Below are 57,671 nucleotides of genomic sequence, written 5' to 3' on the forward strand. Positions count from 1 at the left end.
TAGAGAGCGCAATCATGAAGTTATCGCCTATCGCAATATCTTGAATCTCAGGAAGAGAAGTAATCACTTCTGGTAATGCATTAGTTTGCGTTGATGACCGCCCTAGAGCACCATCTGTATTAAAACCCCAAGTATGTACTTTGCCTGATTGATCTAAGGCGGCGTATAAAAACTGTCCAGCCACAACCTGAGTTGCATTGGTAATTGCATTGATAAGAGTGGGCTCCTCAGAAAATATAATCTGACCGCCAATAGCCACTTGGCAAAATCCCCAGATCAAAGTTTGCTGCTGATCAGAAACGCCCAAACTTACACCAAAGCCTGCAGAGATATCAGAACAACGGGATAGTTTGCCAACGAATGCTGGCTTCGCATCTGCAACTTTGAAGGAGCTGCAAATATCAACAAAAGGGGGTGTTATACGACCGCTGCCAGCACCACCCCAGCCCAATACTTCACCAGACTTTAACAGAGCTAAAGTTTGGTCCTTACCCCCTGAAATAGATAAAACTTGAAATAAATCGCTTTGCAAGCCTGTTTCAGAATTAGCCACAAGGCATTATAAGACTCGGTCAAGGAGTAGTAGGGGAAGCCGCATTAGGATACAGAAAGCCTTCTTTCATAAAAGGATTTGTACCGTAAGCTCCTGGCGGCGTATTCGGAGGATTATCCGGACCAAGTGCCAGGTCGTAATTAACCTTTCCTCTAAAGCAACCAACTGAATAGGGGTATTCTCTATTCAAAACATAGTGATAGGTAAGTTTAGGCGTGCCATCAGGCATCGTAATGACAGATGTGGTCCCATGACATACATCTAGATCTGCATTAGTTAGCTCCTTACCGTCAGCTCCGCGTGGGCCAGTGATTGGAAAGCCATCTAATGCAAAGCCGTAGACAGGAGACTGCTTACCTGGTGTGCCCTGATCAAAACATTTCCAAGAATAGGCATGGTAATGGTATTGCTGATTATAAGGATGACCGAAACACGCATCGTTCGGTAAAGCATTGAGGGGATTGTAGTAATTACCACTTGAATCGTTCGCTTTCTCGACATGCCATGCTGCACCAGTCAACGTAATACCCACAATTAAAGAATTAATTACATAGGCCCCACTTACTACTGGATTTAAAGGAACAAAACTAATTAAAGGATAAGGAGAAATTCCAATGGCAGCAGCATTGACATAGGCGGGATAGCCTGTTGCTACAGTTGTACCTGCTGGATTTGTGCCTCCTGGTAAGGCTTCATAGTAGGGATAAGCAGCTGTTCCCGATTGGACTGGAAATGTTCCCATTGGTGTAGTGGGTATGCCGTTGCCAACAAAAAGCCTAGTGCCTTGACCTGGGAACCCAGTTAGATCTTGCGTTGGAATGACAAACATATCAAAAACACTACCTTGCGAGGAATATACAAAGGCATTATTAGCGCCCTCAACATAAGCAATACTTGAAGTGGTCATGATGTTGGTACTTGTATTCGTCCAAGGAGTAGAAAGCTGACTCAGGGTTTGGGGCATCTTGGCCACACCAGCAAAAATAAATTCAATACATTGCGAATTTTTGCTACAAATTGTATTGGGGTCTCCATTAACACTAGTAACTAAAGTGGTTACCGTATTGGAGTCTGATCCTGAGCTGGAAGAGCTGTCACCGCCACACGAAAATAAGCCTGTAGCTACTAAGGAAGAAAGTAGTATTAAGACTACCTTGTTTTTTGTTAATACAATATCCACATATACTCCAGATCTTATTTAAGAAATTAAGATAATAAAGGCAGAAAAAAATAAACTAGCCCTAATTAAATTAAAGAGAAAAAATGGTTTCTCCGGGAACAGATTTAAGGCTCTAAAAAGGTTTGTCTGGAAATTTAACCTTCTGATCGTATAAGATAAATTCAATAAAACGCTTGAAAATCTGTCCATATTTCTTGCGTAAACACTTACTCTAAAACCCATATATCATTTGGGTTTTACAGACTTCTGAAGATTATTTCATTACTGTCCATATTTACAAATGCACGCTAAGCCAAAAATTGACTTCTCAGACCCTCAGCAGGAGCGGTCTAAAAAAACCTTAGAGGACCTTCTTCAGGCCGCATATGAGATTGTTGAGGCAGCTGACCCTGAAGCATTTACAAGTCGGAATTTAGCTTCTAAAGCTGGCTACTCACTGGGCACCTTGAGCCAAAGGTTGGGTTCAGTGGAAAATGTATTTTTCTGGGCAATTCAAAAAAACAGGAGTAGCAAATTAAATAGATACGCAGAGGAAATGGCGCAATTTAATCCTCAATTAACCATTCACAATTTTGTGGAAATTTTTGTTGATAAGGCTTTTGCCAACATGAATATCGTCTCCACAAAAGTCATGCGGTTTTATGATCAAAGATACTCCCTTAAGTACGGCTTAACTGCCGATTACTTTGACTACGCTGATGTATTAGTTGATCCCTATCTTGTGCTATGCCAAAAGAATAAGACCAATACCTTTAGATTGCTTTCAGTAGAAGAGGCGAGATTTATTTTTAAATGTGGTTTGACGCTAGTAGAAAGACCTTTTGCAAATCAAGATCCGATAGCTGGAACAGAAGAGCATCGCCAAATAGCCATTGATTCCTTAACAAGGTTAATGGCTAAGTGAGCTAGCAGGCAAGAGGACTACAAAGATGGTCAATCCTAACCCCCCACAAGCGTTACTTAAAGTAACGCCTAAAAATACCAACCCTAGAGTTGGTATTAGATTATTGGTGGGCCCACCAGGACTTGAACCTGGGACCAAAGGATTATGCTTACCACTACAGTTTTCACTGCCTGTTTCCAGTTTGTAGTCTGGACTGTCTCTTGTCTTTACGACCTACCCGTACAGTCTCTACACCTTCTAAGCATTGCTGCCTAGCTTGGCTCGGGATTACCACGCTGTTACACAGAGGCTTCCCCGAATTTGAGTAGTTCTACATACGAGCAGAGCTAACTTACTCATATGCAACCCACTAGCAATAAACCCTGGCACTTTTGATGCTGTAGGTTTACTGCAGTTAAGTCCTCTGCTCTAACCAACTGAGCTATGGGCCCTAAAACTCGTACATTAATCTTATTTACTACACACCTTAATACACAGTGTTTTTTACAATTCTTAACTAGCTAAAACCACACAAAAAGCCTATTTACTACACACCTCGGTTTTTGCCCTGGTGTGTAAGCGGTGTGTAAGCAATTTTGACCACCTATTTCACCACTAAGCTCTTGAAATCATTGAGGTATTTGCTACTAGACCCCTAGGGCTTCTTTCTTATGAGTCCTCTGCTCTAACCAACTGAGCTATGGGCCCTAACCTGCCATTGTAATTGAAGGGGCCTTTTAAATACTCAACCCAGAAGGACTTGATGAGTTTTGCATTTAAAAAGATATACATTAGAATATGTATATCTTACAGGAGTAAAAATCATGATCGTGTCCAAATGGGGTAATAGTCTCGCAATTCGTTTACCTGCTCAAGTGATTGAGTTTTTAGAACTTAAAGAAGGTGATGACATTGAAATTCATGTTGCAGATAAAAAACATTTCCAAGTAAAGAAAAAACCTTCATTACAGGATAGGCTTCAAGCTTTGAGAAAATTTCGTGGTCGTATGCCCGCTGATTTTCACTTTGATAGATCTGAACTAAATGAACGCTAAGAAAATATTTTTTGATACCAATACCTTACTGTATTTACTTTCATCTGATTCAAAAAAAGCAGATTGGATTAGTTCAAATCTACAGCAGTCTAATGTGATTAGCGTTCAAGTTCTAAATGAATTTACATCTGCCAGTCTCAGAAAAATAAAAATATCCAATGCCGAGCTAGATGAATTTTTAGATTTATTCACATCCACATTCAATGTGATGACGCTTGATGTGGAAACTTTCAACACAGGATTAATGATTTCCAGGCGATATGGTTATCAACACTACGATTCAATGATTATCGCTGCAGCACTCCAGGCAGGATGTGAGAGGCTTTACTCAGAGGATATGCAGCATCGACAAATCATCAATAAGAGACTGCAAATCGTGAATCCTTTTGCCTAAAGAATTCACGATCATTCTTTGAAAACGATCAATCTTCCTCAAGGAAGGTTTTAAGTTTATCGCTACGGCTTGGATGGCGCATCTTACGTAAAGCCTTCGCTTCAATTTGCCGAATACGCTCACGGGTCACATCAAATTGCTTACCCACTTCTTCAAGCGTGTGATCGGTGCTCATTTCAACACCAAAGCGCATACGTAAAACTTTTGCTTCGCGGGGCGTTAAAGAATCAAGCACATCTTTCACTACATCACGCATTGAATCATGCAAAGCCGCCTCAGCTGGCGCAAGTGTATTGCCATCCTCAATGAAATCACCTAGATGAGAATCCTCATCGTCACCAATTGGGGTTTCCATGGAGATTGGCTCTTTCGCAATTTTCATAATCTTACGAATCTTATCCTCAGGGATTTCCATCTTCAGGGCTAAAGTTGCAGCATCAGGCTCGTGGCCAGTCTCCTGCAAGATTTGGCGACTAATACGATTCATTTTGTTGATAGTTTCTATCATATGCACAGGAATGCGAATTGTGCGCGCTTGATCAGCGATAGAACGTGTAATAGCCTGACGGATCCACCAAGTGGCATAAGTTGAAAACTTATAACCACGGCGGTATTCAAACTTATCTACCGCCTTCATTAAACCAATATTGCCTTCTTGAATTAAATCTAAGAACTGTAAGCCACGATTGGTATATTTTTTAGCGATAGAAATAACTAAACGTAAATTAGCTACTGTCATTTCACGCTTTGCTTCACGCGCACGTTTTTCGCCAGCAGTCATTTTTTTATTAACCTCTTTTAACTCAGGCAGCGGCAAGACCACGCGCGTTTGAATATCAATTAACTTTTGCTGTAACTCTTGTACTGCGGGAACATTACGTTCAAGCAGTGCACTATATGGCTTAGATTCTTTTAATAAATTTGCTGTCCACTTCAGGTTCATTGCCATTTTTGGAAATGCATTAATCACTTCACCTCGATTAACGCCGACTTTATCAACCAAGAGGCTAACGATACCCCGCTCTAGCTTCCATACTTGATCTACTTGTGAACGCATGGTGTCACATAATTTTTCTACGCTCTTGGCTGTTAGGCGAAAACCGAGCATTTCATTACGGATACTTTCTTGCGCCTTAATATAGGCTGGGCTGTTATAACCATCGCGATCAAAAGCGCGCCGCATTTTATCGGTTTGCGTGCGAATAATGGCAAATTTCTTTAATGAAATTTCTTTGAGTTCTTCAAGCTGTTTGGTGTTAGCCGTACTTGCGCCCCCAGCACCTTCTTCCTCGCCCTCTTCCTCGCCCTCGATGGCATCGAGATCAACTTCAGGTTCTTCTGGGCCAAGCTTGATATCTTCGGCATTTGGATCTACTAATCCATCTACAAATTGATCAATCTCCATTTCGCCAGCAGCAATTTTTTCGGCATTTGCCAAAATTTCACCAATGGTTACTGGGCAGGCTGATAAAGCCATGACCATATCTTTTAACCCGGCTTCAATTTTTTTCGCGATGACGATTTCGCCTTCACGAGTTAACAAATCTACGGTGCCCATTTCACGCATATACATCCGGACTGGGTCCGTTGTTCGTCCAAATTCTGAATCGACAGTTGATAAAGCGGCTTCAGCCTCTTCTTCAGCCTCTTCTTCAGATGCACCTGCAACGCCGTTTTCATTTAATAAAAGTGTTTCTGCATCAGGTGCCTGCTCGTAAACCGTAATACCAATATCATTTAAGAGACCAATTAAGGTTTCTAAAGCATCAGCGTCAGATAACTCATCTGACATCACATCATTCATTTCGCCATGGGTGAGGTAGCCTTTCGACTTACCCATCTTAATTAACATTTTTAAGCGTGCACGCCGCAGTTCCTGCTGCTCTTCGCTACCTAATTGTTGGGCGGCAAATTCTTTTAATAAGGCTTTTTCTTTTGCCTTACGATCGCGCGCTTTTTGGCGGTCTGTGCGAACATCAGTACCAGGCTCAACTACCTCTTCAATTTTAGGCTTGCGGCCACGGACTTTTTTCTCGGCCTCTACTTCAGGCAAAGCTGCTACAGCGACTGCAGCAACCGCCTTCCCTTTTTTTACTGGCTCTACTGCCTTAGCGACATCCTTACCAGCCGGTTTTGCAATAGCCTTGCTCGCCGTCTTGGCTACGCCCTTCGCAATTACTTTCGCACCACCCTTGGGAACAGCTACCTTACTTGCTGGTTTCTTCGCTATTACCAGCAGCTTCTTCGGGTGTGGCTTAGCACTTGACTTGCTGCTACCTTTAATCGGGGTCTTAGCAACAGCCTTTGATGGTGTTTTAGCCTTGGCTTTGACGCCAGACTTTACAGGCGACTTTCCCACTGGCTTTTTAGCCTTTGGGCTGATTTTCTGCAGTTTTGTTTTTGCTACAGTCTTGACCGATTTGGCTGCTGGTTTTGCTGCCTTCTTCGTAATTGACTTTTTAGCGACAGTAGCTTTAATTATTTTTTTGGGTTTAGTGGTTGGCATAGGTTAGCGTTTACTTACAATTCTGTTAGGGGATGCCAGTAACCCATTGGCTCTGACGGCGGGCAAATATCCAAATTTCATCAAACTACAATGCAAGTCATTGAATTACAACAATAATTTTTTCGGGAGCCTTACATTATAGTCGATTGACGGGTTTTTGCCTATCTTCCTACGCAAATCTCAGTTTTTCCCCTAACTCGCGGTAGCGTTTACGGTCATCCTCACTCGCCACATTCTGCGCAATTTTTTGGGCAATTTCGGTCATTTCTTCTTTCAGGTGCAGCAGTTCCAATTTTTTCACGGCGCCATTTAAATCGGCATTTGCTCCCTCTAAATCAAGGTCAGAACCCATTACTCGCTGCCGCAGTATTTCATATAAAGGGGCTAATTCACTACTAGCTAACTGCTCCTGAAATAATGCAAAAGCCGCAGCACCTGCAGCGGGAGCCGCGTCGCCCTGCGCTAAGAACTCAACCAAATCACATTGCTTCAGTAGATCTTCCATTAAGCCTAAAGTTTTCGCTGAGCGTTGCTGTGCTGACTTAAGGATTAATTGTCTACGACTTAAATCAAGCCCTTTACCCAAGTGCGGAAACTGAATTAAGACCCGCAAAATTTGCTCTGCTAAATCAGTTGGTGCTTGTGGCGGCATCACTGCTTGCGCAACATTTTTGCGCTGTCCACCTTTACCTGATTGCCAGGGGGCAAATGAGTCGCGCCCTGGTCTCGTGCCTGAGATATTGGCCTGCCAATAAGGCGGGCGACTTTGGGCATTACCTTGCGCTTGACTAGAATTTTGTTGGGCTGTTTTAGAAACTTGCGCTAAACCACAAAAGGCCTCTAATTCAGGTGGGGTGGTCGCCGTACGTAAAGCAACTTCACGTAAAATTTGCGTACGTAAAGCAATCGGCGCCATCGATAACAACAATGGTTTACTAGCATGATGTATTTTTGCCCGACCCTCGGGTGTACCCAGATCTTGCTCTTCGCTCACTGTTTTAAAAAAGAAACTCGATAAAGGCATTGCCTCTTTAATCGCCTTATCAAAAGCTGCAGCACCAAAGGTGCGGACATAGCTATCAGGATCATGCTCGGTCGGTAGAAATAAAAAACGAATTTCTTTATCGTCAGACATCAGCGGCAAAGAAGCTTCGAGTGCGCGTTGTGCTGCGCGCTGACCAGCAGCATCGCCATCAAATGAAAAAACAATGCGGTCGGTTTGGCGCAATAAAGCCCGCACGTGATTAGCAGTACAAGCCGTTCCTAAGGTTGCAACAGCATTACCAAAACCTAATTGCGCTAAAGCTACTACATCCATATAGCCTTCACAAACTAATACAAATTCTTTTGCACGAATCGCTTGGCGCGCTTCAAATAGGCCGTATAAGGTATTACCCTTCGAGAACAAAGGCGTTTCAGGTGAATTTAGATATTTAGGCTCGCCTTGATCTAAGATGCGCCCGCCAAATGCAATAGTTTGTCCCTTCGGATTGCGAATGGGAAACATAATGCGCTCGCGAAAGCGATCGTAACGTTTACTATCATCGCCTTCACTTTGAATGATTAAACCGCCCTCTAATAATATTTTGGCAATCTCTTCATTGGAGTACACACCAAATACTGCCTCTAGGCCCTGCCAACCATCAGGTGCATACCCCATCGCATACCGTTTGGCAATTTCACCGGTTAAGCCGCGGCCCTTCAAATAATCGATGGCACGAGGAGCAACTTTTAATTGCTGCTGATACCAATCAGCAGCCAAAGTCATCACTTCGCTTAAGGCCAGCGCTTGTTTTTGTCTAGCTACATCCAGCAATGTGCGTTCTTCACGTGGCACCGTTAAACCAACTGAGCGTGCCAACTCTTCAATCGCTTCGATATAGCCAAGACCCGAATATTCCATCAGAAAACCAATCGCCGAGCCATGAACACCACAACCAAAGCAGTGATAAAACTGTTTAGTAGGCGAGACAGAAAACGAGGGTGATTTTTCTTGATGAAACGGACACAAACCTTGATAGTTTGCACCCGCTTTTTTTAATTGCACATGTTGACCAACAACATCAACGATATCGACTCGATTAAGTAAATCGGCGATAAACGATTGTGGAATTAAGCCCACGGTTTAGCCTAGGGTCATGATGGATTTAAGGCGACCTTTACCATTGCCGAAACTGCACCCATATCAGCCTTACCGGCTAATTGCGGTTTGAGTGCACTTATCACCTTGCCCATTTCTTGCGGACTGCTGGCGTTTAGTTGGGCAATTGTGGCTCGAACAATTGCCGTCACTTCATCAGTTGATAATTGAGCTGGCATATAGCCTTGCAAAATTGTTTGCTCCAACGCCTCTATTGCTACCAAATCAGAGCGACCCGCTTTTTGAAACTGTTCAATCGAATCTTTTCTTTGCTTGATTAATTTTTCCACTATTGCCACCACTCCAGCATCATCAACGACGACGCGCTCATCGACTTCACGCTGTTTAATGGCTGCCAATAAAAGACGGATAGTATTTAAGCGAGCCGTTTCTTTAGCCCGCATCGCGTTTTTCATATCTTCGGTAATTTGTTCTTTAAGGCTCATGCTGTCACTCTCCTAAATACCTATGAATATAGTAATACCAGTGCACTACAAAGCAAAAACCCGCTGCGTATGACCGTCAGCGGGCTTAAAACATCGACTTGAAAAATTAACTCAGCAAATAAATGGATGAATAAAGACTTATTAGAACAGCTTCTTGGGCAACATTTGACTGCGCAAACGCTTGTAATGGCGTTTAGCGGCGGCGGCTTTTTTGCGTTTACGCTCAGCCGTAGGCTTTTCGTAAAATTCGCGTGCGCGTAAATCGGTTAAGAGGCCATTTTTCTCAATGGTGCGCTTAAAACGGCGCAATGCCACTTCAAATGGCTCGTTTTCGCGGAGGCGGACTGTTGTCATGCTGTTTAACTCGTTTATGCTCGAAAATGATTGAAAATTTACAGAATCACGGATTCTAGCACGACTAGGCATAAAAATGATTGTTTTGGGTATCGAAACCTCTTGTGATGAAACGGGTCTAGCCGTCTATGACACGGCCCCCCTCGAAGCCGGGCGCCCCGCGGCGCTAGGCATTATGGGGCAAGCGCTGCATTCCCAAATTGCCATGCACCGAGATTATGGTGGGGTAGTGCCTGAACTAGCCTCGCGCGACCATATTCGGCGTATTTTGCCCCTTCTAGAACTAGCCCTAGAGCAGGCTAAGCTAGATTTAAAGGCCATAGACGCTGTGGCATATACCCAAGGGCCTGGCTTAGCGGGGGCACTTTTAGTGGGCAGCGCCTTTGGTCAATCGCTAGCACAGGCACTACAAAAGCCGGCATTAGGCATCCACCATTTAGAGGGCCACTTACTTTCCCCTCTTTTGGGCGCCGCTAGTGATGGCGTACCAAACTTTCCCTTCGTAGCCCTCTTAGTTTCGGGTGGGCACACTCAATTAATGTGGGTTAAAGCCGTGGGGCAATACGAACTTCTAGGCGAAACTCTCGATGATGCTGTTGGTGAAGCTTTTGATAAAACAGCCACTCTTTTAGGATTAGAGTACCCCGGAGGAGCTGCAGTATCTAAATTAGCCACACTAGGTAAAGCGGGTCGCTTTAACTTGCCACGCCCCATGCTTCATTCAGGTGATTTAGATTTTTCATTTTCAGGACTTAAAACTGCAGTACTTAATCAAATAAAACAACATTCACAATTTGCAAGTGCAACTGCTGCAGACGACTTTCGGGCTGACTTAGCGCATGCGTTTGTGGAAGCGGCAGTCAGCGTCTTGGTTAGTAAAACTGCCAAAGCAATGGAGTTAACAAACTGTCGTGATTTGGTCTTAGCTGGCGGAGTGGCCGCGAACATCCAACTGCGCATGGCTCTGCAGACGGCAGCAAAGGACCAGCAATTTCAAGTTTTCTATCCCCCCCTTGAGCTTTGCACTGATAACGGCGTGATGATTGCTTTTGCTGGCGCAATGCGCTTACTCACTCAGCCCCACTCAGAAACGCAAACTGACCTTGCTGGAGCCTTTAACGTTAAGCCGCGCTGGGACTTGGCCCAACACAAGTAATGCGGGCAAAAGCGCTGTGATTGTGAATCGATTCAAAATTTTCTGCGTCGACAGTGAAACCACGTATGCGCGCATCTTGTTGCAAACGCCCAGCCACATCACGAACTAGGTCTTCTACAAATTTCGGATTATCGTAAGCGTGCTCGGTGACCCACTTTTCATCAGGACGTTTTAATAAACCCCACAACTCACTCGAGGCCTCGGTCTCGGCGATCGTAATTAACTCTTCTACTGTCATGATGGCTTGCGGATCTAGTGCCACTGTCATGGTGACATGCGAGCGTTGATTATGAGCACCATAATCGGAAATTTCTTTTGAGCACGGACATAAGCTCATCACTGGCACGATGACATGCAATATTAAAGTCGTGGTTACTGCGCCCGCTTGCGTACCCAACTGATTTTTTTGGATTTGTGCAGTCCACGTCACCTCATAATCCATCAGACTCTCAACGGCAGAAACGGGTGCTTGTTTTTGTACAAAGTGCGTATAGGTAAATTGAATCATGCCTTGTTCGGCTTGTAATAACGGTAACATTTGCTGCGTCATCGTTACTAACGCGCTACTATCCATCGCGGTATTTTGGGTTTGTAAGAGCGCAATAAAACGTGACATATGCGTGCCCTTACTAGCAGCTGGCAACGCGACGCTCATCGTAAAGTTTCCCACAGTAGGAAAGGTGCCGCTAGCAGTACGAATCGTTAAGGGATGGCGAATTCCCCGAATGCCAACTTGCTCAATCGGCATCGCCCGCTCATCAGCAGTTGACTGCACATCAGGCATGGTGCGATTTTTGAGGAAAGAGAGGTTTAAATCATTCATTGCACTATTTTCAAGGAAAATTGGGTTCTTTGCCATCTCTGGCGTCAGATTACTTACTAAGCGACTGTGCCAATGGCTGAATTTGTGCCCTAATGGCACTGGGAAAGCGCTTGGCAATAGCTGCGCCAATGCCTGCTGCATCAAGGCCACACTTCGCCATTAACAAGTTATAGTCGCCATGCTCAATAAATTCATCTGGTAGGCCTAGTTGCAATAAGGGTTTATTGATTGCCATGGCGGTTAAGGCCTCTAAGCAAGCGCTACCTGCGCCCCCCTGAATTGAACCATCTTCAAGTGTGACCAGAAAATCATGCTCAAGTGCGACTTTTTTTAATAATTCAGTATCTAGAGGTTTGACAAAACGCATATTCACTACAGTTGCATCACAGTCTTCTGCGGCTGTCAGGGCTGGATACAGCAACGTACCAAAACTCAAAATTGCGAGCCGATTACCAACTGCTGCGCCAGTTTGCCGACGAATCTCGCCCTTACCCAAAGGCAAGCTACGCAACTCTTGCGGCGGCGTACGCCCGACACCAGCGCCTCTTGGATAACGCACGGCACTAGGATGAGGTTGATGAAAAGCCGTTGTTAGTAAGTCACGGCACTCGGCTTCATCAGCAGGTGTCATGATGAGCATGTTCGGAATACAGCGTAAAAATGGAATGTCGTACGCCCCCGCATGAGTCGCACCATCTGCACCCACTAAACCTGCTCGGTCTAAAGCAAACACGACTGGTAAATCTTGAATGGCAACATCATGAATCAACTGGTCATAGGCCCGTTGTAAAAAGGTTGAGTAAATTGCTACCACCGGTTTCAGTCCTTCGCATGCCATACCAGCAGCGAAGGTAACCGAATGTTGCTCAGCAATGCCCACGTCGTAATAGCGCAATGGAAAGCGTTTTTCAAATTCAACTAAGCCCGAGCCCTCGCGCATCGCTGGCGTAATACCCACTAAGCGCGAGTCAGCCTCAGCCATATCGCAGAGCCATTCACCAAATACTTGGGTAAAGGTTTGCTTGCCTACCGCAGCCGGCTTAATGCCCTCTTCATGATTAAATTTTCCTGGGCCGTGATACATCACGGGGTCGGCCTCGGCCAATTCATAGCCTTGACCTTTGCGCGTAATCACGTGCAAAAACTGTGGGCCGCCGCCCTCTAGGGCTAAGCGTCGCAGATTTTGTAACATCGGTAATAAGGTATCTAAATCATGTCCATCAATTGGGCCGAAATAGGTAAAGCCAAATTCTTCAAAAATTGTCGAGGGAGAAACCATTCCCTTAGCGTGATCTTCTAGTCGCTTGGCAAATTGCCGTAAAGGTGGCGCCATTGATGAAAGCGCGCGATCAATACCCTTTTTTGTAGCTGAATAAAATTGGCCGCTGAGAAGGCGCGCTAGATATCGATTTAAAGCGCCAACTGCTGGTGAAATCGACATATCGTTATCGTTCAAAATCACGATCAAGGGTAAATCTTCATAAATACCAGCATTGTTCATCGCTTCATAGGCCATGCCTGCACTCATTGCGCCATCGCCGATTACCGCGACTACCACGCGCTTTTCACCTTTGGTTTGCGCTGCCCTTGCCATGCCAATAGCAGCAGAAATGCTAGTGGAAGAGTGGCCAGTGCCAAAGGTATCGTAGTGACTCTCAGCGCGCCGAGGAAAACCCGATAGGCCACTAAACTGCCGCAATGAATGCATGCGCTCACGGCGCCCCGTTAAAATTTTATGGGGATAACTTTGATGACCCACATCCCATACCAAGCGATCTTCGGGAGTATTAAAAACATAATGCAACGCTACGGTTAACTCAACTGCGCCCAAATTAGATGAAAAATGTCCGCCTGTTTTAGAGACTGACTCAACAATAAATTGCCGTAATTCCTCGGCTATTAGGGGCAGTTCTTCGCGCGACAATTTTCTCAGGTCGCTGGGGTCATTAATAGTTGGCAAAATCATCTTCATTAGTCTATTTTCTACGATTTACAACGAATTCAGCCAAGCCACGTAAAGCATCTGCTGCCGAGCCGAAAGCATCAATACTTGCTAAAGCTTGTTGGTGCAGCTCTTGAGCCTGTCTTTGAGCGTAGTCTAAACCCATCAGGGTTACATAGGTCGGCTTATCGTTCGCAGCATCTTTACCAGCCGTTTTACCAAGGGTTTGACTATCTGCGGTGGCATCAAGCACGTCATCAACTATTTGAAAAGCTAAACCCAAGGCGCTAGAGAATGTCGTCAAAGCACCCATTTCAGCTTGAGATAAATTTGCAACCAATCCCCCCATTTGTACCGCGCAAATAAGTAATGCGCCCGTTTTCATTTGATGCATATTCTGTAAACCCGCTAAATCGAGTTTAGCGCCAATACTATCTAAATCAATTGCTTGTCCACCAGCCATGCCGCGCGATCCAGCTGCACTAGCTAAGCTAGTAATTAACGCCAGACGCATATCGCAATCGCCAGGTGCTTGAGCCAATATTTCAAAAGCGCGGGTTTGCAAAGCATCACCCACTAGAAGAGCGGTAGGCTCATCAAAAGCTTTATGCACTGTAGGTCGGCCCCGACGTAAATCATCGTCATCCATACAGGGCAAGTCATCGTGCACTAAAGAATAGGCATGCATCATTTCAATCGCTGCAGCTGCAACATCGAGCAGATTTGCGCGTTCGCTATTGGCTTGAGTCCCGCTTGCACTCGCGCTAGGCTTGCCAAGTTCACCAGCAGCATAGACCAATAGTGGTCGCATGCGCTTGCCACCCCCTAAGCTGGCGTATAGCATCGCTTCATGTAAACGCTGTGGCACGGTTTGAGCAACCACTAAATGCTGTACTAGTGTTGCTTCAGCACGAGCCGAGTACGTTTGTACCCACGCCTCGAAATTAAATGGGTTCATGCGACTCGTTTCTAGTCCTCAAAAACCCGCACCTGCTGCTCTACCTGCGTCAAGACAGCTTGACAATGCTTAAGAAGAGCGGCACCCCGTTGATAAGCCAACAAGGTTTCCTCTAAAGAAAGCTTGCCAGACTCCATATCGGCAATGAGTTTTTCTAAATCTTTCAAGGCCTGTTCGTAGCGCAAATTGGGATCAATTGGACTCTGCAATGCTGCACTTGCATGAGCCGGTTTTTTAGCAGGCATAACTTGCTCCCCTTGATGAAATAAGGCAAATAATGGTGAATAAACCCCCATCTTAAAGGTAAACCAAACCAAAGCCCCTAAAGTCGTAGGTATAATCCATGCCTTCCTTTCCAATATCGATTCGTCGATGGTTGGATTGGTTGTTCCGCTTAGCTTCGGCTGACTTTTTCGGGGGTGGGGAGAATGACTAATCTGGCTACCGCGCAGCAACTTGCGCCGTCCAAACTGCAATTGCCTGTAACGGCCTATTTTGACCTTGATTTATATCAACGTGAAATCGACTTGCTATTTAAGCAAGGGCCTGCATATGTAGGTCACGAATTAATGGTGCCCGAGCTAGGCTCGTATCAAACCTTACGGGCTGAAAATGAAGGTCGCTTGTTAGTGCGGAATGCTAATGGCGTTGAACTTCTTTCAAATGTTTGTCGCCATCGCCAAGCGCTGATGCTCAATGGTGCAGGTCGAGTAGAGGCGATCGTATGCCCCTTGCACCGCTGGACCTACGATTTAGAGGGTGAGCTTTTAGGCGCACCCCATTTTGAAAATAAGCCATGTTTACACTTAGGTAAATCACCCTTGCAAAATTGGCAGGGCTTGTTGTTTGAAGGGCCACGCGATGTGCATGCCGATTTAGGCCGTCTTGGCGTCGCTGCTGATCTCGATTTCAGCGGCTACCTGCTCGATCATGTTGAGGTACACGAATGTAATTACAACTGGAAAACCTTTATCGAGGTTTACCTTGAAGATTACCATGTAGCCCCGTTTCATCCAGGGCTTGGAAAATTTGTTGCTTGTGAAAATTTGCAATGGGAATTTGGTGATTGGCATAGCGTACAAACTGTTGGTATTCATAAAAATCTCAGCACTCCTGGCACTCAAACTTACCGCGACTGGCATGAAGCGGTCTTGCGCTATCACCACGGTAAGTTGCCGCAATATGGAGCAATTTGGCTTACTTACTTTCCCAACGTGATGGTTGAATGGTATCCGGGTGTGTTGTGTATTTCCACCCTACAACCGCTTGGACCTCAGCGCACGCGCAATATTGTCGAGTTTTATTATCCCGAAGAAATTGCTTTATTCGAGCGTGAATTTGTTACTGCTGAACGCGCCGCCTATATGGAAACCTGCCTTGAAGATGACGAAATTGCTGAGCGTATGGATGCAGGTCGCGCGGCTTTAATGGCGCGCGGAATAAATGAGGTTGGGCCCTATCAAAGCCCGATGGAAGATGGCATGCAACACTTTCACGAATGGTACCGCCGGACTATGAATTTGGAGAATCCAACATGAGCCAACCCTTAATTACTGCCAATCAATTAGAAGAATTACTCAATACCGGGGCAGACGTTTTACTCTGCGATTGTCGCTTTGATCTCACTAAGCCCACTGCAGGACGTGAAGCGTATCAAATGAGTCACATCCCTGGCGCTATCTATGTTGATCTCGATCAGGATTTATCTGGTCCGCAAACTGGTACCAATGGCCGGCATCCCTTACCTACTCCTGAGGTCTGGGCCAAAACCCGCCAACGCCTTGGCATTAAGTCAAATCTTCAGGTTGTTGCCTATGACAATCAGGGCTCAGTGTTCGCCAGTCGTCTTTGGTGGATGTTAAGAGCAATTGGTCATACTCAAGTACAAGTACTTGATGGCGGTCTCGACGCTTGGAATGGTGCGATTGGCAGCAAGCCACGCCAACCCATTGCGTTAGGAAGTATGCCAAGTGCCGTACCGTATAGCGATTTAGTGCTAGTTGATGAGCTTGTAGCAAATCTAGCTAATACAGAATCTGCGGCGGCGCACCTGGTTTTAGATGCCCGTACACCCGATCGTTTTCGTGGGGAAAATGAAACCCTTGATCCCGTGGGTGGGCATATTCCAGGCGCCACTAATCGTTGCTTTAAAGAAAACTTACGGGCCAAACAATTTAAAACAGCGGATGAACTGTATCGCGAATTTAGTATTTTATTGGCTGGTAGATCAGCGAAAAGTATTATTCACCAATGCGGTTCTGGCGTCACTGCTTGTCATAATCTCTTAGCCATGGAAGTAGCTGGCATAAGAGGCTCCCAACTCTATGCTGGTAGTTGGAGTGAATGGTGTGCAGATTCGCGGCGACCTATCGCGACAACAGAATAACAAGCCCAATACCGCAGCCGATTAACATAATTTGCCGTAGGGATTCTCGCCAATATGGACGGCGATGCATTTGCGGAATTAAATCACTGACAGCGATATAAATAAAACTGCTCGAAGCGATCACCAAAAGGTAGGGCATGATATGGTGTGCACGCTCTAAAAAAAAGTAGGCTAAGACCCCGCCTAACACTGCGAGTGAACCACTAATTAAGTTATAAAGTAAAGCGCGAGCTTTAGAGAAACCGGCATTGAGCAAGACAATAAAATCGCCTACCTCTTGCGGAATTTCATGAGCAATGATGGCTAGCGCTGTAAAAATGCCGACTTGCATGTTCGCCATAAAAGCGGCTGCAATTAGCACGCCATCGACAAAATTGTGTAAACCGTCGCCCACCAAAATGGTCCAACCACTACTACCCGCCATTTCCGCATCATGACCTTGATGATGATGATGCCCATCACCTTCATGGTGGTGACTATGCCGTAATAAGGCAATTTTTTCTAACAAAAAAAACCCGAGCAAGCCCATTAGCAAGGCAGCAAATAAAATAGATGGGTTACTGTTTGGCATGGCAAAGGCTTCTGGCAAAGAATGCAAAAATGCAGTAGCCAATAAAATGCCGACCGAAAAACTGACCATGGTGTCGATCATCTTGCTTAAAAAACCTAAAGACAAACTAGCGGCAATTAAAACGCTGGCTAAACCCGCTAAAGCAGTAACTGCAATAATGAGTTGGAGGGTACTCAACCCATTCATGCCACGCCGTTTTGCTTAAACCAAGCCAAACATTTGGCCCACCCATCGGTAGCGGGCCCAGCGCGATACGACTCACGATAGTCAGCATGAAAGGCATGTGGCGTATCGGGATAGACCTCAATTCGCGAAGCCTTAGCTGCGGCATTTGTCGCTGCCGCTGTAGTTAAAGCAGCACGCATCTTTTCTACCGTATCGAGAGGAATGCCGGTGTCTGCACCACCATATAAGCCGAGTACAGGCGCTTTTAATTCAGCAGCAATATCCACTGGATTACGCGGACTATTAGGCGTGGGTACACCGACTAAGCGCCCGTACCAAGCAACGCCAGCGCGCACCTCTGGCAAAGTAGCGGCGAGCCAGGTAATGCGACCGCCCCAACAAAAACCGGTAACACCAACTCGCTTCACATCGCCACCATGGGCTCCTGCCCAAGCTATAGCCGCTTTAATATCAGCCATTACTTCTGCGTCCGGCGTCTTGGCAACAATATTACTCATAATTTCGGCTACGGTACCAAAGGTATTGGGATCACCTGCGCGAGCAAAAAATTCTGGCGCAATCGCGAGGTATCCCAGCTTGGCAAAGCGCCGCACCACATCAGCAATATGCTCATGCACACCAAAAATTTCACTAGTCACAATGATAATCGGCAATGGAGCGGAGGATTTAGATGGGCGCGCGACATAGAGCGGTACCTTTGCACCAGCAACCAAAATTGTTTGCTCGCTGGCTTCAATCCCCGTAAAGTCTGTTTGAATCGCTGCCGCTAACACAGGCTGCGATGCGGTCACAAAACCGACACCCAGACCACTGATGGATACAGCTGAAACTGCTGAAGCAGCAGAAGCTACTGAAGTTTGCATAAATTGCCGCCGTTGATTTTGCATTTTCTTTCCTTAAATTTAGTTACCAACTATCTTGATCTATCTACTTAATGCGCCTCTTCCCTAATGCGCCTCTTCCCAATTATTGCCCATACCAATACTGACCACTAGGGGTACGCGTAATTGTGCCACTGAGCCCATTAAATCTGGCAATGCTTCACGTAAACGATCTAATTCGGCATATGGCGTATCAAATATCAATTCATCATGCACCTGCAAAAGCATACGAGTTTGTAATTGCTCTGTTTCGATCCACTGTTGTACGGCAATCATCGCTAATTTAATTAAATCGGCAGCAGTACCTTGCATTGGTGCATTAATCGCAGCGCGTTCGGCACCCTGTCGCCGCGGCCCTGAACTTTTTATTTCAGGTAGCCATAAGCGCCGACCAAAGACAGTTTCTACATAGCCGCTTTCTCGCGCCTCAAGTCGTGTGCGTTCCATATATTGTGCTACTCCTGGGTAGCGCTCGAAATAAGTATCAATGTATTGTTGCGCAGCTGCCCGCTCAATACCAAGATTACCTGCTAAGCCAAAGGCACTCATGCCATAAATTAACCCAAAGTTAATCACCTTGGCATAACGCCGTTGTTCTGCGGTAACCGTATCTAAGGGAATACCAAAGATTTCGGCTGCAGTGGCTTGATGCACATCTAAGCCAGCAGCAAAAGCAGCGAGTAAGTTTTTATCTTGCGCAATATGCGCCATGATGCGCAATTCAATTTGGGAATAATCGGCAGAAACCAACTTGCAACCTTCGGCAGCAACAAAAGCCTCTCGAATACGTCGCCCCTCTTCAGTGCGCACCGGAATATTTTGTAAATTGGGCTCGCTCGAGGCCAAGCGCCCTGTGACAGCCACCGCCTGAGAAAAATTGGTATGTACCCGTCCAGTTTTAGGATTGACCATACGTGGTAATTTTTCAATATAGGTCGACATCAACTTCGCTAAACTGCGGTAATCCAATATACGTGCAGGCAAAGGATAATCTTCAGCTAATTTTTGCAACACTTCTTCATCGGTTGATGGTGCACCTGCCGGCGTTTTTTTAATCACAGGTAATTGCAACTGGCCAAATAAAATCTCGCCAATTTGTTTGGGTGACTGAATGTTAAATGGCTGCCCTGCTAGTTTGTGTATTTCTGTCTCGAGGGATAAAAGGCGTTTACCCACGGTTTGCCCTTGCTTGGCCAATAAGGCTGTATCGACCTTAATGCCATTAGTTTCCATAATGCCGAGCACGCGCATCGCCGGTAATTCGATTTGTTGATACACATAGCAAAGCCCTGCATTTTCAGCAATTTGGGGCCATAAAAATTGGTGTAAGCGCAAGGTGATGTCAGCATCTTCAGCAGCATAGTTGCAAGCCGTGGCTAAATCGACTTGATCAAAGCCAATTTGATGTACGCCTTTGCCGCAAACTTCTTCATAGCGAATGGTCTTAATGCCTAAATGCCGCTCGGCCATACTATCCATATTGTGGGGTAAGTGCGATTCCAATACATAGGATTCCAACAAGGTATCGAATGCAATTCCCTGCAAGGTAATGCCATAGTTAGCAAAAATATGTGCATCGTATTTCAGGTTCTGCCCTACCTTTGCTTTGCTGGCATCTTCTAACCAAGGCAATAATCGCTCTAATACCCAAGCCCGGTCGAGTTGGGTTTCGCCAGTGCGATGCGCAACGGGAATATAACAAGCCTTCCCCGCCTCAACTGAAAAGGAAATTCCTACTAGCTCTGCTGCAAGCGCATCTAAGCTGGTAGTTTCTGTGTCGACCGCAACGAGTTGAGCTTGTTGAAGCTTGGCTAACCAGCGTTCAAAATGAACTTTATCAACCACGCATTCGTACTGACCTTGCAAAATATCGGCACGCACTGTCGTAGTTGTAGCCACCACACCCTCAGCAAGTTCAAGGGCTTCGCCGCTTAACTTGCCAGTATCTGGAGCCACCTCTCTTAACCACGTTTTAAAAGCATAACGCTCAAACAACTCCCGTAACTTTGACGCATCTTCTGTGCCTGCATGAAGATCATCTAAACCTGGTAAATGGGGCGATAAATCGCAGTCGGTTTTAATCGTAAGCAATTCACGGGCTCGCAATAACCACGGTAAGCTAGCGCGTAAATTATCACCGACCACGCCTTTAACTAAATCGGCTGAAGCCATTAAATTATCCAAATCGCCATACTCTGCTAACCACTTATTGGCAGTCTTCGGGCCTGCTTTGGGGACCCCAGGGACGTTATCCACACTATCACCAATGATCGTGAGGTAATCAACGATGCGTTCCGGCGGAACACCGAATTTATTTATCACGCCAGCAATATTCAAACTTTCATTGGTCATGGTATTAATTAATGAGACGGAAGAATTCACTAATTGGGCTAAATCTTTATCACCAGTAGAAATAATTGTTTCCCAACCAGCTGCACTGGCTTGGGTTGCCAACGTACCAATTACATCATCAGCTTCAACGCCTGAAACCATCAAGATAGGCCAACCCATCGCCCGCACCATCGCATGGATTGGCTCAATTTGCTTTACCAAGTCTTCGGGCATCGGTGAGCGGTTGGCCTTATATTGCGCATACATTTCATCGCGAAAAGTTTTGCCCTTGGCATCAAAGACACAAGCCAGATGATCGGCCGCAATATCTGTTCGCGCCCGCCGCAGCATATTGACCATGCCATAAATAGCCCCAGTTGGCTCACCTGCCCCATTGCGTAAATCGGGCATGGCATGAAAAGCCCGATAGAGGTAGCTAGAACCGTCAATTAATAGGAGTCTGTGTTTAGTCATACCGCAATCGTACAATCTAGTTGCCTAACACTCATAAATAGAGGATTTTAAAGATGCGCCAACATCGCTTGACCCGCCTTCTAGCAAGCTTGGCATGCCTTTTAGGCTTTTTCTGTGGTGGGTTCTTTGTAGTGCCAAACCTAGTTTTAGCGCAGCCAAACGCTGCTCAAGCGCTTAGCGCTGATGATTTACAGCAGATTAATGAAAAACCCATCTCTGCCAATGCAAAAAATACGAGTAATACTGGCGGTAAGCTCAGCCACCAGCCTGCTTTTACCCATACCAGTTCAGATGGCACGCAAATTACCGAATTTCGTGACGCACATAGCCCTACCAGCGTTCAGGTTAAAGGCGCTTTAGGAACCTACGATATGTCTCACCCGTCCTCATTAATGCCGGGCGCACGCGAGCCTGCCACCACCATCCTCAGTGTGCCAAGCTTGAGTCTGCCGCTAAAGTAAATTCGTTCGTCACTATGGCCGTTTATACCCCCCTTACCATGACAGAAATCGCACCTAGAATCGAGCGCGATTGGTCGATTGGCAAGGTAACAGGTTTACGCGGAATTCATGGGGGGATAGAAAACTCTAATTTTTTTCTGGAAGTGGCACAAGCAGGGCATCAGCAAGAATATGTACTGACGATTTTTGAGCGCTTAACTGCTCAGCAATTACCCTACTATCTTGAGCTCATGTTGCATTTGGCTAACAAAGGCATTCCGGTACCTAAACCTATCGCCAATCGCGCCGGAGAACTGCTTTTGACTCTCCATGACAAACCCGCTGCCATTGTGACTAAATTAGCCGGTCAATCCCACTTACAGCCCACTGTTGAAAATTGTGAAATGGTGGGCGTGATGCTTGCTAAGATGCATTTAGCTGGGGTGGATTTTCCGCTAGAGCAAGCCAACTTACGCAGCTTAGTTTGGTGGCAAGAGACTGTGCCAGCAATACTGCCGCATATTACTGCTCAACAGCAAATGCTACTAAAAACTGAATTGCAATTTCAAGAGGAATTTTTTTCCAGCACTGATTATGCGCAATTACCTCAGGGTGCTAGCCATTGCGATTTATTTCGCGATAACGTACTGTTTGTCGAGCAACAACAAGAAACGCAGTTAGGTGGGTTCTTTGACTTTTACTTTGCAGGTACTGACAAATGGTTATTTGATCTTGCGGTTACCGCCAACGACTGGTGTCTTGGCCCCGACCATGCCGATTTAGATGAACAGCGCCTCACTGCCCTGATGAATGCCTATCAAACTATTCGCCCCTTGGGTGCAGGCGAAAAGCGCAGCTGGTCTGCTATGCTTCGTGCTGCTGCATTACGCTTTTGGATTTCGCGCTTATGGGATTTGTATTTACCCCGCAACGCGCAAATGCTTACCGCACATAATCCTAATCACTTTGAGTTGATCTTACATAGTCGTCGCAAGCAAACAAATAATCTCTTATGAAACTAAATCGTGTTAATGCCCAGCAAGGCTATGTCTGGATTCGTCAAGGCATTTGGCTGTTTAAACAAAACCCCTTGGGTTTTTTAATGCTAGTTTTTTTATATATTTTCTTAGTCCAGCTAGCTATTTTGATTCCGATTATTGGCGTCTTTGCAATTTTACTGATTACCCCCTCCTTGCAGTTTGGTTTCATGACCGGCTGTCGCCAAACAATTCAAAAAATTCGGCTTTCGCCTTTGGTTTATTTAGTTGGGCTGCGCTCTTCGGGGCCCGTGGTACGAAAAAGACTCTTACAGCTTGGGCTGATTCACACTAGCTTAATTTTAGTCTTGAGTTTTATTGCCAGCTTCTTTGTAGACGTTCAATTACTCTTACCTGCGCTTACTGGCGATAAACCTCTGGGCATCGAGATTATCAAGCAGATGTATGTCGTCTTAAGTATTGTGGTGGCTCTCTATATTCCGATTGGGATGCTGATGTGGTTCTCACCAATTTTGGTGGGATGGGAAGATATGCCTGTAACGCAAGCACTTTTTTCGAGTTGGATTGCTTGCTGGAGTAATCGCTACGCATTTATCATTTATCTGCTTATTTGGGGCGCGCTTCTAGTGGCAGTTCCTTTACTTCTCAGTACCGTGTTTGAGGCGCTCAATATTAGAGAAGTCGGCTCATTCGTGATTGCCCCAATTTCAATGGCTTGTATGACAGTGCTGTATTGTTCAGCATTTGCTACTTGGAAAAATTGTTTTACTGATAGTGCAGCTACCGCTAACCCCGATGAGATTGGTGCTTAACTAACGGCAACGTAGCATTAGCCATGAATTCTTAATCAATCGCTGCTAACTTGGCAATACTCAATTGCAACCATTTCACACCGTGACGCTTGAAATTAATTTGAGCACGCGCATCAGCCTCTAGGCCCTCGAGGGCAGTAATACGCCCCTCACCAAACTTTGTATGGAAAACCTGCTGGCCAACCCGAAAGGGATAAATATCTCTTGCTGGTGCAGTCATGCGGGGAATATTGCTACTCAAAGCGCTATGCGCTAGCCGAGGCTTACGCGCAGTAGGGCTTTCTTCGTAATCAAACACCTGACTGTCATCACTATCATGCGAGTAACCGCTTTTCCAGGTACTCCCTCCGCTCCGTCCTCCACCCCAACGTGCATCTTTCATTTTGGGGGTAAGCCATTTCAAACACGCTGTCGGTAATTCCTCTAAGAAACGTGACGGCATGTTGTAACGTACTTGACCATGAAGCATGCGTGATTGGGTATGTGATAAATATAAGCGTTCTTTAGCGCGCGTAATTGCCACATACATGAGGCGCCGCTCTTCCTCTAAACCATTATTTTCATTAATACTATTTTCATGAGGAAATAAACCCTCTTCAAGCCCAGTAATAAAAACCGCAGTAAATTCCAAGCCCTTGGCAGAATGGACGGTCATGAGTTGAATAGCATCTTGCCCAGCTTGCGCTTGGTTATCTCCAGCCTCTAAAGAAGCGTGCGCTAAAAAAGCGGCTAAAGGCGACATCTCTAAAGTGCCGGCATCGTTTTCACTTGGCGGTGAAGCGGCCTGCGCATTTTGCCCAAAACCCTCCTCGGCAATAAAAGCAGTGGCTGCATTTATTAATTCTTGTAAGTTTTCAACTCGATCTTGACCTTCGCGTTCGCTTAAGTAGTGCTGAATTAAACCGCTATGTTGAATTACAAACTCGACTGTTTCTGGAAGGGTGTTGTGCCGAGTTGCTTCGCGCATGTGATCGACGAGGCGCACAAAGCCACCCAAGGCCGCGCCAGCCTTGCCTTCGAGCGTGCTAGCGGCCGAGTACAAGGAACATTGTTGCAATTGCGCTGCATCTTGTAGCGCCTCAATACTTCTCGCACCAATTCCCCGCGTGGGAAAATTCACTACGCGAGAAAATGAGGTATCGTCATTGGGGTTTTCAAGTAAGCGTAAATAAGCTAGCGCATGCTTCACTTCGGCGCGCTCAAAAAACCGTAAGCCACCATAAACTCGGTAGGGCAAACCAGCAGAAAACAAATTATGTTCAATAATGCGTGACTGAGCATTACTTCGGTAAAGCAAAGCAATCTCGCTGCGACTGATACCGCCATTAATCAGCCCCTTGATTTCGTCAATGAGCCAAGCGGCTTCCATACCATCGCTCGCTGCTTCGTAAATCCGCACTGGCTCCCCATGACCTGCATCCGTGCGTAAATTTTTTCCTAAGCGCGCAGTGTTATTAGCGATTAAGTGATTCGCGACATCTAAAATATTGCCATGCGAGCGATAGTTTTGTTCTAACTTCACCATGAATGGATGAAATTGGTTTTCATATAAACGCATATTTTCTACATCGGCACCGCGAAAGGCATAGATGCTTTGGTCATCATCGCCAACCGCAAAGACCGAACTTGCACTAGCGCTAGCACGACCACCTTCATGGCCAGAAAGGAGCTTTAACCACGCATATTGCAAAGCATTAGTGTCTTGAAACTCATCAATCAAAATATGGCGAAAGCGCTCTTGATAATGGGTACGAATTGGCTCGTGGTGCTGTAATAATTCATAACTACGTAATAACAATTCAGCAAAATCAACTACACCTTCGCGTTGACATTGCTCGTCATAAGCCGCGTAAAGCTCAGCCATCCGATCTTGAAAGGCGTCACCTGAATGTAAATCTTTAGCCCGCATGCCGCGCTCTTTCGCATGGGCGATGAAGTATTGCAATTGTTTGGGCGGGTATTTTTCATCATCGACCTTAAGCCCCTTTAACAGGCGCTTAATCGCTGACAATTGATCTTGGGTGTCGAGTATTTGAAAGGTCGATGGCAAGCCCGCATCACGATGATGGGCGCGCAATAAACGATTACATAAGCCATGAAAAGTACCAATCCACATCCCGCGGGTGTTAATGGGCAAGATCGCCGCTAGGCGAATCATCATTTCTTTGGCTGCTTTATTGGTAAAAGTGACTGCCAGCACGCTAATGGGCGAAGCTTGACCCGTTTGAATCAGCCAAGCAATGCGCGTGGTGAGCACGCGGGTCTTGCCACTTCCAGCGCCCGCCAAAATTAAAGCGGAGCGTGAACGGCCCTTTTCATCGCTTGGCGGCAGTGTGACTGCTTCGCATTGTTCGGGATTCAGGTTGGCGAGCAAGTCAGAGTACATTAGCCCAATTATAATTTGCCTCTTATGCCAAACCCTTTAAATCCCTCTGCTTCAAGCCCCATCAACCCCACCGCTGATTTAGAGTTGGCTAAATCCTATGAGCCTGGCCCCATCGAAGCCTATTGGGGCCCTGAATGGGAGCGCCGGGGTATTTCCCAAACCACTTTAGACGATCAGAAACCCAACTTCAGCATCCAACTGCCACCGCCCAATGTCACTGGTACTTTGCATATGGGTCATGCTTTTAACCAAACCATGATGGATAGCCTCATTCGCCATGCCCGTATGCAAGGTCTAAATACACTCTGGCTACCGGGTACCGATCATGCTGGCATTGCCACTCAAATTGTGGTTGAACGGCAACTAGAGGCACAGAAAATCTCACGTCATGAACTAGGGCGCGAGGCCTTTCTAAAAAAAGTTTGGGAATGGAAAGATACCTCTGGCTCAACCATTACTCGGCAAATTCGCCGTCTTGGCGCATCTATTGACTGGTCGCGTGAATATTTCACCATGGACGACAAAATGTCGGCCGCTGTAGTTGAGGTCTTTGTTCGCCTTCATGAGCAAGGTTTAATTTATCGTGGCAAACGTTTAGTGAATTGGGATCCGGTTCTAGGTACCGCCGTTTCCGATCTCGAAGTTGTGAGTGAAGAAGAAGCTGGCAGTCTGTGGCATATTCGTTATCCATTAAGTGATGGGTCGGGCGAATTAATCGTCGCTACAACTAGACCAGAAACTTTACTGGGCGACGTTGCGGTGATGGTTAACCCAGAGGATGAACGTTATCGTCACCTCATTGGGCAAATGGTGAATTTACCCTTGTGTAACAAAACCATTCCCATCATTGCTGATAGCTATGTTGACCCTGCCTTTGGAACTGGCGTTGTCAAAGTAACTCCTGCGCACGACTTTAATGACTACGCCGTGGCCCAACGCCACCAACTACCGCTCATTACGATTCTGACACTCGATGCCAAGATTAATGAAAATGCTCCCAAAATCTACCAAGGCCTAGATCGCTTCGCCGCTCGCAAGCAAATCATTGCCGACTTAGAGTCTGCAGGTTTAATGGCCGAAGTGAAACCGCACACCTTAATGGTACCCCGTGGTGATCGCACCCAAACCATTATTGAGCCGATGCTGACCGACCAATGGTTTGTTGCAGTCTCTAAACCGAGCGCTGACAACCTCTATCAACCTGGTGCGTCAATGGCCAGTGCCGCATTGCATGCCGTCACCAGCGGAACAATTCAGTTGGTGCCTGAAAATTGGAAGAGCACGTATACCCAGTGGCTGGAAAATATTCAAGATTGGTGTATCTCTAGGCAGTTGTGGTGGGGCCACCAAATTCCTGCTTGGTATGGTTCTGAAGGGCAAATATTTGTGGCGCGCAATGCTACTGATGCGCAAGCCAAAGCCAGCGCTGCTGGTTACACCGGACCCCTGCAGCGCGACTCCGATGTACTTGATACCTGGTTTAGTTCAGCCCTAGTACCCTTCAGTTCATTGGGTTGGCCGCAAGCAACCGCAGAGCTTAAGCACTTTTTACCTTCCTCGGTCTTGGTTACTGGCTTTGACATTATTTTCTTTTGGGTTGCGCGCATGGTAATGATGACTTGCCACTTTACTGGGCAAGTACCTTTTCATACGGTCTATGTGCATGGCTTAGTGCGCGATGCTGAAGGCCAAAAAATGAGTAAGTCGAAAGGGAATACCTTAGATCCAATCGACCTCATCGATGGGATTGAATTGGCTGCCCTCGTCGATAAACGAACTACTGGCCTGATGAACCCAAAGCAAGCAGCAAGCATCACTAAAAAAACCCAAAAGGAATTTCCCGATGGTATTCCAGCCTTTGGTACTGATGCCTTACGCTTTACCTTTGCCTCGCTTGCGTCGCTGGGACGGAATATTAATTTTGATCAAAAACGCTGCGAAGGCTACCGTAATTTTTGTAACAAACTCTGGAATGCCAGCCGCTTTGTTTTAATGAACTGCCCTGGCGATGACGCAGCCAATGGTTTTGCGCCTTGTGATAATCAATGTGGTCCCGAAGGCTATCTCGATTTTTCTCCCGCCGATCGCTGGATTGTCTCGTTACTGCAAAAGACAGAGGCAGAAGTTGCTAAAGGTTTCACGATATATCGCTTTGATAATGTCGCCAGCGCGATTTATCAATTTGTCTGGGATGAATATTGCGATTGGTATTTAGAGCTCGCAAAAGTTCAGTTACAAACTGGCACGCCTGCCCAACAACGCGCTACTCGCCGTACGCTCCTACGGGTGCTGGAAACAATCTTGCGTTTAGCCCACCCGCTCATTCCATTTATTACCGAAACCCTCTGGCAATCCGTTGCTCCAAAGGCTGGTAAGGAACTGAATCAGCAAGCCAGCCAATCGATTGCTTTGCAGCCCTATCCCATCAGTCAGCCAGAAAAAATTGATGCCACTAGTGAAGCGTGGATGGCGCAAGTTAAAGCTATTACGGATGCCTGTCGTAATCTGCGCGGTGAAATGCAAATATCACCGGCACAAAAAGTGCCCCTGTGGATTTGTGGACCGTCAGCTTTTTTAAACCAAGCAACCCCCTATTTAATGGCCCTCGCTAAATTATCAGAAGTGCGCATCTTTGCTGATGAAGCTAGTCTCGAAAGCGAAGGGGCGGGTGCGCCTATTGCCTTAGTTGGTGAAATTAAATTACTACTTAAAATTGAAGTTGATTTAGCTGCGGAGCAAATACGCATTAGCAAAGAATTGGTGCGCATTGCTAATGAAATTGATAAATGTCACCAAAAATTGAATAATGAAAGTTTTGTTGCGCGGGCGCCAGACGAGGTAGTTGCGCAAGAAAAACAGCGGCTTGCCGCCTTTGAACTCAACCATGAAAAATTGGCTGCCCAACTGCTGCGTTTAAAATCATCTTAAATACTTTTTAGAAGCGAACTTTATGAGCAATGCCAAGTTAAAACCCGTTAGCAAAGCAGTATTTCCAGTTGCCGGCTTGGGCACGCGGTTTTTACCCGCTACTAAGGCCAGTCCTAAAGAAATGCTCAATATTGTCGATAAGCCACTAATTCAATATGCGGTTGAAGAAGCCATTGCAGCTGGCATTACCGAAATGATTTTTGTCACTGGCCGCAGCAAGCGCGCTATTGAAGACCACTTCGATAAGGCATATGAACTTGAAGCCGAACTTGAGGCTAAAAATAAAACTGCTTTACTCGAAATCGTACGTAATGTGAAACCGAGTCATGTCGATTGTGTATATGTGCGTCAACCTGAAGCTTTGGGTTTAGGTCACGCGGTACTATGTGCCGAAAAATTAGTACGCGATGAGCCCTTTGCGGTGATCTTGGCAGATGATTTACTGGTTGGTGAGCCAGCCGTATTGGCACAAATGTTGGCAGTGCATGATAAATATCAGGGCTCTGTTTTAGCAGTAGAAAAAATTAATCCCGCGCAAAGTAGTTCTTATGGCATTGTGGCTGGCACTCTTACTGACCCTGGCGTACATCGCTTAACGGGCATTGTGGAAAAACCGCTACCGCAAGATGCGCCGTCAAATTTAGCGGTAGTGGGCCGTTATGTACTTTCTTCCAATATTTTTAATTACATTCGTAATCTTCAGCCTGGGGCTGGAGGTGAGTTTCAACTCACTGATGCGATTGCTGCCTTATTAAAAGCAGAACCCGTATATGCTTATGAATATCAAGGGGTACGTTACGACTGCGGTAGCAAATTAGGCTATCTCAAGGCAACGGTAGATTTTGCTCTACGCCATCCTGAAGTCAGTAGCGAGTTTGCCGCCTTTCTTAAACAACGCTAAGCTTCACACAGGGCTTCTTGCTTCACTGCGACTGGTAAATAATTTAGCGGCGTTTGAGGTAAAAAACAAAAGTATCGTTAACTACCTCTGTAGCAATTAATTGATTGCCAGTTTGTTTGGCAAACGCTGGGAAATCATGTTTTGCTCCGGCATCGGTGGCGGTAATTTTGAGGACTTCTCCCGACTGCATATCGGCCAGGGCTTTTTTAGTGCGTAAGATGGGTAATGGGCAATTCATCCCAATGGCATCAACTTCACGATTGGCAATCGGCAGCTCATTGAGGGTTAGCTCATTAAAAGTGGCTTGATTTTCGCTCATACTATTTAATCTACAGTTTTTTCTGCAGTTTTCTCTCTAATCCATTGTTGTACGCTGGCTAAGGCCGCCGGCAAGGCACTTGGCATTGTACCGCCTGCCATCGCCATTTCGGCTTTACCGCCGCCTTTTCCGCCCACCTGCTGAGCCACAAAATTCACTAAATCGCCGGCTTTAATGCGACTGATTGTATTGGCTGTGACCCCCGCGATCAAACTGACCTTATCCCCTTGCACCGAGGCTAAAACGATCGCAGCAGTTCTCAATTTGGCTTTTAAAGCATCTAAGGTTTCACGTAATACCTGCGCATCGGCACCATCGAGGCGGAGCGCTAAAACCATCAGGCCATTTATCTCAATTGCCTGGGCCGCAAGTTCATCGCCCTGACTAGCAGCCAGCTTAGAGTTCACTCGCTCAAGCTCGCGCTCGGTTTGCCGTAAAGCATCTTGCAGTTGTGCTACCCGAGTTGCAAGCTCATTGGGATTGGTCTTTAATAAATGCGCTACCGCGAACATTTGATCTTCTAAGTTTTGTAAAAAGTGGAGTGCGTTATTGCCGGTGACTGCCTCGACCCTGCGAATTCCAGCGGCCACACCCGATTCTGAGGTTACCTTTAAGCTTCCAATATCACCAGTGCGGCCCACGTGGGTGCCTCCGCACAACTCTTTTGAGCTACCAATTTCCAACACCCGTACTTCAGCGCCGTATTTTTCACCAAACAGCATCATCGCCCCGGTTTTTTGCGCATCTTCGAGTGACATCACTTGTGCTGAGGTTGCGGTATTGGCAAGAATTTCTCGATTCACGAGCGCTTCAATTTGTCTTAACTGAGCTGGGCTTATAGGTGCATGGTGAGTGAAGTCAAAACGGGTTTTGCTAGCATCAACCAAAGAACCCTTTTGCATTACATGGTCACCTAAGACTTCACGCAATGCTTTGTGCAATAAATGGGTGGCGCTGTGATTGCGCATGGTGTCTTGGCGATGGACAATATCGACTAGCGCTTTTAACGAGTCGCCAACGCACAATTGCCCCTCTAATACCTCACCTTGATGACCAAATACATTAGCTTGAATCTTAAACGTATCGGTAACCTCAAAACGAGAACGTTCATTCCGTAACTCACCACGATCGCCAACTTGACCGCCCGACTCGGCATAAAAAGGGGTGTGATCGAGCACTACTACAGCGTTATCGCCAGCAGCGACAGACTGCACCGCAACCCCATCAAGATACAGGGCAGTAATGGTGTTGCTATCACGTTGGAGTTGCTCATACCCATGAAATTCGGTTGGCTTTCCAGCATACGTCAGACCTTGCGTCATTTTAAATTGCCCTGCCGCACGGGCTTGATTACGTTGCGCCTGCATGGCCAACTCGAAGCCAGCGACATCGACAGTAACGCCACGCTCCCGACAGATGTCGGCAGTTAAATCTAAGGGGAAACCAAAGGTATCGTGTAAACGAAAAGCAGTTTCACCGTCAATATTGGTGGCATTGTTTGCTAAAGCGGCTTCTAAAATTTCCATGCCATTGGCAATCGTTTGAAAAAAGCGTTCTTCTTCTTGTTTGAGAACATCACTGACTTTATCTTGTGCATTACGCAACTCGGGGTATGCATCGCCCATTTCAGCAACTAAGGCAGGTACCAACTGATATAAAAATGGTTGCCGCGCACCTAATTTAAAACCATGGCGAATTGCCCGCCGCGCAATGCGGCGCAACACATACCCACGACCCGCATTTCCGGGTATCACGCCATCGACAATCACAAAACTACAAGCGCGAATATGGTCGGCAATAACCTTCAGTGAAGGGCTATTGGCAGCGCAATTTTGGCCGCCAGCCCCATCGACTGCGGCTTTCGCCGCTTTCAGTAAATTAACAAATAAATCGATTTCATAATTAGAATGGACTTTCTGCAACACCGCTGCAATCCGTTCCAGACCCATGCCCGTATCAACACTTGGCTTGGGTAGAGGATGCATATTGCCCGCTTCATCGCGATTAAATTGCATAAAAACATTATTCCAAATTTCAATAAAGCGATCGCCATCTTCATCGGGACTACCAGGCGGCCCGCCAGGAATGTGTGCGCCGTGATCATAAAAAATTTCTGTACACGGACCACAAGGGCCGGTATCTCCCATCATCCAAAAATTATCGGACGCATAGCGCGCACCCTTGTTATCGCCAATGCGGATAATGCGTTCTGCAGGGACACCAATTTGTTGATGCCAAATAGCGTAGGCCTCTTGATCTTCGGCATAAACCGTAATTAACAATTTTTCTTTTGGTAACTTAAATACTACAGTTAATAATTCCCAGGCAAATTGAATTGCATCCTGCTTAAAGTAATCACCAAAAGAAAAATTGCCGAGCATCTCAAAGAAGGTATGGTGCCGAGCGGTGTAACCCACGTTGTCTAAATCGTTATGCTTACCCCCCGCCCGAATACACTTTTGGGCGGTAGTTGCCCGACTATAGGAGCGCTGATCAAAGCCCAAGAAAACATCCTTAAATTGATTCATGCCGGCATTGGTGAACAGTAAGGTCGGATCATCTCCGGGCACCACCGGGCTAGAAGGAACGATTTGGTGCCCTTTGCTGGCAAAGAAATCAAGGAAGGCTTGGCGAATTTGGGAAACTTTCATGACAATAATTATCGCATTGGCGTTCACGCGCGCCCTAAATTAGGGCAAACCCTAGATGTTTTGGCTAGCAACGCCCATCAGCGTGCCTTACAATCGCTCATCAATATATAAAAAATGGTCACTTGATAATTAGACCAACTTGGAGCGCACTTTGAAAATACACAATCAACAAGATTTTGCCGCTGGCTTTATGTATATCGTCGTCGGCTTATTTTTTGCCAGCCTCGCTACTGGTTATCAAATGGGAACTGCCGCCAAAATGGGGCCTGGTTATTTCCCCTTTTGTTTAGGCATGCTCTTGGCTTTAATTGGCTTAGTCGTTTTGCTGAGTGCTGTCACCAAAAAGGCAGCTGACGTCAAACTAAAAAAATGGGATCTGAAAAGCGTCATTTGGATTACAGGTGCAGTAGTTCTTTACGGCGTACTACTAAGCACTATGGGATTTTTTGTTGCCCTCTTGGCCCTTGTTTTTGTTTCGGCCTCGGCTAGCCATGAATTTAAGTGGAAAGGTACCGTTATTAATGCCCTTATCTTACTGGTCTTCACGTATCTTGCTTTCGTAGTTGGGCTCAAGCTACAGTTTCCGCTGTGGCCTTTCTTCCTTAATAATTAACCGCAAAAGCCTAGGACACTGATATGGATCTGCTGAATAATTTAGCGCTGGGTTTTTCAACCGCATTAACCTTTCAAAATTTAATTTACTGTTTTCTGGGATGCTTGTTGGGCACCTTAATCGGCATTTTGCCTGGCCTTGGCCCCATTGCCACTATTGCCATGTTATTGCCAGCAACGTATGCATTACCCCCCATTGCTGCCCTCATTATGTTGGCGGGTATTTATTATGGCGCGCAGTATGGCGGCTCAACTACAGCCATCTTATTGAACATTCCCGGAGAAACATCTTCGGTTGTAACTGCAATTGATGGCTATCAAATGGCGCGACGAGGGCGAGCTGGAGTAGCGCTCTTTACTGCTGGTATGGGTTCATTTTTTGCCGGTTGCGTAGCGACTTTTATTTTGGCTGCTTTTGCCGCCCCACTTTCACAACTAGCCTTTAAGTTTGGTCCGGCTGAGTACTTCTCGCTGATGGTATTGGGTTTAATCGGTGCCGTGGTTTTAGCGTCGGGCTCTCTCATTAAAGCGATTGGCATGATTATTTTGGGCTTGCTCATGGGTCTTGTTGGTACCGACGTGAACTCCGGCGTGTCACGCTATGCCTTTGATGTGCCTGAACTGAGCGATGGTATTGGCTTTGTCAGTATTGCCATGGGTGTATTTGGCTTTGCTGAAATTATGATGAACTTAGAGCAAAAAGAAAAGCGGGAAAGTTTTTTAAATAAAGTGACTACCCTTATTCCAACATGGGATGATGTTAAGCGAATGGTGCCGTCAATCTTACGGGGAACGACAATAGGCTCGGTCTTGGGAATTTTGCCAGGCGGCGGTGCTGCTTTAGCTGCTTTTGGAGCCTATTCGGTTGAAAAGAAAACCTCAAAACACTCAGCTGAATTTGGGCAAGGTGCTATTGAAGGTGTTGCTGGCCCAGAAAGCGCGAATAATGCTGCAGCTCAAACTTCCTTTATTCCTTTGCTGACTTTAGGTATTCCACCCAATGCGGTGATGGCATTAATGGTGGGCGCGATGACCATTCACAATATTCAACCAGGTCCACAAGTGATGACCAGCAACCCTGCTTTATTTTGGGGCTTGATTGCGTCGATGTGGATTGGAAACCTGATGTTAATTTTGCTCAATTTACCGCTCATTGGTATGTGGGTGCAGATTTTGAAAATTCCATATCGTTTTCTTTATCCCGCCATTTTGGTTTTCTGTTGTATCGGGGTTTACACCGTTAACAATACAGTCTTTGACGTGTACATCACCGCTACCTTTGGTGTTATTGGCTACCTATTTTTTAAACTGGGTTGCGAACCCGCGCCGCTTCTATTAGGCTTTGTATTGGGCCCGATGATGGAAGAAAATTTCCGCCGCGCCTTATTACTCTCGCGAGGGGATTTTTCAACCTTTATTACCCGTCCACTTTCGCTGGGCCTCTTGGTGGCAGCAGCTTTAATGGTCGTGATTGTTGCTCTACCTGCGATCAAAAAAGGACGTGAAAAAGTCTTCGTCGAAGAGCTTTGACTTATCCTTACCTTCTCATCAAGCCCGCAGCCATCTGCGGGCTTTTTTCTTTCTCGAGTAGCGATCTTCTCTACAATTAGCGAATGTCACCAGAAAGCCCTAAAAATACCACCTCTAATAAGACAAAAGCGATAGCCGCTGAACCCTCTAATTTTCTTCGCCAAATTATCGAGCACGATTTAGCGCAACCCTTATACCAACAGCGTCCACTTCGTCACGATGCTGACGGTAATGCCTTACCCCCACTGATTACCCGCTTTCCTCCCGAGCCTAATGGCTATTTACATATTGGGCATGCTAAAAGTATTTGTCTCAATTTTGGTCTAGCTGCTGAATATCAATCACGCGCAGGGGGTGCGCGTTGCAATATGCGCTTAGATGACACTAATCCAGTAAAAGAAGATGTTGAATACGTCGATAGCATTTTAGATGCGGTACGCTGGCTTGGTTTTGATTGGGAGGCAAATGGTCAAACCCATTTGCATTACGCCAGTGATTATTTCGCACAGCTCTATCAATTTGCTGAAGTTTTAATCGAACATGGCAAAGCGTATGTTGATAGCCAAACAGCCGATGAAATTCATGCTAAACGGGGCAATTTTAATCAAGCGGGACAAAATAGTCCTTATCGTAATCGCAGTGTAGAAGAAAATTTGCAACTTTTTCGCGCGATGCGGGCGGGTGAGTTTAGCGATGGACAGCATGTGCTTCGTCTAAAAATTGAGATGCAACACCCCAATATCGTCATGCGCGATCCAGTCATTTACCGCATTCGCCATGCGCATCACCATCGAACTGGTGACCAATGGTGTATTTATCCTTTATATGATTTTACCCACTGCATTTCAGATGCCCTCGAATTCGTGTCACATTCGATTTGTACCTTAGAGTTTGAAAATAATCGACCGCTCTATGATTGGATTCTGAACACCCTAAAAGAAGCCGGCGTCTTTAGTGATCCACTACCGCATCAGCACGAATTTGCGCGCCTCAATTTAACCTATACCCTCACTAGTAAACGTAAATTACTGCAATTAGTCGCAGAAAAATGTGTCGATGGCTGGGATGATCCACGGATGCCAACCATTGTGGGTATTCGTCGGCGCGGCTATACCCCTGAAAGTCTCCGCTTATTTTGTGAACGAATTGGCGTCTCGAAAGCCGACAGCTGGATCGATATGAGTACCTTAGAACAGGCTTTACGAGATGACCTAGATGCCAAGGCGCCGCGGGCTACTGCGGTACTAAAACCGTTAAAACTAGTGATCGAAAACTTTCCTGAAAATGGTTCTGAAGCCTGCTCGGCCCCACGTCATCCGCATCATCCTGAATGGGGTAAACGTGAATTTAACTTTACGCGTGAAGTTTGGATCGAGGCCGATGACTTTATGCTCGAACCCGTGAAGGGCTTTTTTCGACTTTATCCGCCCAGCAATGACCAAGCTGGTGGGCGCGTGCGACTACGCCATGGTTTTGTGATTGAATGTACTGGAGTTGAATTGGATAGCAATGGCCAAGTCAAGCAAGTGAACGCGCGTTATTTTCCCGATAGCAAGAGTGGTACCCCAGGCTCAGACAACTATAAAGTGAAGGGTAATATCCATTGGCTTAGCGTTGCTGAGGCTCTCGCTGTTGAGGTACGTCTTTATGATCACCTGTTTACTGAACCTCATCCCGATAGCGGAGAAAATAATTTTCTCGCTCACCTCAATCCAAATTCAAAACAGATTATTACTGCATACCTCGAACCCAGCATGAAATCAGTCCAAGCCGGCGAGCGTTTTCAGTTTGAACGTCATGGCTACTTTATTGCAGATGCCATCGACTCACAAGCTGGAAAGCCAATCTTTAATCGGACGGTGGCACTAAAGGATACTTGGAAATAAAACTGGCAACATTGGGATAGCGTAAAGCAATCTTTAACTCTTTCAGACGGGTATTACTCACCCGCCGTGACTCACGCAGAAATGACCAGAGCATTGGGCTCACTTTTTCCTTGACGGCAGCAGCGGTTAAACGTGGCGGCCGCTCAAGCTGATAAGCATCGGCAACTTGATCAAAATAATCGCCCATTTTCAGCTCTTCACCATCACAAGCATTGATGATGCGCTGGGGACGCCCACGAAATACTGCCGCGCAAATCAGGCGGGCTAAATCATCGCTCTGAATATGGTTTGAATAAGCATCTTCAGCGGCTAATAAAGCGGGGGTTCCCGCCTTCAGGCGCTCGATGGGCAATCGGTTGAGGTCGTAAATACCAGGCACCCGCAAAATCGTCAACCTTGCCCGCTGAGTTAAAGCAAAAGTCCGTAATACCTGCTCAGCATCGACGCGGCGCTTCGCGCGCTCACTTTGTGGGTCTATGGGGCTTGTTTCATGCACCCAAGAGCCATTGGCGTCACCGTATACCCCTGTGGTACTGACATAAATCAAGCGCCTGACGACACCGCCACCTTGGGCTAAAATTCGCAGTAGATTGCGGGTTCGACGATCTTGATTACCTGAGTTAGGCGGTGGTGCTAAATGAATGACGGTTTCTGCTAATCCACTCAGACGCCATAAGCTCTCAGGCTGATCAAGATTACCCAAAATAGGCAGTGCTCCTGCTTCTCGCAATGCTGGAAAACGCGTTAACTGAGAAGTTAGCGCAAAAATATGAAAAGCCGGTGCTAACTGCTTAACAACTCTTAGCCCTATATCTCCACATCCCACGATCAGGAGTCTAGGCTTAGCAAATGGGTGGGTGGCCTTACGCATGAGTTATATCGTACCGATTTATTGAAAGGAATGGGTTTTGGGGCATCGCGTCACACTGAAAGCTAGCGGTAAGGAGTTTATGGTCAACCAAGATGAAACTATTTTAGAGGCCGCCCTACGCCAAGGAATTAACTTACCTTACGGCTGCAAGAATGGTGCCTGTGGTTCTTGTAAGGGAAAAGTGATTTCAGGCCAAGTACAGCATGGCGAACATAGTGAGAGCGCTTTGAGTCGCGCTGAAGAATTAGCGGGTATGAGTCTGTTTTGCTGTGCACAAGCTACAGCCGATCTCATGATTGAAGTACGTGAAGTACAAGGGGGTAGTGATTTACCCGTTCGTAAAGTGCCCTGTCGCGTTAACACAATTACCCGCCCCACCACTGATGTGGCAATTTTGCAATTACAACTGCCGGCAGCTGAACGCTTTCAATATTTAGCTGGCCAATATATTGAATTTTTACTTAAAGATGGTCAGCGCCGCGCTTACTCTTTAGCCACTGCTCCCGAACACGATGGACCGCTTGAAGTGCAAATTCGACATTTGCCAGGCGGCATCTTTACTGATTTTGTGTTTGGACACAATCAGCCTAGTAGCGGCGCCACTAGCTCCAGCGCCTTCCCTACCCCATTTTTGCAAGAGAAAGCCATTTTACGTTTTGAAGGGCCCTTAGGTAGTTTCTTTTTGCGTGAAGAATCGACTAAACCCATCCTCTTTTTAGCAGCAGGCACGGGTATTGCCCCCATTAAGGCCATCATTGAACATATGCTTGCCAAAAAAATTCAGCGGCCTATCAGCCTCTATTGGGGTGGCCGGCGACCCACCGATCTTTATCTTGATGCACTGTGTAAAAGCTGGGCAAGCACCATCCCCGACTTTCACTATATTCCCGTTGTTTCAGATGCAATACCAACCGACCAGTGGCAAGGGCGAACGGGTTTTGTGCACCGTGCGGTGATGGCTGATTATCCTAGTCTGAAGGCCATGCAGGTTTATGCCTGTGGGGCACCAATCATGGTCAATGCAGCGCGAAGTGACTTTATTACCCAATGCCAATTACCTGAAGCCGAATTTTTTGCCGACTCGTTCACCAGTGCCGCCGATTTATCGCGCAGCTTAGATGAAACCGTTTCATAATTCAATTTTATTTAATTCAATTACTGCTCTCGCCTCATGACCAATACACCGCTTAATACAGCCGCCGTTATGTTTATCACCCCACGCCCAGAATTGGTGATGGTGCAAGGTGAGGGGTCTTGGCTAACCGATCAAAACGGCAAGCGCTATCTCGACTTTATGCAAGGTTGGGCCGTAAATTGCTTGGGACATGCCAATCCTGGCATGATTGCGGCGCTAAATAGCCAAGCCAAATTGTTAATTAGTCCTAGCCCGGCTTTTTATAACGAACCCATGCTGCGTTTAGCAAATTTACTCACTGCACATAGTTGTTTTGATAAAGTTTTTTTTGCCAATAGTGGCGCTGAAGCAAATGAAGGCGCGATTAAGCTAGCGCGTAAATGGGGGCAACTCAATAAAGCAGGCGCCTTTGAAATTATTACCTTTGATCATGGCTTTCATGGGCGCACTCTAGCTACGATGAGTGCTTCTGGCAAACCGGGCTGGGATAGCATGTTTGCTCCCCAGGTCGCTGGCTTTCCGAAGGCCAATCTCAATGATCTGAGCTCGGTCATTGCCTGCATTACCGATAATACCGTGGCAGTAATGGTAGAGCCGGTACAAGGTGAAGGTGGCGTGATTCCCTGTACGCCTGAATTTATGCAAAATTTACGCCAACTCACGCAAGAGCGCAATATCTTATTGATAGTAGACGAAGTGCAATCGGGCAGCGGGCGAACCGGCAGCTTATTTGCTTATGAACAATTTGGCATTAAGCCCGACATCATGACTTTGGGTAAAGGGATTGGTGGTGGTGTACCCCTTGCTGCCCTCTTGGCGACCGATGCCGTAGCTTGCTTTGTCGCTGGCAATCAAGGTGGCACCTACAATGGCAACCCCCTAATGACAGCGGTAGGTATTAGTGTGGTTGAACAACTATTAGCTCCCCAATTTTTAGCGCAAGTACAGGCCAAAGGCGAGTTATTGCGTAATGAATTGCGTCAACTCGTTGCAGAATTTCAGTTAGAAGGTGAGCGCGGCATGGGTCTGTTACGGGCCTTAATGTTGGGCCGTGAGATTGGCCCTAAATTAGTAGAAATGGCTCGTGATCAAAATCCAGTAGGACTGTTGATTAATTCTCCACAGCCTGATTTATTGCGCTTTATGCCCGCCCTCAATACCAGTGACGACGACATTCGCTTAATGGCTTCAATGCTACGCGGATTACTCAAGCAATTAGCTTAAGCCCTTATTCGCCCAAGTAGGCCTGGCGGACTCTGGTATCGGCCATGAGCTCTGCACCAGATCCAGTCAAGGTAATCAGTCCGCTTTCCATGACATAAGCTCGTTGGGCAAGCTGCAAGGCTAAACGCGCATTTTGCTCTACCAATAAAATGGTGATTCCAGTTTTAGTTAAAGAATGAATCACATTAAAAATGGTTTCCACCATCAGTGGTGCTAGACCCATTGATGGTTCATCTAACAATAATAATTTCGGTTGCGCCATTAGCGCCCTGCCCATCGCTACCATCTGCTGTTCTCCGCCAGAAAGCGTGCCAGCCATTTGCGTGCTGCGCTCTTCTAAGCGCGGGAAAAAAGTGTAAACCTGATCTAAAAGGCGCTTAAATTCAGCTGGATTTTCCTGTAGAAAAGCGCCCATTTGTAAATTCTCGAAGACGTTCATACGTTTAAATACGCCACGTCCTTCGGGTACCAAACTGCAGCCCTGTTTGACTAGTTCATACGCGGGTAGATGCGTGACGATGTGACCCGCAAACCGAACCTCGCCACTACTTGCAGGAACGATTCCTGATAAGGCATTGAGGGTTGAGCTTTTGCCAGCGCCATTAGCACCAATTAAAGCCACCATTTCCCCTTGCTCTATATAAAAATCAATGCCCTTGACAGCAGATATGCCGCCATAATTCACTTTTAGGCCGCTAACCTCCAAGATATTCATGGGCTATTACCCAAATAGGCTTTAATCACCGCAGGACTGTTACGAACCTCAGTTGGACTCCCAACGGCAATGGTCTTGCCGTAATCCAATACCGTGAGGCTATCGCAGATACCCATCACCAAACTAACATCATGTTCAATTAATAGAATGGTTTTGCCATCAACCCGAATTTGCAACAGTAATTCACGTAAAGCTAATTTTTCAGTCGCATTCATCCCCGCTGCAGGCTCATCGAGCGCCAATAACAAAGGGTCAGTAGCTAAAGCGCGAGCAATTTCTAAGCGGCGTTGATGCCCATACGATAAATTGATGGCAGTATGATCAGCAAAATCGCCTAAACCAACATAGCGTAAGAGCGCAAACGATTTTTCTCTAATTGCCCGTTCTTCCTGCCGCACCTGTCGACCCCGCAAAATAGCACCAATTACCCCCGTATGTGAACGACAATGGCACCCCACCATCACATTTTCTAAAGCAGTCATCGCCCCAAACAAGCGAATATTTTGAAAAGTCCGGGCTATTCCTGCTTGCGTTACTTGGGCTACTGAATGAGGCGAATAAAATTGGCCGTTAAATTGAAAGAGCCCGCTATTAGCAGAATACAGACCCGTTATTAGATTAAAAAAGGTGGTTTTGCCTGCGCCATTCGGGCCAATTAAACCAACAATACTGCCGCTTGGCACCCTTAAACCAACGTTATCTAAAGCGTGTACTCCGCCAAAAAATTTTGATACGTTAGTAACATCGAGCAACACACTCATGACGTAGAGGCTCCCCGCTTTTGCCATATTCCTTTGGGGCGATAGAGCATAATCAAAATTAAAGCCAAGCCATAAATCAATTGGCGCATAATTTCTGCATCAACCAGGACATGCCCAAACAGCGCATTTTGTAGGGGTTGCACGACCCCACGCAACACTTCGGGAAAAATGGCTAGCAATACGGCGCCCAAAATCACTCCGGGTATATGGCCTATACCACCCAAAACTACCATCGCTAAAACTACAATCGATTCCCATAGGGTAAAGGACTCTGGTGAAACAAAACCTTGAAAAGAGGCAAATAAAACGCCCGCCACTCCAGCAAATGAAGCACCAATGGCAAACGCCAATAATTTTAAATTGCGCGTATTAATCCCCATTGCTTGGGCGGCAATTTCATCCTCACGAATGGCTACCCAAGCTCTGCCAATACGCGAATTTTGTAAACGCATGCAGATTACTGTAGCAATACATGCTAAAACGAGAAAGAGATAGAAAATTAAATATAAAGCGGGTACTTGGATAAAACCAAGGTCTAATGATTTAGCAAAAGAAATACCAAAGAGTTCGATTGAGTCGATTGCACGTATTCCCTTAGGCCCATTCGTGAGATTCATGGGTCGATCTAAATTATTTAAAAAAATGCGAATGATTTCACCAAAACCTAAAGTGACTATCGCCAGATAGTCGCCCCGTAGTTTCAGCGTTGGCACGCCTAAAATAACGCCAAATGTCGCCGCTAAGACTGCCCCAATCAAACAAGCAAGCCATATGAGGCTATGCAAACCTTCTGGAAATAATACGGCAATCGCCGCAAACGATTGGGTTAGATGAGGCGATGCCAGTAACGCAAAAGTATAGGCGCCCAAGGCATAAAATGCGATAAAACCTAAATCGAGTAAACCAGCAAATCCCACTACAACATTTAAACCTAACGCTAAAATCACATAGAGCAAAGCAAAATCCAGCACGCGCACCCAGTAATTACCGCCAACAGATCCAACGCACCAAGGCAAAATGAGGAGGCTTAACATTGCCAACCACAAAAACATGCGCCGCTGGGAAATAAAATTAAGCACGATCGGAAACTCGTTCGCCCAGTAATCCACTCGGACGCAATACTAAGACCACAATGAGCACTATGAAAGCAAAAATATCTTGGTAATTAGAGCCTAATACGCCACCAGTTAAATCGCCGATATAACCAGCTCCTAACGATTCAATTAAACCTAATAGTAGCCCCCCAAGCATCGCCCCACGGATATTACCAATGCCGCCTAAAACTGCGGCAGTAAATGCTTTCAGACCTGGTATGAAGCCCATATAAAAATTTGCATTGCCATAGTTGGTCGCTATCATGACACCAGCCAAGCCCGCCAAAGCGCCACCCAACATAAAGGTAATCGAAATAACCCGATTGGGATTAACCCCCATGAGTGCGGCAATTTTGTTTTGTTCGGCCGTTGCCCGCATGGCACGGCCTAAGCGCGTGCGCTCGACCAAGAGTAATAAAGCACACATCACTAAAAAAGCGACGGCAATAATAACGAGCTCTTTACCGGTAATTGTGACCGCACTATTAAATAATTGAATCGGTAGCGCTGGCAACAACTGCGGGTACATCAGCGGGTCACGTGACCAAACCATCATGGCAATAGTTTGCAATAAAACCGACATGCCGATAGCTGAAATCAGTGGCGCAAGCCGTGGTGCATTCCGCAATGGCCGATAAGCTACTCGCTCGATCGTGTAACTGAGCGCGGCACACGTTGCCATGGTGATTGGCAAGACCAACACTAACACCAACCAGCCAGGCAAGAAAGGGGCAAAGCCCATCAGGCCCTGAATTAGAGTGAGTGAAACCAAAGCGCCGATCATTAGCACTTCACCATGGGCAAAGTTAATAATGCCGAGTACGCCATAAACCATGGTGTAACCCAAGGCAATTAAGGCATAAATGCTCCCTAAAACTAGACCATTAACTAGTTGCTGGAGGAATGTTTCCATCCGCCCATTTACATCTTGACGATATCAAGTACCGATTTCTTTTTATCTTTATATTCGTAAAGAGAAATAACGCCATGCTGCAAATCTCCCTGTTTATCAAAGGCCACGTTACCGGTTAAGCCATTCATTTGGGTATCGGGCATGACTAACAAAATTTTATCCGCAGCAGTTGACTTCGCGCGCTTCATTGCATCTACTAAAACATAAACTGCATCATAGGTGAAGGGGGAATAAATTTGCACTTCAGTATTAAAGCGCTCTTTATAACGCTTTTGAAAATCATTGCCATTGGCCATTTTGCTCAGAGCCATGCCAGCCTCTGAGCAAGTTACATTAACCACTGCGTCACCCGCTAACTCGGCTAACTTTTCAGTACACATACCATCGCCACCCACGATCTTAGCGGTAATGCCTAACTCTTTAGCCTGTTTAGCCAAAGGCCCGCCAGTCGCATCCATGCCGCCATACATAATCACGTCAGGTTTGGACCCTTTAATTTTGGTCAAAATAGCTTTGAAATCAGTGGCCTTATTATTGCTAGCTTCACGAGCCACAATTTTAAGGCCGGCGGCTTTTACGGTTTTCTCAAACTCATCAGCCAAGCCTTTGCCATATTGAGTGGCATCGTCAATAATGGCAACCGATTTAGCTTGTAGTTTTTGTGTAACATAGTTAGCGAGCGCAGGCCCTTGCTGTGCATCTGTCGCCACCAAACGGTAAGTCGTTTTAAAACCTTGTTTGGTATATTCAGGATTGGTTGCCGAAGGTGATATTTGGGTAATACCTGCATCGCTATAAATTTTTGAAGCAGGAATGCTGGTGCCAGAATTGAGGTGGCCTACGACTCCAACCACCTTACTGTCGACTAATTTTTGCGCGACTTGGGTAGCGGTCTTTGGATCTTCAGCATCATCCTCTGGTACTAAAGTCAGGAATATTTTTTTACCCTCAATCATTAAGCCGGTTTTATTAATTTCTTCAATTGCCAAACGTGCACCATTTTCATTGTCCTTACCAAGGTGGGCAATGGGTCCAGTTAAAGGCGCAACGTGCCCAATCTTAACTTCAGTGGCATCGGCTGGAACTGCTGCAGCCGTTTTTTTATCGCTTTTGCCGCAGGCGCCCAAAAGAGATATGCAGGCAATGGCACTCACTGCAATAGTGATTTGGCGAAAGGTAAGACGCTGAGATAAAGCTTGCATATAGGTCACTCCTAATTTGAATTAATCGACTAAACTTTTTGGCAAAGAAAAAACCGTATCTTCCACTACCCCCGGTAAAGAATGCACTTTTCTTGGTCCCAATTCCTGAATACGTTGCACAATTGCCTGCGCTAAGGTTTCGGGGGCAGAAGCTCCAGCAGTCAGACCAACCCGCTTTTTACCAACGAACCAATCGGCCTGTAATTGATCGGGGGAGTCAACCATGTAGGCTGGAACCCCAAGTTTTTCAGCCAATTCACGCAAGCGATTCGAGTTCGAACTCATCTTACTTCCCACCACAATAACAACATCGACTTGCGGAGCCATAAATTTCACTGCATCTTGGCGATTTTGAGTGGCATAACAAATATCTTGTTTGCGGGGTTTTATGATTTGTGGAAATTTCTGCGTTAATGCATCAACAATTTCTTTCGTTTCATCTACTGATAATGTAGTTTGGGTAACAAAAGCTAACTTGGTCTGGGCTGGAAAACTCAGTTTAGCAACATCGGCCAAACTTTCAATTAAAAAGATACCTGCATTCACTTGGCCCATTGTGCCCTCTACCTCAGGATGACCGGCATGCCCAATCATCAATACAGTAAACCCGTCTTTACACATCTTGACAACTTCAACGTGCACTTTCGACACCAAAGGGCAAGTGGCATCATAAATTTGCAAGCCCCGCGCTGCTGCATCGCGCCGCACTTCTTGCGAAACGCCATGGGCACTAAACACCACGATTGCGCCCTTTGGTACTTCGGCAAGCTCTTCAACAAAAATTGCGCCTTTTGTACGCAGCTCCTCGACCACATACACGTTGTGCACAATTTCATGGCGCACATAAATTGGCGCCCCAAAGCGTTGCAATGCTTCATTAACGATATTAATTGCACGGTCTACTCCAGCACAAAAACCGCGTGGCTGCGCCAAGATAATTTGGTCGGAATCGGAATTCATCATTTAAAGAATAGCAATAATTTGTGCTTCGAAGGTAACGGGCTTTCCTGCCAAGGGATGATTGAAATCAAACCAAGCCCCTCCAGAGTCAATCGACTGCATGACACCCGCATATTGGGCGCCATTCGGGGCATTAAATTCCACTACATCACCCACCGTAAATGCAGGCGCATCTGCTTTGGCATTTTTCTGTAGTGCGGCCAAAGAAACCCATTGCACCAATTCTTCGTTACGCAACCCAAAACTTGCTTCTGGTGGAATCACTGTCGTTTTATGTTCACCCACTTGAAGTCCGATTAAAACATTTTCAAAACAAGGTGCAAATTGACCCGAACCCAAAAGCAAGGTCGCCGGCCGATCGCCAAAGGTATTTACAAAACTGTCCCCGTTGGGCAATCCCAAACGATAGTTCAAGGTCAAGTAGGAATTGGGCATAACCTGAGTTTTAGTCATTCTGCAATTGTAGCGACGCCTGCCCCTTTGGTGCAGGGGGCTATTAAGCAATGGCCGATAGCCCTACAGCCACGTGAAAAATTGCGTTTGGAGGGCGCCCAATCCTTAAGTGATGCTGAACTTCTGGCAATCTTTTTACGGGTGGGCGTGCGCGGTAAAAGTGCCGTGGCTTTAGCGCATGATTTATTGCAGGCATTCGGTAGCCTGGCCGCACTTTTAACCTGTAGTCTCGAAGAGATTTCCCGGCACCACGGCATTGGCCTCTCAAAATGGTCACAAATACAGGCTGCCTATGAATTGGTTAAACGAAGCCTAGAGGAGGACATTCACACTAGTGCTGCACTGACCTCGCCGCAGCAGCTAAAGGCCTTTCTACAAACCCAAATTGGGCATCTGCCGCACGAAGTGTTTCTCTGTCTTTACCTCGACTCACAAAATTGCCTAATCGAGTGCCAAGAGCTCTTTCGAGGCTCCATTACACAAACCGCTGTCTACCCTCGGGAAATTTTAAAAGAAGCCTTAAACCGAAATGCCAGCGCCCTGATCGTGGCTCACAATCACCCGAGCGGCAATCCCTTGCCGAGCGCAGCCGACATCGCCCTGACGAAAGCCCTGCATACTGCCTTGCAATTAGTTGATATTCCCCTGCTTGACCACTGCATCGTGAGTCATGCCGGTTTTTTCTCATTTTTAGATTCAGGCTTAATTAATAAGGATTAAAATGAAAGTAACCACTAACTTCTCAGACTCAAAAATGCCTTCACTGCCCGCTCCATTCTATAAAAGCATGAAGGGACTAGCCCATTTAGCCCTTTGCCTGATACAATCTACCCTTTTCGCAATTAAGGAGTCGTGTCATGGCAAAAGTTTGCCAAGTCACTGGGAAAAAGCCGATGGTTGGCAATAATGTTTCCCATGCAAACAATAAAACGAAGCGTCGCTTTTTGCCAAATTTGCAAAATCGTCGCTTTTGGATTGAATCAGAAAACCGCTGGATTAGCTTACGCTTGACCACTGCTGGTTTGCGCTTAATCGACAAGAATGGCATCGATGCTGTACTCGTTGATTTACGTGCTCGTGGCCAAATTTAAGGGAGTTCAAAATGGCTAAAGGCGGTAGAGAAAAAATTAAGTTGGAGTCTTCAGCTGGTACTGGACACTTTTACACCACCACTAAAAACAAGCGCACTAAACCTGAAAAATTGGAGATCTCGAAGTTTGATCCCACGATTCGCAAGCATGTGCCTTATAAAGAAACAAAACTAAAGTAATTTAGTTTGGCAATAAAAAACCCGCAAAGTTAATCAACGATGCGGGTTTTTTTATGGGGTATGAAGAGTTTAAGCGTAGCGCCGTAAGCGTAAAGAAAAATCTCTTAAGCTTGTTAAGCCACTGGCCTCGGCCTGATGACACCAGGTGCGCAGTTGCGCAACTAATTGCTCGCCAGTAGAGTTTGAACGCTGCCAAATGGCTTGTAAGTCGCGACGCATTTCAATCATGATGCGCAATTGCGGGTTACTGGCCATTAACTCTTCGAGTTTGCTTTTTTCTGCTGGAGTCAGACGTGCTTCATCTTTACCAAGCCAACTGCGGGCATCTTTTAAATGCGTAGCAACCACTTGCATATGCTGCATTTCATTCTTAAAAAAGCGTCTTAGGGTCTTGCTATAGCGGTCCATTATCTCGTAACGATTGGCAATGATTGCCTCTAGGGTATCTTGATCTGCGGGGCGCACGGGCACTAGTACTGGCTTGGGTGGCGTTTTTTTCACTGTTGCCATACCTACTGCGCTAAGCATGCGAATATAGAGCCAGCCAATATCAAACTCGTACCACTTATTTGAAAGCTTGGCACTTGAGGCGAAGGTGTGGTGATTGTTATGGAGCTCTTCACCACCAATCAAAATTCCCCAAGGCACGATATTGGTAGAGGCATCTTCACAATCAAAATTTCGATAGCCCCAAAAATGACCAATGCCATTAATTACGCCCGCGGCTGTAATTGGAATCCAGAGCATTTGTACGGCCCAAACAGTTGCGCCAATCGCGCCAAATAAAAAGACATCGATGATCAACATTAAACCGACGCCTTGCCAAGAAAATTTGGTGTAAATATTTTTTTCAATCCAGTCATCGGGCGTACCATGTCCAAATTTACTTAAGGTTTCTGGTTTATTTGCCTCTGCTTTATAAAGCTCAACCCCGCGCAAAAGCACGGTTTTAATTCCCACGATTTGAGGGCTATGGGGGTCTTCAGGAGTTTCGCAACGCGCATGGTGTTTACGGTGCACTGCCGCCCACTCTTTCGTGACCATCCCAGTAGTTAGCCAGAGCCACAGTCGAAAAAAATGTGCTGCAAGCGGATGTAAATCGAGTGCACGATGAGCCTGACAACGATGCAAATAAATGGTTACGGCTGCAATGGTGATATGGGTAGCAATTAAAGTAAACAAAACAATTTGCCACCAAGCCCAATTTAAATAGCCATGGGCAAGCCCGGCGAGTAAATTATCTGAAAGATTCTGTAAAAAGCTGGAATTCAAGCGCTTACCTCTTGGTTTATATAGTAGTTACCCTTATTTTACGCCTTGCGCCTAAAAACAGCAGCGAAGAACCCATCGGTGCCATGTAAATGCGGCCAAAGCTGCCACCAAGGGTTATCAGGACTGGTTCCTAAGGGTCTTTCCCCATCTATAAAGTGGTCTTTTAAGGCTTCGGCGGCTGGAATAACCTCAAATTCAGGGTGTTTAACTAAAAAATCTTCGGCAATCGCTTGATTTTCGGCGGGCAATAAGCTGCAGGTGCCATATACAAGACGTCCCCCTGGTTTTAATAAACGACTAGCAGATGCCAAAATGCTGGCTTGCTTCGCATTTAATTCGGCCACCCCAGCCAAGCTTTGGCGCCATTTTAAATCGGGATTGCGGCGCAAGGTGCCAATACCACTGCAGGGCGAATCAACTAAAACCCGGTCAATTTTGCCGGCTAGGCGCTTAATCTTTGCATCGTTTTCACTATCAATCCACACTGGGTGCACATTCGATAAACCGCTACGCGCTAGCCGTGGCTTTAAATTAGCCAGTCGCCGTGCTGAGGTATCAAATGCGTAAAGTCGTCCAGTTGAACGCATGATCGCACCAATTGCAAGCGTTTTGCCACCTGCACCAGCACAAAAATCAACCACCATTTCGCCGCGTTTGGGAGCGAGTAAATAGCACAGTAATTGGCTGCCCTCATCCTGCACTTCTAAATGCCCTGCTTTAAACCAAGTTGAATTTTGCAAAGCGGGCTTACCTTTAATCCGTAAACCCTCAGGTGCAAATGGGGTAGGCTCAGCTAGGTAGCGTCCACCTAAGGCATTCATCTCTTCCATGAGCTTGTCACGGCTGGTTTTCATCGTATTAGCGCGCAAATCTAAAGGCGCGGGTTTCATGAGCGCTTGGGCTAAAGCTTCACGCTGTTCAATGCCAGGCGAGGTAGCAAAAGCCTGCCACAACCACTCGGGTAAATTATTGCGCACCATCGGTGCAAGAGTGCCGTGATCGAGCTGTGCATAACGTAATAGCCATTCATATTCGCCAGGCTGCAGCACAAAAGCCAAGTCGGCTAAGGCACTTTCAGCGCGATTAGCGGAGCCTAAGCCGCCTTCAGAAAGCGCTGACATCATGCCTAATAAAGCCAAACGTCGTGCTAAGGAACCGCTGCCGCTAGCAGCAAATTGCGCCATTTCATTTTTACGCCGCAACACGGCAAAAGCACTTTCAGCAATTAAAGCGCGGTCGCGATTACCTAAGCGTGGTTCAGCGCGAAAATAGCGGCTAACTAAACGGTCAGCCGCCTCAGCAAATTTTAGAAGCTCAGGTAATAGTCGTTCTAAATGCAAGGCGTGCTGGGGCAGCGCTTTAGCATGCGAAAAATTCTTTTGTCCAACGGGTGCTGCAGCGGTCTTAGCATCTTTACGTTTAGCCCGATTAGAGCGCGCATAAGATCCGGCATTATTCCAATCGGCCTTCACAAACTGCCGCTGGCAAAAAATTGGGTTTCAGGGGGGCTTAATTTCACTTTATTACCTTCTATGCGTAAACGGTCATCAATGAACCATTTTACGGCCCGCGGATAAATCTGATGTTCTAGGCGCAAAACCCGAGCCGCTAACTGAGCCTCATTCTCGCCAGCCAACACAGTTAACTCTGCCTGACAAATAATGGGGCCTTCATCGACCCCTGTGGTCACAAAATGGACTGTGGCTCCATGCTTGTGAGCACCTGCCTCAAGCGCCCGTTGATGCGTATGCAGGCCAGCAAAGTGAGGCAATAAAGAGGGGTGAATATTCACTAATCGCCCCTCATACTGATGAATGAAGCCAGCGGTAAGAATGCGCATAAAGCCTGCTAAAACGACTAAATTTGGCTTTAATTCTTCAATCTTCGCGATTAAAGCGGCATCAAAAGTCTCGCGACTGACAAAATCGCGATGATCAATAATAAAAGTGGGAATGCCGACCTCACGGGCAAAATCAAGGCCTTTGGCTTGCGGATGGTTGGCAATTACCCCTGCAAAATGGGCTGGCCAAGCCTCTTTTTGAGCCATTTTGACAATGGCTTCAAAATTAGAACCCCGACCAGAAATTAAGCTAACAATTGATTTCATGAGCACCAATATAATTCAAGGTTACCTTGAAAGCGACTAGTGAACGTATTCCGTGGCTCAACCCAGTTTTCCGCAGGTCCCCCTTGCGCCCTTACCATTGGTAATTTTGATGGCGTGCATCGGGGACATCATGCCTTATTGAGCGAACTAGTACAAGGTGCCAAAGCGCGCCAACTGACTTCATGCGTAATGACCTTTGAGCCTCATCCCAAAGAATTATTTGCGCCGGCAAAAGCGCCGCCGCGCATTTTAAATTTACGCGATAAATTAGAAGCATTTGCGGCAATTGGCATCGAACGGGTGGTGGTGGAGCATTTCAACTCTGCTTTTGCAGCCTTGACCCCTGATCAATTTGTCAAACATATTCTGAGCGAACGTTTACGCACCCGCTGGATCTTAATTGGTGATGATTTTTGTTATGGCGCCAAACGCGCAGGCAATTTTGCTAGCCTCAAAATTGCGGGGGAGCGTGATGGGTTTGAAGTATCTGCAATGCCCACTATTGCTGACCAGCAGATTCGCATTTCTAGTTCAGCCCTGCGGGCGGCAATTGCGCAGGGTGATCTACAGCAGGCGAATAATTTACTCGGTCGGCCCTACTGCATTTCTGGGCATGTTTTGTACGGACGACAGTTAGGTCGAACCTTAGGTTTTCCAACCCTGAACATTGCCGTTGCCAACCATTTACATCGGCGCCAAACTGCGGCCAGCGGTATCTTCGTCGTGCAAGTTCATGGCTTAGGGCCACTGCCCTTGCCTGGTGTAGCCAGCTTAGGCATTCGCCCAACAGTGGAAGATGCGGGGCGCGTGCTCTTAGAAACGCACGTATTTGATTTCAAGGAAAATGTCTATGGCCGTATTGTTAAAGTAGAGCTCCTTGAAAAAATTCGTGATGAAGCTAAATACCCTGATTTAACCGCCTTGCAATTAGCGATTGAAGCTGATGCAGCTCATGCGCGCCAATATTTTCTGAAAAAAGTCTATGTCTGAAAAATCTACTGCCTACCCTGTTAATTTACTAGAAACTGCATTTCCGATGCGCGGCGATTTACCTAAACGTGAACCGCAGTGGGTGGCGCAATGGCAAAAAAATAAACTCTATGAAGCAATTCGCCAAGCCCATGCTGGGCAGCCTTTATTTATTTTGCATGATGGTCCCCCATACGCTAATGGCGATATCCATATTGGCCATGCTGTAAATAAAATTTTAAAAGATATGATCGTTAAGTCGCGCTGGCTCATGGGCTTTGATGCGGCCTATGTACCCGGCTGGGATTGTCATGGCATGCCAATTGAAATTCAAATTGAAAAAAAGTTTGGTAAAAATTTACCAGTAGCTGAAGTACAAGCTAAAGCGCGCGAATATGCCAACGTGCAAATTACCAAACAAAAAATTGATTTTGAACGCTTAGGAGTATTGGGTGATTGGAATAGTCCATACCTGACTATGGACTACCAAAATGAAGCCGATGAAATACGGGCCTTGGCAGCAATCTGGCAAAAAGGCTACGTCTATCGCGGCTTAAAGCCAGTGAACTGGTGTTTTGACTGTGGCTCTGCTTTAGCAGAAGCTGAAGTGGAATACCAAGATAAAACAGATCCGGCAGTCGATATTGGCTTTCCCTTTGATGATGCGCAGCTACCCCAATTAGCTAAAGTATTTGGTTTACCAGAGCTACCTAAAAAAATCGGTATGGCTGTAATCTGGACTACAACCCCTTGGACCATTCCAGCGAATCAAGCGCTCAATGTCAATCCTGAATTAACTTATGCCTTGGTTGATACCAGCAAAGGTCTGCTTATTTTGGCGGCTGACCGAGTCGCCGCATGCTTAACTGAATATGGTCTTGAGGGCACTATTTTGGGTACTTGCCAAGGCAGTGCACTAGAGGGTATTTCTTTCTGGCATCCGCTCGCGACGCTTGATGATGGTTATCGGCGTCTAGCGCCGATTTATCCGGCAGATTACGTGACTTTAGAAACGGGTACAGGTCTAGTGCACTCGGCCCCCGCTTATGGTGAAGAAGACTTTAAATCGTGCAAAGCGCATCAATTAGCGGATGATGCAATTTTAAATCCCGTGATGGGTAACGGCGTCTATGCCTCTTGGTTACCTCTATTTGCTGGCGAGTTTATTTGGAAGGCGAATCCAAAAATTGTTGCTGCTTTAGAGCAAGCAGGTACTTTATTAAAACAGCAAGCTTATACGCATTCCTACATGCATTGCTGGCGACATAAAACCCCCATCATTTATCGTGCTACTTCCCAATGGTTTGCCAGCATGGATAAAAAACCGCATGGCGCGACAAATGCTCACCCACTTAGTTTGCGTGAAGCGGCTTTGCTGGGCATTGAAAATACCGAATTTTTTCCAGCATGGGGTAAGCAACGCTTACACAGCATGATTGCAAATCGGCCCGATTGGACTTTATCCCGCCAACGCCAATGGGGCGTCCCAATGGCCTTTTTAGTGCATAAAGAAACGGGCCAACCTCACCCCCGCACCCCTGAATTATTAGAGCTCGTGGCTCAACGCGTTGCACAAAGCGGAATTGAAGCCTGGCAGACCATGGCGGTTACCGATCTGTTAAGTGATGATGCTGATCAATATGAAAAAAATCGCGATACCCTCGATGTGTGGTTTGACTCTGGCACTACCCATTGGCATGTGATTCGGGGCTCGCATCAAGCGCAGTTATTTACCGCTGTAGCTAAAGAACAATTTGGTGGCCCTGCAGGACGCTTAGCCGATTTGTATTTAGAGGGCTCTGATCAACACCGTGGCTGGTTTCATTCCTCGCTACTGACCGGCGTTATGCTCGACGGCAAGCCGCCATATAAGGCCCTCTTAACCCATGGTTTTACGGTCGATGGGCAGGGTCGCAAAATGAGTAAGTCGATTGGCAACGTCATTGCGCCCCAAGAAGTGGCCGATAAATTAGGTGCCGAAATTATTCGCTTATGGGTTGCCTCAACCGATTACTCAGGTGAGATGACCATCTCCGATGAAATTCTCAAACGCGTGGTTGAGAGCTATCGACGCATGCGCAATACCTTGCGATTTTTATTGGCTAATTTAGCTGACTTTGACCCAGATAAAAATGCCTTACCCCCGTCAGAGTGGCTGGAAATTGATCGCTATGCGGTGGCCTTAGCGAGTGCTTTACAAGCCGATATTCAAGCGTCTTACCAAGTTTATGTATTTCAACCCGTGGTTGCGCGGATGCTCAATTTCTGCTCAGAAGATTTGGGCGGCTTTTATCTCGATATTTTGAAGGACCGTCTTTACACTATGGCGCCCGATTCGCCTGATCGTCGTGCAGCACAAAATGCCCTCTTTCATATCACCCGTAATTTATTAAAGTGGCTTGCGCCCTTCCTTTCCTTTACGACAGAAGAAGCATGGCAAGCCTTTCCACACGGTAAAGCGGGGCCTAGTGCTTCGATCTTCATGGAAGCATTTACGCCTTTACCTGAAATTGTCGACGGCCAAGCACTAATCGCTAAATGGGCTCGCTTACGGGAAATTCGTGCGGAAGTAACCAAGGCGATTGAAATAGAACGGAGCGCCGGTTTAATTGGTTCTTCCTTGCAAGCCGAAATTCAAATACAAATAGCTGAGCCAGACTTTAGTCTATTGCAGTCACTTGGTGATGATTTGCGTTTTGTCATGATTACTTCAAGTGCCCACGTTGAGCCAAGCAATGATCCCCTTAAACCCTTAAGTATTCTCGTCCAAGCTAGCCAAAATCCAAAATGTAGTCGCTGCTGGCATCATGTCAGAGATGTTGGTGCAGACAGCAATCATCCGGAATTGTGTGGCCGTTGTATCAGTAATCTTTTTGGGGTCGGCGAAGATCGGCAATTTGCTTAAGTCAAGACAAACTCCCTTATGAGCGCCTTCTTAAATCCACTTCATCGCTATTTAATCATTGCGAGTACTGTCCTGCTTCTGGATCAGGTAACTAAGGTGGCGGCACAAATCTATCTCCCCATCGCTAGCCCCGTAGCGATCAATGCCTATCTCAATTGGTTTTTAATTTTTAACCCCGGCGCCGCTTTTTCTTTTCTTTCCCAAGCGGGTGGTTGGCAACGCTGGTTTTTTACGATTTTAGGAATTGCAGCATCAGTCGTCATCTTATGGTTTTTACGTCGTAATACGGCTGACCAAAAATTATCATGGGCCTTGAGTTTAATTTTAGGCGGAGCGATTGGTAACGTGCTCGATCGGATTTTTTATGGTGCGGTCGTCGATTTTATTGACGTACATTATGAAACTTGGCACTGGCCTGCTTTTAATGTGGCAGATAGTGCTATTTCAGTCGGGGCGGTGCTGATTGTATGGAGTGAGCTCACTAGGCCTAAAATCTAATTTCTTATGCCATCACTTACTAATAAAAAAATCATCCTTGGTATTTCGGGGGGTATTGCTGCTTATAAGTCGGCGGAATTAGCGCGCTTGTTAATGCAAGAAGGCGCTACTGTGCAAGTGGTGATGAGCGCAGCAGCTCACCAGTTTATTACTCCGGTCACGATGCAGGCTCTCACGGGCTTACCGGTTTTTACCAGTCAATGGGATGCCCGTATCGATAACAATATGGCCCATATCGAGCTCTCCCGCTCAGCTGATGCCATTCTTATTGCGCCTGCCACTGCCGATTTGATGGCTAAGTTGTCTCTGGGACTCGCCGATGATTTGGTTACGACCTTATGCTTAGCCCGCACCTGCCCATTATTGTTGGTACCTGCAATGAATTTACAAATGTGGGAACATCAGGCGACCCAAAGAAGTGTGCAGCGCTTATTAAAAGATGGCATTGGTTTGCTTGGGCCAGCCAGTGGTATTCAAGCCTGCGGAGAAACAGGTGTAGGTCGCATGCTTGAGCCCGCAGAAATAGTTGAGCATGTCTGCGCCTTTTTTCAACCCAAATTATTGCAAGGCAAACGGGTTTTAGTTACAGCTGGCCCGACCTTTGAGGCCATCGACCCAGTACGCGGTATGACCAACCGTAGCTCGGGGAAAATGGGTTTCGCTATCGCCCAAGCGGCCCTTGAAGCTGGGGCGCAAGTGCATCTTATTGCTGGGCCCTGCGCTCTCACCACCCCACTTGAGAGTGGTGGACAAATTTACCGAACCAATGTTACTTCTGGTCAAGAAATGCATGCTGCTGTCATGCAATCTCTCGATTGTGATTTGTTCTTTTCGGTGGCAGCTGTCGCCGACTGGACTATACCCAATCCTGCTAAAGAAAAAATTAAGCGCAATAGTAAAGCAAACTCCCGCGACCTTGATAGCGGTCAACCTTCATCTATGCCGCAGATTCACTTTGCGGCGAATCCCGATATTTTGCAAACTGTTGCTCAGTTCGCTAACGCTAATAAAACAGGTACCAAAAAAACCCCGCGCCCCTATTGTGTTGGCTTCGCTGCGGAAACCACCAAACTAGAACAACATGCTAGTGAAAAACGCCAACGCAAAGGTATTCCTCTGATGGTTGGTAATATTGGACCCGATACGTTTGGCAGTGATTTAAATCAACTCCTGATGATTGATGAGCGGGGTATGCAACGCTTACCGCGTGCACCTAAATTAGTATTGGCACGTTTGCTGATTCAGGCTGTCGCTAAAAAATTAGCATAATCGTCACAGGGATCTCACTATGCAATCCTTACAAGTCAAAATTCTGGATGTCCGCATGCGGGATCAAATGCCGAGTTATGGCACCCCCGGTAGTGCTGGTCTTGACTTACGTGCCTGTATCGATGAGCCGCTCGAAATTGCTTGCGGACAAACTGTGCTGATTCCCACGGGGCTGGCCATATATATTGAAGACCCGCGCTATGCTGCACTAATTTTGCCGCGCTCTGGGCTTGGTCATAAACACGGCATCGTGTTGGGTAATTTAGTTGGCTTAATTGATTCTGACTACCAAGGCCAATTAATGGTTAGCACTTGGAATCGCAGTCAAACTCCCTTCAAGCTTGAGCCAATGGAGCGATTAGCACAACTGGTAATCGTCCCTGTGTTGCAGGTAACCATTCATATCGTTGACGAGTTCACTGAAAGCAGCCGCGGTGCCGGTGGCTTTGGCAGTACAGGGCGAAGCTAAAATTTGCTTTTAGGTTTCTGCAACCGGTTCCGCATTTGATTTGCCAGCCTTACTAGCACCAGGGTTGGTAGCTGCAATCGTTAACTGCACCTTGCCATCAGCGTCAATATCAACTGCTACTTGACCGCCTTGCGCTAAGCGCCCAAACAATAATTCATCAGCTAAAGCTTTGCGTACCGTATCTTGAATAATGCGTTGCATTGGCCGCGCACCCATCAAAGGATCAAAACCATGCTTTGCTAAATGAGCCCGTAAAGCATCGCTAAAGGTAGCATCGACTTTCTTCTCATGCAATTGCTCCTCAAGCTGCATTAAGAATTTATCAACCACCCGCATGATGATGGTTTCGTCTAAGGCTTTAAACGAAACAATGGCATCTAAACGATTACGAAACTCAGGGGTAAAGAATTTCTTAATGTCAGCCATTTCATCGCCCGACTCACGTGCATTAGTAAAGCCAATAGTCGATTTCTGCATCGCTTCAGCGCCTGCATTCGTCGTCATGATGATGATGACATTACGAAAATCAGCCTTGCGCCCATTGTTATCAGTTAAGGTGCCGTGATCCATGACCTGCAAAAGAATATTGAAAATATCGGGATGCGCCTTTTCAACTTCATCCAGCAATAAAACACAATGGGGTTTCTTGCTCACAGCCTCAGTTAACAGACCACCTTGATCAAAACCAACATAACCCGGAGGGGCGCCAATTAGGCGACTTACTGCATGACGCTCCATATACTCCGACATATCAAAGCGTAAAAGCTCAATGCCCATAATGTAAGCCAACTGCTTCGCCACTTCTGTTTTACCAACGCCTGTAGGCCCAGAAAATAAGAATGAACCAATCGGCCGGTCGACTTTACCGAGACCAGCGCGCGTCATTTTGATGGCACTGGCCA

The 57,671-nt window shown here is 46.4% G+C and carries 52 protein-coding genes (2 of these 52 cut by a window edge); 24 read left to right on the forward strand and 28 right to left on the reverse strand.

Features of this window, described 5'->3' with window-relative positions; translation table 11 throughout:
* A protein-coding gene (locus LZG75_RS10100; RefSeq protein WP_233937449.1) for a hypothetical protein crosses the window boundary here: on the reverse strand, nt 1-553 show its 5' portion. It extends 548 nt beyond the left edge of the window; only the first 553 of its 1,101 coding nucleotides appear in the window; the start codon lies at nt 551-553; the stop codon falls past the left edge of the window.
* A 19-nt stretch (nt 554-572) separates the two neighbouring features.
* Nucleotides 573-1,733 (reverse strand): YHYH protein, encoded by a 1,161-nt coding sequence (locus tag LZG75_RS12340; RefSeq protein WP_233937450.1) that lies wholly within the window; start codon nt 1,731-1,733, stop codon nt 573-575.
* 466 nt (nt 1,734-2,199) lie between these two features.
* Between LZG75_RS12340 and LZG75_RS10110 the strand changes: the two genes are divergently transcribed.
* The 3 genes from LZG75_RS10110 to LZG75_RS10120 all read left to right on the forward strand — a co-directional run bounded on the left by LZG75_RS10110 (nt 2,200) and on the right by LZG75_RS10120 (nt 4,065).
* Nucleotides 2,200-2,637: a hypothetical protein gene (locus tag LZG75_RS10110; RefSeq protein WP_233937451.1), complete on the forward strand. Its 438-nt coding sequence runs from the start codon at nt 2,200-2,202 to the stop codon at nt 2,635-2,637.
* 803 nt (nt 2,638-3,440) lie between these two features.
* The gene (locus LZG75_RS10115; protein ID WP_233925028.1) at nt 3,441-3,671 is read left to right on the forward strand and encodes an AbrB/MazE/SpoVT family DNA-binding domain-containing protein; all 231 of its coding nucleotides are present in this window, start codon (nt 3,441-3,443) and stop codon (nt 3,669-3,671) included.
* Nucleotides 3,661-4,065, forward strand: coding sequence for a PIN domain-containing protein (locus LZG75_RS10120; protein ID WP_233925030.1), 405 nt, complete (start codon nt 3,661-3,663; stop codon nt 4,063-4,065). The genes LZG75_RS10115 and LZG75_RS10120 overlap by 11 nt, the downstream gene beginning before the upstream one ends.
* A 28-nt stretch (nt 4,066-4,093) precedes the next feature.
* Here the strand turns inward: LZG75_RS10120 and rpoD are convergent, their stop codons facing one another.
* The 4 genes from rpoD to rpsU all read right to left on the reverse strand — a co-directional run bounded on the left by rpoD (nt 4,094) and on the right by rpsU (nt 9,511).
* On the reverse strand, nt 4,094-6,571 hold the full coding sequence (gene rpoD / locus LZG75_RS10125) for an RNA polymerase sigma factor RpoD (RefSeq protein ID WP_233937452.1): 2,478 nt from the start codon (nt 6,569-6,571) through the stop codon (nt 4,094-4,096).
* Between the two features lie 169 nt (nt 6,572-6,740).
* Nucleotides 6,741-8,693, reverse strand: a complete 1,953-nt coding sequence (gene dnaG / locus LZG75_RS10130) for a DNA primase (protein WP_233937453.1) — start codon at nt 8,691-8,693, stop codon at nt 6,741-6,743.
* A gap of 14 nt (nt 8,694-8,707) precedes the next feature.
* The gene (locus LZG75_RS10135) at nt 8,708-9,157 is read right to left on the reverse strand and encodes a GatB/YqeY domain-containing protein (protein ID WP_233925036.1); all 450 of its coding nucleotides are present in this window, start codon (nt 9,155-9,157) and stop codon (nt 8,708-8,710) included.
* 141 nt (nt 9,158-9,298) lie between these two features.
* A complete protein-coding gene (gene rpsU / locus LZG75_RS10140) occupies nt 9,299-9,511 on the reverse strand; it encodes a 30S ribosomal protein S21 (protein ID WP_233925038.1) in 213 nt (70 codons plus the stop codon).
* Nucleotides 9,512-9,587: 76 nt separating this feature from the next.
* Here rpsU and tsaD point away from each other — a divergent pair, with 76 nt between their 5' ends.
* On the forward strand, nt 9,588-10,667 hold the full coding sequence (gene tsaD, locus LZG75_RS10145) for a tRNA (adenosine(37)-N6)-threonylcarbamoyltransferase complex transferase subunit TsaD (protein WP_233937454.1): 1,080 nt from the start codon (nt 9,588-9,590) through the stop codon (nt 10,665-10,667).
* On the opposite strand, the gene folE2 is transcribed toward tsaD, so the two are convergent.
* From folE2 to xseB, 4 genes are read right to left on the reverse strand one after another with little or no spacing between them, the layout of a single operon-like run.
* Nucleotides 10,633-11,490: a GTP cyclohydrolase FolE2 gene (gene folE2, locus LZG75_RS10150; RefSeq protein ID WP_233937515.1), complete on the reverse strand. Its 858-nt coding sequence runs from the start codon at nt 11,488-11,490 to the stop codon at nt 10,633-10,635. The genes tsaD and folE2 overlap by 35 nt on opposite strands.
* Before the next feature lie 49 nt (nt 11,491-11,539).
* The gene (gene dxs / locus LZG75_RS10155; protein ID WP_233937516.1) at nt 11,540-13,456 is read right to left on the reverse strand and encodes a 1-deoxy-D-xylulose-5-phosphate synthase; all 1,917 of its coding nucleotides are present in this window, start codon (nt 13,454-13,456) and stop codon (nt 11,540-11,542) included.
* A gap of 10 nt (nt 13,457-13,466) precedes the next feature.
* Entirely contained in the window at nt 13,467-14,390 is a 924-nt protein-coding gene (locus LZG75_RS10160; protein WP_233937455.1) for a polyprenyl synthetase family protein, read from the reverse strand.
* 11 nt (nt 14,391-14,401) lie between these two features.
* Nucleotides 14,402-14,635 (reverse strand): exodeoxyribonuclease VII small subunit, encoded by a 234-nt coding sequence (gene xseB, locus LZG75_RS10165; RefSeq protein WP_233925042.1) that lies wholly within the window; start codon nt 14,633-14,635, stop codon nt 14,402-14,404.
* Between the two features lie 183 nt (nt 14,636-14,818).
* On the opposite strand from xseB, the gene LZG75_RS10170 reads away from it, so the two are divergent.
* Together LZG75_RS10170 and LZG75_RS10175 are read left to right on the forward strand one after the other, a co-directional pair.
* Nucleotides 14,819-15,928, forward strand: a complete 1,110-nt coding sequence (locus LZG75_RS10170; RefSeq protein WP_233937456.1) for an aromatic ring-hydroxylating dioxygenase subunit alpha — start codon at nt 14,819-14,821, stop codon at nt 15,926-15,928.
* Entirely contained in the window at nt 15,925-16,776 is an 852-nt protein-coding gene (locus tag LZG75_RS10175; RefSeq protein WP_233925045.1) for a sulfurtransferase, read from the forward strand. Before LZG75_RS10170 ends, LZG75_RS10175 begins: the two co-directional genes overlap by 4 nt.
* Here the strand turns inward: LZG75_RS10175 and LZG75_RS10180 are convergent.
* The 3 genes from LZG75_RS10180 to polA form a co-directional block, all read right to left on the reverse strand.
* The gene (locus LZG75_RS10180) at nt 16,757-17,533 is read right to left on the reverse strand and encodes a ZIP family metal transporter (RefSeq protein ID WP_233925046.1); all 777 of its coding nucleotides are present in this window, start codon (nt 17,531-17,533) and stop codon (nt 16,757-16,759) included. The genes LZG75_RS10175 and LZG75_RS10180 overlap by 20 nt on opposite strands.
* Complete coding sequence (locus tag LZG75_RS10185; protein ID WP_370634774.1) at nt 17,530-18,396, reverse strand: dienelactone hydrolase family protein; 867 nt, start codon at nt 18,394-18,396, stop codon at nt 17,530-17,532. The genes LZG75_RS10180 and LZG75_RS10185 overlap by 4 nt, the downstream gene beginning before the upstream one ends.
* 84 nt (nt 18,397-18,480) lie before the next feature.
* The gene (gene polA / locus LZG75_RS10190; RefSeq protein ID WP_233937458.1) at nt 18,481-21,219 is read right to left on the reverse strand and encodes a DNA polymerase I; all 2,739 of its coding nucleotides are present in this window, start codon (nt 21,217-21,219) and stop codon (nt 18,481-18,483) included.
* Between the two features lie 53 nt (nt 21,220-21,272).
* Between polA and LZG75_RS10195 the strand changes: the two genes are divergently transcribed.
* Genes LZG75_RS10195 through LZG75_RS10205 form a run of 3 tightly spaced genes read left to right on the forward strand, consistent with a single transcriptional unit; the run spans nt 21,273 to nt 23,469 of the window.
* Nucleotides 21,273-21,680, forward strand: a complete 408-nt coding sequence (locus LZG75_RS10195; RefSeq protein ID WP_233937459.1) for a hypothetical protein — start codon at nt 21,273-21,275, stop codon at nt 21,678-21,680.
* 14 nt (nt 21,681-21,694) lie between these two features.
* The gene (locus LZG75_RS10200; RefSeq protein ID WP_233925053.1) at nt 21,695-22,675 is read left to right on the forward strand and encodes a homoserine kinase; all 981 of its coding nucleotides are present in this window, start codon (nt 21,695-21,697) and stop codon (nt 22,673-22,675) included.
* Nucleotides 22,672-23,469, forward strand: a complete 798-nt coding sequence (locus LZG75_RS10205; protein WP_233937460.1) for a BPSS1780 family membrane protein — start codon at nt 22,672-22,674, stop codon at nt 23,467-23,469. Before LZG75_RS10200 ends, LZG75_RS10205 begins: the two co-directional genes overlap by 4 nt.
* 31 nt (nt 23,470-23,500) lie before the next feature.
* Here the strand turns inward: LZG75_RS10205 and LZG75_RS10210 are convergent, their stop codons facing one another.
* Nucleotides 23,501-25,855: a UvrD-helicase domain-containing protein gene (locus tag LZG75_RS10210; RefSeq protein ID WP_233937461.1), complete on the reverse strand. Its 2,355-nt coding sequence runs from the start codon at nt 25,853-25,855 to the stop codon at nt 23,501-23,503.
* A gap of 24 nt (nt 25,856-25,879) precedes the next feature.
* Between LZG75_RS10210 and LZG75_RS10215 the strand changes: the two genes are divergently transcribed.
* Both LZG75_RS10215 and galU read left to right on the forward strand, forming a co-directional pair.
* Nucleotides 25,880-28,783: a valine--tRNA ligase gene (locus tag LZG75_RS10215; protein ID WP_233937462.1), complete on the forward strand. Its 2,904-nt coding sequence runs from the start codon at nt 25,880-25,882 to the stop codon at nt 28,781-28,783.
* A gap of 22 nt (nt 28,784-28,805) precedes the next feature.
* Nucleotides 28,806-29,684: a UTP--glucose-1-phosphate uridylyltransferase GalU gene (galU, locus tag LZG75_RS10220; RefSeq protein ID WP_233925059.1), complete on the forward strand. Its 879-nt coding sequence runs from the start codon at nt 28,806-28,808 to the stop codon at nt 29,682-29,684.
* A 43-nt stretch (nt 29,685-29,727) separates the two neighbouring features.
* On the opposite strand, the gene LZG75_RS10225 is transcribed toward galU, so the two are convergent.
* Nucleotides 29,728-30,003, reverse strand: coding sequence for a sulfurtransferase TusA family protein (locus tag LZG75_RS10225; RefSeq protein ID WP_233925060.1), 276 nt, complete (start codon nt 30,001-30,003; stop codon nt 29,728-29,730).
* Nucleotides 30,004-30,008: 5 nt separating this feature from the next.
* A complete protein-coding gene (gene alaS / locus LZG75_RS10230) occupies nt 30,009-32,654 on the reverse strand; it encodes an alanine--tRNA ligase (RefSeq protein WP_233937463.1) in 2,646 nt (881 codons plus the stop codon).
* A 151-nt stretch (nt 32,655-32,805) separates the two neighbouring features.
* Here alaS and LZG75_RS10235 point away from each other — a divergent pair, with 151 nt between their 5' ends.
* The 3 genes from LZG75_RS10235 (at nt 32,806) to LZG75_RS10245 (ending at nt 36,682) form a co-directional block, all read left to right on the forward strand.
* Nucleotides 32,806-33,267 carry a tripartite tricarboxylate transporter TctB family protein gene (locus tag LZG75_RS10235; protein ID WP_233925062.1) on the forward strand — a complete coding sequence of 154 codons (462 nt, stop codon included), beginning with the start codon at nt 32,806-32,808 and terminating at the stop codon, nt 33,265-33,267.
* A 23-nt stretch (nt 33,268-33,290) separates the two neighbouring features.
* Nucleotides 33,291-34,796: a tripartite tricarboxylate transporter permease gene (locus tag LZG75_RS10240; RefSeq protein WP_233937464.1), complete on the forward strand. Its 1,506-nt coding sequence runs from the start codon at nt 33,291-33,293 to the stop codon at nt 34,794-34,796.
* 83 nt (nt 34,797-34,879) lie between these two features.
* A complete protein-coding gene (locus LZG75_RS10245) occupies nt 34,880-36,682 on the forward strand; it encodes a glutamine--tRNA ligase/YqeY domain fusion protein (protein ID WP_233937465.1) in 1,803 nt (600 codons plus the stop codon).
* Here LZG75_RS10245 and LZG75_RS10250 read toward each other — a convergent pair.
* The gene (locus LZG75_RS10250; protein WP_233937466.1) at nt 36,645-37,553 is read right to left on the reverse strand and encodes an SDR family oxidoreductase; all 909 of its coding nucleotides are present in this window, start codon (nt 37,551-37,553) and stop codon (nt 36,645-36,647) included. The two genes, LZG75_RS10245 and LZG75_RS10250, sit on opposite strands and share 38 nt — an antisense overlap.
* Before the next feature lie 37 nt (nt 37,554-37,590).
* Here LZG75_RS10250 and LZG75_RS10255 point away from each other — a divergent pair, with 37 nt between their 5' ends.
* Nucleotides 37,591-38,688, forward strand: a complete 1,098-nt coding sequence (locus LZG75_RS10255; RefSeq protein WP_233937467.1) for a CDP-6-deoxy-delta-3,4-glucoseen reductase — start codon at nt 37,591-37,593, stop codon at nt 38,686-38,688.
* 36 nt (nt 38,689-38,724) lie between these two features.
* Nucleotides 38,725-39,912, forward strand: coding sequence for an acetylornithine transaminase (locus LZG75_RS10260; protein ID WP_233937468.1), 1,188 nt, complete (start codon nt 38,725-38,727; stop codon nt 39,910-39,912).
* Nucleotides 39,913-39,916: 4 nt separating this feature from the next.
* On the opposite strand, the gene LZG75_RS10265 is transcribed toward LZG75_RS10260, so the two are convergent.
* The 7 genes from LZG75_RS10265 to LZG75_RS10295 are packed head-to-tail and all read right to left on the reverse strand — an operon-like array spanning nt 39,917 to nt 46,010.
* Nucleotides 39,917-40,627, reverse strand: coding sequence for an ABC transporter ATP-binding protein (locus tag LZG75_RS10265; RefSeq protein ID WP_233925068.1), 711 nt, complete (start codon nt 40,625-40,627; stop codon nt 39,917-39,919).
* A complete protein-coding gene (locus tag LZG75_RS10270) occupies nt 40,624-41,388 on the reverse strand; it encodes an ABC transporter ATP-binding protein (protein ID WP_233937469.1) in 765 nt (254 codons plus the stop codon). The genes LZG75_RS10265 and LZG75_RS10270 overlap by 4 nt, the downstream gene beginning before the upstream one ends.
* On the reverse strand, nt 41,385-42,440 hold the full coding sequence (locus LZG75_RS10275; protein WP_233925149.1) for an ABC transporter ATP-binding protein: 1,056 nt from the start codon (nt 42,438-42,440) through the stop codon (nt 41,385-41,387). The genes LZG75_RS10270 and LZG75_RS10275 overlap by 4 nt, the downstream gene beginning before the upstream one ends.
* Before the next feature lie 19 nt (nt 42,441-42,459).
* Nucleotides 42,460-43,395, reverse strand: coding sequence for a branched-chain amino acid ABC transporter permease (locus LZG75_RS10280; protein WP_233937470.1), 936 nt, complete (start codon nt 43,393-43,395; stop codon nt 42,460-42,462).
* An 8-nt stretch (nt 43,396-43,403) separates the two neighbouring features.
* Nucleotides 43,404-44,597 (reverse strand): branched-chain amino acid ABC transporter substrate-binding protein, encoded by a 1,194-nt coding sequence (locus tag LZG75_RS10285; RefSeq protein ID WP_233925070.1) that lies wholly within the window; start codon nt 44,595-44,597, stop codon nt 43,404-43,406.
* 21 nt (nt 44,598-44,618) lie between these two features.
* Nucleotides 44,619-45,560, reverse strand: coding sequence for a 4-hydroxy-3-methylbut-2-enyl diphosphate reductase (ispH, locus tag LZG75_RS10290; protein ID WP_233925071.1), 942 nt, complete (start codon nt 45,558-45,560; stop codon nt 44,619-44,621).
* Nucleotides 45,561-46,010 (reverse strand): peptidylprolyl isomerase, encoded by a 450-nt coding sequence (locus tag LZG75_RS10295; RefSeq protein ID WP_233925072.1) that lies wholly within the window; start codon nt 46,008-46,010, stop codon nt 45,561-45,563. It lies immediately after the preceding gene.
* Nucleotides 46,011-46,037: 27 nt separating this feature from the next.
* Here LZG75_RS10295 and radC point away from each other — a divergent pair, with 27 nt between their 5' ends.
* From radC to rpmG, 3 genes are all read left to right on the forward strand, one after another.
* Nucleotides 46,038-46,730 carry a DNA repair protein RadC gene (radC, locus tag LZG75_RS10300; protein ID WP_233925073.1) on the forward strand — a complete coding sequence of 231 codons (693 nt, stop codon included), beginning with the start codon at nt 46,038-46,040 and terminating at the stop codon, nt 46,728-46,730.
* Nucleotides 46,731-46,867: 137 nt separating this feature from the next.
* On the forward strand, nt 46,868-47,101 hold the full coding sequence (rpmB, locus tag LZG75_RS10305) for a 50S ribosomal protein L28 (protein WP_233925075.1): 234 nt from the start codon (nt 46,868-46,870) through the stop codon (nt 47,099-47,101).
* An 11-nt stretch (nt 47,102-47,112) separates the two neighbouring features.
* Entirely contained in the window at nt 47,113-47,280 is a 168-nt protein-coding gene (rpmG, locus tag LZG75_RS10310) for a 50S ribosomal protein L33 (protein WP_233925077.1), read from the forward strand.
* A 69-nt stretch (nt 47,281-47,349) separates the two neighbouring features.
* Here rpmG and LZG75_RS10315 read toward each other — a convergent pair whose 3' ends face one another.
* Genes LZG75_RS10315 through purN form a run of 3 tightly spaced genes read right to left on the reverse strand, consistent with a single transcriptional unit; the run spans nt 47,350 to nt 50,659 of the window.
* Nucleotides 47,350-48,552, reverse strand: coding sequence for a fatty acid desaturase (locus LZG75_RS10315; protein ID WP_233925079.1), 1,203 nt, complete (start codon nt 48,550-48,552; stop codon nt 47,350-47,352).
* Between the two features lie 38 nt (nt 48,553-48,590).
* The gene (locus LZG75_RS10320) at nt 48,591-50,024 is read right to left on the reverse strand and encodes an RsmB/NOP family class I SAM-dependent RNA methyltransferase (protein WP_370635403.1); all 1,434 of its coding nucleotides are present in this window, start codon (nt 50,022-50,024) and stop codon (nt 48,591-48,593) included.
* Nucleotides 50,021-50,659 (reverse strand): phosphoribosylglycinamide formyltransferase, encoded by a 639-nt coding sequence (purN, locus tag LZG75_RS10325; protein WP_233925081.1) that lies wholly within the window; start codon nt 50,657-50,659, stop codon nt 50,021-50,023. The genes LZG75_RS10320 and purN overlap by 4 nt, the downstream gene beginning before the upstream one ends.
* A 39-nt stretch (nt 50,660-50,698) precedes the next feature.
* On the opposite strand from purN, the gene LZG75_RS10330 reads away from it, so the two are divergent.
* The 5 genes from LZG75_RS10330 to dut are packed head-to-tail and all read left to right on the forward strand — an operon-like array spanning nt 50,699 to nt 56,769.
* Nucleotides 50,699-51,649, forward strand: a complete 951-nt coding sequence (locus tag LZG75_RS10330; RefSeq protein ID WP_233925083.1) for a bifunctional riboflavin kinase/FAD synthetase — start codon at nt 50,699-50,701, stop codon at nt 51,647-51,649.
* Complete coding sequence (ileS, locus tag LZG75_RS10335; RefSeq protein WP_233937471.1) at nt 51,642-54,533, forward strand: isoleucine--tRNA ligase; 2,892 nt, start codon at nt 51,642-51,644, stop codon at nt 54,531-54,533. The genes LZG75_RS10330 and ileS overlap by 8 nt, the downstream gene beginning before the upstream one ends.
* Nucleotides 54,534-54,551: 18 nt before the next feature.
* Nucleotides 54,552-55,031 (forward strand): signal peptidase II, encoded by a 480-nt coding sequence (gene lspA, locus LZG75_RS10340; RefSeq protein WP_233937472.1) that lies wholly within the window; start codon nt 54,552-54,554, stop codon nt 55,029-55,031.
* A gap of 6 nt (nt 55,032-55,037) precedes the next feature.
* On the forward strand, nt 55,038-56,300 hold the full coding sequence (gene coaBC / locus LZG75_RS10345; RefSeq protein ID WP_233925086.1) for a bifunctional phosphopantothenoylcysteine decarboxylase/phosphopantothenate--cysteine ligase CoaBC: 1,263 nt from the start codon (nt 55,038-55,040) through the stop codon (nt 56,298-56,300).
* 19 nt (nt 56,301-56,319) lie between these two features.
* Nucleotides 56,320-56,769: a dUTP diphosphatase gene (gene dut, locus LZG75_RS10350; RefSeq protein WP_233925087.1), complete on the forward strand. Its 450-nt coding sequence runs from the start codon at nt 56,320-56,322 to the stop codon at nt 56,767-56,769.
* 9 nt (nt 56,770-56,778) lie between these two features.
* Here the strand turns inward: dut and clpA are convergent, their stop codons facing one another.
* Nucleotides 56,779-57,671, reverse strand: the end of a protein-coding gene (clpA, locus tag LZG75_RS10355) for an ATP-dependent Clp protease ATP-binding subunit ClpA (protein WP_233925088.1). Its footprint extends 1,417 nt past the window's final position; the window shows 893 of its 2,310 coding nt (coding positions 1,418-2,310); its start codon lies off the right edge, out of view — the gene reads right to left on this strand; it ends in the stop codon at nt 56,779-56,781.

Source organism: Polynucleobacter sp. IMCC30063, from assembly GCF_021395235.1.
GTDB lineage: Bacteria > Pseudomonadota > Gammaproteobacteria > Burkholderiales > Burkholderiaceae > Polynucleobacter.

Bases quoted from the DNA above. Each gene is read 5' to 3' on its own strand.
- alaS (WP_233937463.1), bottom strand. From the start codon at position 32,654: ATGAAAGTTTCCCAAATTCGCCAAGCCTTCCTTGATTTCTTTGCCAGC.
- purN (WP_233925081.1), bottom strand. From the start codon at position 50,659: ATGAAATCAATTGTTAGCTTAATTTCTGGTCGGGGTTCTAATTTTGAA.
- LZG75_RS10170 (WP_233937456.1), top strand. From the start codon at position 14,819: ATGACTAATCTGGCTACCGCGCAGCAACTTGCGCCGTCCAAACTGCAA.
- rpsU (WP_233925038.1), bottom strand. From the start codon at position 9,511: ATGACAACAGTCCGCCTCCGCGAAAACGAGCCATTTGAAGTGGCATTG.
- LZG75_RS10225 (WP_233925060.1), bottom strand. From the start codon at position 30,003: ATGAGCGAAAATCAAGCCACTTTTAATGAGCTAACCCTCAATGAGCTG.
- LZG75_RS10240 (WP_233937464.1), top strand. From the start codon at position 33,291: ATGGATCTGCTGAATAATTTAGCGCTGGGTTTTTCAACCGCATTAACC.
- LZG75_RS10120 (WP_233925030.1), top strand. From the start codon at position 3,661: ATGAACGCTAAGAAAATATTTTTTGATACCAATACCTTACTGTATTTA.
- galU (WP_233925059.1), top strand. From the start codon at position 28,806: ATGAGCAATGCCAAGTTAAAACCCGTTAGCAAAGCAGTATTTCCAGTT.
- rpoD (WP_233937452.1), bottom strand. From the start codon at position 6,571: ATGCCAACCACTAAACCCAAAAAAATAATTAAAGCTACTGTCGCTAAA.
- LZG75_RS10175 (WP_233925045.1), top strand. From the start codon at position 15,925: ATGAGCCAACCCTTAATTACTGCCAATCAATTAGAAGAATTACTCAAT.
- LZG75_RS10115 (WP_233925028.1), top strand. From the start codon at position 3,441: ATGATCGTGTCCAAATGGGGTAATAGTCTCGCAATTCGTTTACCTGCT.
- rpmB (WP_233925075.1), top strand. From the start codon at position 46,868: ATGGCAAAAGTTTGCCAAGTCACTGGGAAAAAGCCGATGGTTGGCAAT.
- xseB (WP_233925042.1), bottom strand. From the start codon at position 14,635: ATGCCTGCTAAAAAACCGGCTCATGCAAGTGCAGCATTGCAGAGTCCA.
- LZG75_RS10210 (WP_233937461.1), bottom strand. From the start codon at position 25,855: ATGTACTCTGACTTGCTCGCCAACCTGAATCCCGAACAATGCGAAGCA.
- dut (WP_233925087.1), top strand. From the start codon at position 56,320: ATGCAATCCTTACAAGTCAAAATTCTGGATGTCCGCATGCGGGATCAA.
- LZG75_RS10200 (WP_233925053.1), top strand. From the start codon at position 21,695: ATGGCCGTTTATACCCCCCTTACCATGACAGAAATCGCACCTAGAATC.
- LZG75_RS10270 (WP_233937469.1), bottom strand. From the start codon at position 41,388: ATGAGTGTGTTGCTCGATGTTACTAACGTATCAAAATTTTTTGGCGGA.
- ispH (WP_233925071.1), bottom strand. From the start codon at position 45,560: ATGATGAATTCCGATTCCGACCAAATTATCTTGGCGCAGCCACGCGGT.
- LZG75_RS10195 (WP_233937459.1), top strand. From the start codon at position 21,273: ATGCGCCAACATCGCTTGACCCGCCTTCTAGCAAGCTTGGCATGCCTT.
- LZG75_RS10160 (WP_233937455.1), bottom strand. From the start codon at position 14,390: ATGAACCCATTTAATTTCGAGGCGTGGGTACAAACGTACTCGGCTCGT.
- LZG75_RS10180 (WP_233925046.1), bottom strand. From the start codon at position 17,533: ATGAATGGGTTGAGTACCCTCCAACTCATTATTGCAGTTACTGCTTTA.
- folE2 (WP_233937515.1), bottom strand. From the start codon at position 11,490: ATGAATGATTTAAACCTCTCTTTCCTCAAAAATCGCACCATGCCTGAT.
- ileS (WP_233937471.1), top strand. From the start codon at position 51,642: ATGTCTGAAAAATCTACTGCCTACCCTGTTAATTTACTAGAAACTGCA.
- dxs (WP_233937516.1), bottom strand. From the start codon at position 13,456: ATGATTTTGCCAACTATTAATGACCCCAGCGACCTGAGAAAATTGTCG.
- LZG75_RS10285 (WP_233925070.1), bottom strand. From the start codon at position 44,597: ATGCAAGCTTTATCTCAGCGTCTTACCTTTCGCCAAATCACTATTGCA.
- LZG75_RS10185 (WP_370634774.1), bottom strand. From the start codon at position 18,396: ATGCAAACTTCAGTAGCTTCTGCTGCTTCAGCAGTTTCAGCTGTATCC.
- LZG75_RS10265 (WP_233925068.1), bottom strand. From the start codon at position 40,627: ATGAATATCTTGGAGGTTAGCGGCCTAAAAGTGAATTATGGCGGCATA.
- LZG75_RS10245 (WP_233937465.1), top strand. From the start codon at position 34,880: ATGTCACCAGAAAGCCCTAAAAATACCACCTCTAATAAGACAAAAGCG.
- LZG75_RS10135 (WP_233925036.1), bottom strand. From the start codon at position 9,157: ATGAGCCTTAAAGAACAAATTACCGAAGATATGAAAAACGCGATGCGG.
- lspA (WP_233937472.1), top strand. From the start codon at position 54,552: ATGAGCGCCTTCTTAAATCCACTTCATCGCTATTTAATCATTGCGAGT.
- polA (WP_233937458.1), bottom strand. From the start codon at position 21,219: ATGACTAAACACAGACTCCTATTAATTGACGGTTCTAGCTACCTCTAT.
- LZG75_RS10215 (WP_233937462.1), top strand. From the start codon at position 25,880: ATGCCAAACCCTTTAAATCCCTCTGCTTCAAGCCCCATCAACCCCACC.
- LZG75_RS10205 (WP_233937460.1), top strand. From the start codon at position 22,672: ATGAAACTAAATCGTGTTAATGCCCAGCAAGGCTATGTCTGGATTCGT.
- LZG75_RS10250 (WP_233937466.1), bottom strand. From the start codon at position 37,553: ATGCGTAAGGCCACCCACCCATTTGCTAAGCCTAGACTCCTGATCGTG.
- LZG75_RS10295 (WP_233925072.1), bottom strand. From the start codon at position 46,010: ATGACTAAAACTCAGGTTATGCCCAATTCCTACTTGACCTTGAACTAT.
- tsaD (WP_233937454.1), top strand. From the start codon at position 9,588: ATGATTGTTTTGGGTATCGAAACCTCTTGTGATGAAACGGGTCTAGCC.
- coaBC (WP_233925086.1), top strand. From the start codon at position 55,038: ATGCCATCACTTACTAATAAAAAAATCATCCTTGGTATTTCGGGGGGT.
- LZG75_RS10275 (WP_233925149.1), bottom strand. From the start codon at position 42,440: ATGTTTTTGTGGTTGGCAATGTTAAGCCTCCTCATTTTGCCTTGGTGC.
- rpmG (WP_233925077.1), top strand. From the start codon at position 47,113: ATGGCTAAAGGCGGTAGAGAAAAAATTAAGTTGGAGTCTTCAGCTGGT.
- LZG75_RS10280 (WP_233937470.1), bottom strand. From the start codon at position 43,395: ATGGAAACATTCCTCCAGCAACTAGTTAATGGTCTAGTTTTAGGGAGC.
- LZG75_RS10260 (WP_233937468.1), top strand. From the start codon at position 38,725: ATGACCAATACACCGCTTAATACAGCCGCCGTTATGTTTATCACCCCA.